Below are 55,664 nucleotides of genomic sequence, written 5' to 3'. Positions count from 1 at the left end.
ACCCGCCGCCTGCTGCTTCCCCACTTCTCGCCACAGGCAGTGGAGGCACACCGCCAGTACACCCAGGAGCTCGCCGATCGCCTGATTGATGAGTTCATTGATGCGGGCAAGGTCGACGGAGCCGGGCAGTACGCCCAGCAGATTCCGCCCCGTGTCATCGCTCACCTCCTGGGAATCGACGAGAGCCGGGTGGATGAGTTCACCCATTGGGTGCGATGCATATTGGAACTGGGGCTCGCCAAACCCGAACTTCGCATCGAGTACCGAAAGGTGATCCGGAAGTTCTTCCATGAAGTCGTTGAGGAGAAACGGGCCAATCCCGACGACGGTTTTGTCTCGTCGCTGCTGGCGGGCACTGACGACCATGGCAACCCGATCGATCCCATGATGGTGGTGGGCATGCTCAATCTGCAGCTCATTGCAGGCATTGACACCACATGGAGCTCGATCGGCTCGGCCCTGTGGCACTTTGGCACTCACCCTGCCGACCGTGAACGCATGGTGGCCGAGCCCGACCTGTGGCCTTCAGCCATCGAGGAGTTGCTGCGCTTCTACGCACCGGTCACGATGGGCCGCCGTGCCACCGAGGACGTGAAGGTACGCGGCGTCACGATCCCCAAGGGGAGCAAGGTGCTGATGAACTTCCCGGGTGCCAACCGCGACCCCGAGATGTTCGAGCACCCCGACGACGTCATCCTGGATCGCCCCCACAATCGCCACATCGCGTTCGGCGCGGGCATCCATCGCTGCGCGGGCTCAAACCTGGCCCGCCTCGAGATGGACATTGCGCTGCGCACCTGGTTCGAGCGCATCGGGGACTTTGAGGTGAGCGAGCCCGACGAGGTGACCTGGGCAGGCGGACAGGTCCGCGGCCCTCGCTACCTCCCGATCCGCTTCCCGTCGACCGGCTGACGCTGCGCAACTGCGGCGTGCCCTCCATGAACCGCGACGACAAGGCGGCCAGCCCTGATCCGGTGGGTCCAAAGGCGCCGACGCCGTTCACCGTCTCGGCCAACTCCGCGGCGGCCGCGATCTCCTTCGACGACCCTGGCGACTTCGATCGAGCAACCCGGGGACTCATCACCCAGCTTGACGGCGGTCGAGTCACCCTTGGCGACCACGTCGTGTTCGACGTCGCCCGCCATGACTTCGTCACTGAAACGGCCGAGGCTCCCCCCTCGGTGCACCCAGGGCTGTGGCGGCAGGCCCGCCTCAACGTCAACCACGGGCTGTTCGAGGTGGCCGACGGCGTATGGCAAGTCCGGGGCTACGACATTGCGAACATCACGTTCATGGCCGGCACCGACGGCTGGCTGGTCATTGATCCGCTGACCAATGCGGCGGCGGCTGCGGCCGCGCTGGACTTAGCCAACCGCACCCTCGGCGCTCGCCCGGTGACCTCGATCATCTACACCCACTCCCACGTCGACCACTTCGGCGGCGTGCTGGGCGTGACGACTCACGAAGCCGTAGCCAGCGGCGACGTCCAGATCGTCGCCCCCGATGGATTCCTCGAAGAAGTGGTCAGCGAGTTCGTCATCGCAGGGCCGATCATGGGCCGGCGGGCGGCATACCAGTTCGGTCCCCTGCTGGCGCCCGGACCGCTCGGGCATGTCGACTGCGGTTTGGGCTCGGCGATGGGCTTGGCACGGTCAGACCTGCTGGCCCCGACTGACACCATCACCGAGACCGGCGAGGAACGGACCCTCAGCGGCATCCGGATCGTCTTCCAGAACACGCCCGATGCCGAGGCACCCGCCGAGATGAACTTCTTCTTCCCGGACAAGCGGCTGCTGTGCATGGCCGAGAACTGCACGCACACGCTGCACAACCTGTACCCGATCCGCGGTGCGCAAACCCGTGACGCACTCGCATGGAGCAAGTACATCCAAGAAGCGACGGACCTGTGGGACGCCGACACCGACGTCATGTTCGCAAGCCACCACTGGCCCCGGTTCGGCAAGGACGACGTGCGGGCCTTCCTTTCCTTGCAGCGAGACGTGTACCGCTGGATGCACGACCAGACGATGCGGCTGGCCAACCAAGGGTTGCGGCCCACCGAGATCGCAGCCCAGCTTCGCCTGCCCGCCGAGTTCGACCAGTCCCACGTGCAGGGGTACTACGGCACGGTGTCGCACAACTGCCGCTCGGTGTACAACCGCTATCTCGGCTGGTACGACGGCAATCCGGCCAACCTGGATCCGCTTCCGCCAGTTGAGGCAGGCTCGAACTACGTCGAGTTCATGGGCGGTGCCGAAGCCGTGCTGGAGCAGGCGCGCCGATGCTTCGAGCGGGGCGAATACCGCTGGGTTGCCCAAGTCGTCAATCACGTGGTCTTCGCTGACCCGTCGAACCAGGAAGCTCGCAACCTGCAGGCCGACGCGCTCGAGCAACTCGGCTACCAGTCCGAGTCGGCGACGTGGCGCAACGCCTATCTCATGGGTGCAAAGGAGCTCCGCGAGGGCAGTCCCGACTGGGGCCGAGTTCCCACCCGGGACATGTCAGGGGCCATGACCGCCGAGCATCTGTTCGACGTGATCGGCGTCCGTTTTGATCCTGCTGCGTTCGACGCAGGTCCGTTCACGTTGAATGTCCACCTCACCGATCTCGGTGAGAACCACGTGTTCGGCGTCGGCCGCTCGGCCATCCACCACAGGCCCAATGCCGTCGATCCCGATGCCTCGGCTTCGATCCGCACCGACCGGGCAACATTGGCTGCGGCGCTCAACGATGTGGCAGCGCTCGAGCGAGCCGAAATCTCCGGCAATCAGGAGTTGGTGCGAGCGCTGCTCGAAAGCCTGACAGTGTTCACCACGGCACCCCTGATCGAACCCTGACCCCGGCACCCTGGGAGACACCCATGCCGCTCGACAAGCCCTACCTCGACGTGCCCGGCACCACCATTTTCGATACCGAACAAGCCCGGAAGGGCTATTGGCTCAACCAGTTCTGCATGTCGTTGATGAGTGAGGCGAACCGCGAGCGGTTCCGTGCCGACGAGCGTGCCTACGTCGAGGAATGGAACATGTCCCATGAGCAGAAGGCCAGTGTGCTCGACCGCGACTTCAACCGCCTGATCGGCCTCGGCGGCAATATCTATTTCTTGGCAAAGATTGGCGCCACCGACGGCTTGTCGTTCGTCCAGATCGTCAGCTCAATGACCGAGAACGACGAGGAGGGCCACAAGGCGATGATGCTCGCTGGCGGCCGATCTCCCGACGGCAACCGCTACCTGAGCGAGTGGGAGGCGCAGCAGTGAGCGCTCGCATCACCGCCAGTGTCTTCACGAGCCACGTGCCCGCCATCGGCGTCGCCATCGACCAGGGCAAGACCGGCGAAACCTACTGGCAGCCGCTGTTTGCAGGGTTCGAACCGGCCCGAGCGTGGATCCGGGAGAACCCGCCCGACGCCGTGATCCTCGTCTACAACGACCATGCCAACGCGTTCGGGCTTGAGATGATCCCGACGTTCGCCCTTGGCCTGGCAGCGAGCTACGAACCCGCCGACGAAGGCTGGGGACCCCGGCCCGTGCCAACCGTCCACGGCCACCCGGAGCTGGCGGCGCACATCGCGCACTCCGTGATCCAGCAGGACTTCGATCTGACCCTGGTGAACGAGATGACGGTCGACCACGGGCTCACGGTCCCGCTGTCGATCATGTTCGGCCAGCCCCCGGCATGGCCCTGCCCGGTCGTGCCGCTCGCTGTCAACGTCGTGCAGTACCCGGTCCCATCGGGCCGGCGCTGCCTGCAGCTCGGCCAGGCCATCCGGCGCGCCGTCGAGAGCTTCGACAACGATCTCAACGTTCAGATCTGGGGCACCGGCGGCATGAGCCACCAGCTCCAAGGGCCTCGCGCCGGTCTCATCAACCAGCCGTGGGACAAGGCATTCATGGATCGACTGATTGCCGATCCCGCCGGTCTAGCCGGCATGCCCCATATCGACTACGTCCGCGAGGCCGGCTCCGAAGGCATCGAGCTGGTCATGTGGCTCATTGCACGAGGGGCGATGGCCGACTGTGCCGATGTCGCCGACCCGGCCGGCCGTGCCGACAGTGCCGCGCCCACAGTTGTCCACCGCCTATATCACGTGCCGGCCAGCAACACCGCCGTCGGCCAACTCATCCTGGAAGATCACTCCTAGCGCTCTCGCGCCTGTGTCCGGCGACACTGAAAATCCGGCGCTACCAGCGTCGCTAGCGTTAGACGACGATGTCGATCACGGGTGACCCAATTCTCGGCGAGGACGCCGACCTCGACGTCACCGAAATGGGCAAACGCCAGCGCAACAAGCTGGACAAGCAGCGGCGCATCGTTGCCTCTGCCACCGCCCTCTTCCAAGAAAAGGGCTTCGAGGACACCACCACCGCGGAAATCGCCACGGCCGCAGGAATTGGCGCAGGCACGCTCTATCTCTACGTCGAGTCGAAAGAGGAGCTGCTCGTCAGCGCATTCGTCCACGTGGCAGGCGAGGCGTGGACCGAAGCCTTCGAGCTCGTCGACCGCTCAGCGAGTGTGGTCGATCAGATCATGACGCTGCTGCTCCACGTCACCGACCACCACGAAGCGGATCGCCGACTGGCTCGATCGTTCTTCAAGGAGCTCCCCTATGTGAGCAGGTCCGGCCGTACCGGTACCGAAGCATTCACTGACTGGTTCTCCAAGCAGCTCGCCTCGCTGCTCGACGACGCGAGCGCTAACGGCATGCTCAACCCTGATGTGCCCAAAGCCACGCTCGCCTTCAACCTCTATTCGCTCTGGCAGGTCCTCATGCGGCGCCTCGTCACAGACAGGATCGCCTACGACGAGATGGTGACCCAGCTCGAAGACGCCGTCCGAGTCGCGGTGTGGGGATTGACGCCAGAAGCCTGAGCCCTCACGCAACCTTTCGCTCAGACCGTCGGCCGCAATTCACTGTGCAGAAATGCCGCCTCAGGCGGCAAAATTGCGCAAAGAACCCGGAGGCTTCGTGATTCAGGCCGTAACGTCTCCGCGCCGCCTGTCAGGCGAGGTTGGCGCCGCCGTCACTGTGGATGAAGCGGCCGGTCATGCCCCGTGACGCTTCGGATGCGAGGAATACGTAGCTCTCGGCGTGGTCCGCGGGGCCGAGAGCGACATCGAGGGGGCTGCGCTGGCGGATGGACTCGGCTCGATCCGGTTCCTGCCCGAGCGATCGGTCGTGCAAACCCAGGGAGCGAAGGCCACGCAGGTCGGTGCTGTGCGTGCCGCCTGGGGCAACCCCGTTCACCCGTATCTCCGGTGCAAGCTCGTGGGCGAGCGACATCACGCAGCCCCGCACGGCGAACTTGCTGGCCACGTACAGGATTCCCCCGCGGCCGGGCATGAAGCTGCTGGTCGAGCCGGTGAGAATGATCGACCCCCGGCTCTCGCTCAGAGGCTCGATGGCAGCCCGGACCGCCAGCAGCATGGAACGCACATTGACGTCCATGGCCTCGGTGAACGCTTCGTCGAGGACGTCATGGGGAAGCTCGGCCAGCCCGAGGTAGTAGTCGAAGAGCCCGACGCAGCTCACCAGCGTGTCGATGCCCCCGAATGCGTCGAGCATCGCCGCCACAGCGGCGTCGTTGTCGTTCGCGCTCGTGGCGTCGCCGCAGATGACAGGCCCGGCCGACACCTCGGCCAACGCCTCGCACTTGAGCGGATCGATCTCCAGCGTGCCCGCGCTGGCTCCCTCGGCCAAGAAGGCGTCATGCACACCTCGGCCGATGCCTGAGCCTGCCCCGATGATCAGTGCTCGTTTGCCGGCCAGCCTGCTCATGGAGAGATCGTCACAGGAAGATGGCCAGGTTCTGGGTGCGCAGCACCGATTCGTCGATCTGGATGTCCCTCGATCGCAGGCGCATCCCGTCCGGCGTCGGTACCAGGACGTCGGTCCGACCGGCGGACAGCAAGCTCGGTGCTGTCCGGTCGCCACGAGAGCGATACAGCAGCACCGCCGATTCCACGATGAGCTCGTCGCCGTCGCCCTCGAAGGTCCGGACATTGGAGATGTGGTGGCGGATCCGGCTCTGGGGATCCTCGGTCCACGCGTAATCGGTCCCGAACCGCTGCACTCGCTTGGACAGCGAGAACCAGTCCTCGTCGAAGTGATCCATCGTCTGCACGTCGGCCTCGTCGGCTGCTTTCACGGCCGTGACTCGCACCGGCATCCGGTAGCGGATCTGCGGATCCATGAGCTCAAGCCATCCCTCGAAGTCGGCACTGTCAAGAAGGTGCGCTTCCTCCACCAGGAATTGCGCAGCGGACTGGTGCCGCGAGTCGCTGTATGGCAGCGGGGCCCGGGCCCGCTGCAAACTCATGCGAGCGTCTCCCCCATGCCGAAGGCGATCATCTCGCGTTCGGGTGCTGGCCGGGAGACCAGTTCGGCCCACATCGAGAACCAGTGGCGCTGGTTGTGCTCGCCGAAGCCCTGGTACGCCGTGCCTGGGCCACCGAAGCCCTCGAATTGCTCGACAATCGGATCGCCGTCGAGCGTCAGGCCCATGCGGTTGTTGAGGAGCAGATTTCGTGCCATTGATCCCCGTGCCATCGTCGTGATCGACACCCAGTTCTCGACATCGTCCTGCTCGAACATCCCCGACGACCCGAAACACATCAAGTACGCCTTGTACGAAGCGGCCTTGTAGTCGTCCGGGGCATCGGCCGCCACGCAGAACCACGAGTACACCTCGGTTTCGCCGGGTCCGACGGGCTGCCACAGGCGCACCGAGATGAACGGCGTGATCCGCCCTTCGCCGTCGGTCTGGGGCCAGTTGTGGACGAAGCTCAGGTTGGGGAACAGCGTCGCCGCCGACGGCATGAAGCCCGACTCCCCTGCCAGCGCACGTTGGGGAGCACTCAGCCTCTCCTCCATGCGGTCGATCATCTCGTCGGGGTAGCCGACGTACTGCAGTCCTGTTCTGAACCCGTTGCCCGCCGGCAGCTTGTAGGTGGTGCCGCCGCCGGGTCCCGCGTGCCACAGCACGCCCTCCTTGCGCTTGTAGGGCTTCGGCTCGCCGAAGAGCTCAATGTCGACCACGCTCGCGTGGGTGTGGGGCGTGTGGTAGCTGTCGCCCATGAAGTTCTCGGCACCGATCTTCCAGTTCGCCTCGATGCGCCAGCGCTGCGGGCCGCGGAACTCCATCCCCGCAGCGCTCTGGCCGGTGTAGAAGTCGAGGTAGAATGCAAAGTCCCCCAGCCAGGTCTCGAAGTCGGGGGCGTCCGGGTCGAGGCTGGCGAAGATCATTCCGTTGTGAACTGCGATCGACGGGGCCGGCAGGAGTGCCTGACCTTCCTTGATGAAGCCCGCATTGCCGCCGTAGGCGTCCGCGTGGAACGGCAGCCCGGCGAGTTGGCCGTCGTTGCGGTAGGTCCATGCGTGGTACGGGCACCGGAATGTCCGGGCGCTGCCGCGTTCGGCACGGCAGACCTGCATGCCTCGGTGGACGCACATGTTGAACATCACATGAATCTGTCCGTCGCTGTCGCGGGTAACCAGGAACGAATCGTCCAAGATGTTGCGGACGACGTAGTCGTTCGGCTTGGCGATCTCGAACTCGTGGGCCAGGAAGTTCCACGACCGGCCGAACAGCCGAGCCCGCTCCAGCTCGAACACTTCGGCGTCGTTGTACAGGTATGCAGGAATGAGGCCCTGACGCACCGCGGCGGTGACCTCGTCGATCTCCATAAGTCCTCCCCCGTGCCCTAGTTCAGCCCAATTCGGTCCTGTTCGAGAGCCGCCAGGTGGTGTCGCCACAGGGTCTCACGGTTGAAGGCCCCGCCGAGGTCCGGCATTTCGGCCAGGTCGGCGCTCGGAATCGCCTCGGGAATCATGCCTGCGGAGCGCACACGCAGGTGAATACGGGCAAGCGTGTCGAGCTGCAGGGCCCGCAGCACCGCCTCGGCGACGTCAGCCCCGATGGTCACCACGCCGTGCCCCTTCAGCACGAGGGCCTCGGCGCTGCCCAGCGACGCCACCATCTCTGCGGCCAGCTCGTCGGTGCGGATCAGAACCGAACGCGGGTGCACCGGGATGCCGACGGCTGCGAGATGGGTCGCCGGGATGTCGTAGGCGCCGAAGATCGGCTCGAGTGCGAACCCCGCAAGGCTGGCCACCACGACATCGGGCGGATGGGCGTGCACCGCACAGGCAACGTCAGGACGGGCCGCAAGCACCGACGTGTGGATCGGCAGCTCGTTCGGCACCCTGTAGTCGCCACCGGGATCGTCGATGATCTCGCCCGAGTCGACATCGACGACGCGCACGTCTTCTGGCGTCGTGAACCGAAGTCCCGCTTCCTCGGGCCCACGGCACCGCACCAGCGCCCGGTTGCCGTCGAGCCGCAAGCTGATGTGCCCCAAGATGTTCTCGACCAGCCCGCGATAGGCCATCACCCGACACCCAACGGCAACCTCACGCCGAAGCCGATCAAGGCCGCCGCTCACGATTTGAGGCTATAACCGCACTGTCATGACACCCGACGACTCTGCGCATCCCGAACGCGACCGACCTTCGACTGAGTCCAAACCGGACACGAATACTCACGGGCCGCTGGCGGGGGTCCGGGTTCTTGACCTTTCGTCGGTGTTGATGGGTCCGGCTGCCACGCGCATGCTCGGGGACCTCGGCGCCGATGTCATCTTCGTCGAGCCTGCGAAGGGCGACCGCAACCGCACCATGGGGTCCGGCCCGGCCGAGGGGTTCTCGGGCATCTCGCTCAATCTCCTGCGCAACAAGCGCAGCGTTGCGATCGACCTCAAGCAACCGCGTGGCCGCCAGGCATTCCTGGACATCGCCGCGACGTGCGACGTGATGATCACCAACCTCCGTCCCGGCCCGCTGCGACGCCTCGGCCTGCATTACGAGGCGGTACGGGAAGTCCGAGACAACATCGTGTTCTGCCGGGCACACGGCTACCCGTCGTCAAGCGATCAGGCGGACGCACCCGCCTATGACGACATCATCCAGTCCGCCAGCGGCGTCGGCGACCTCTTCCGTCGAATGGGTGGCGAGCCGATGCTGCTGCCGAGCCTCGTTGCCGACAAGGTCTGCGGACTGACCATCGCCAACGCTGTCCTCGCCGCCCTGTACCACCGGTCCCTCACCGGCGAGGGGCAATGCATCGAGATCCCGATGATCAACGTCATGCGGGCCTTCGTGCTCACCGAGCACGGCTCGGGCGCGATCTCCGAGCCTCCCGTCGCGGACGCCGGCTATGCCCGCATCCTGACGCCCGAGCGCAAGCCGCAGCCGACTGCTGACGGTTGGATCAACATCCTCCCCTACGACCAGGCGCACTACGTCGCTCTCTTCGAAGCCGGGGGTCGCCTCGATCTCGCCACTGATGAACGCTTCGCGACGCCCATCGAGCGCGTCGTCCACAGCGACAGCCTGTACCGCGACGTCGCGACCGTGCTCAGCCAGCGCACGACCGCCGATTGGCTGGAATTCTGCGCAGCGCACGGGATCCCGGCGACTGAGGCCGCCACGCTCGACGAGCTCATCGAGCAGCTCCCGGTCGACGAGCACCCCGTCGCAGGTCCGTACCGGGTCATCCCGCCTCCCGAGCAGTTCTCCGAGACACCTGCCGGCATCCGGCGACCTGCGCCCGGCATCGGCGAGCACGGCCGCGAAGTCCTGTCCGAGATCGGCTACCACGCAGCATCGATCGACGAACTCGAAGCCGAGGGCATCCTTGCGTCACCCTGAGCGGTGAGCACCGAGAGTGCTCGCCAGAGCCTGACCTACGATCCGCTCACGGGAGAACGTCTCCTAGCGGAGCGATTCACGACAGAACGGAGTGACGATGCGTTTTGGCGGCAAACGGGTGATCGTGACCGGCGGTGCGTCCGGCTTCGGGCGAGCGATCAGCCAGGGGTTCGCCGGCCGCGGCGCCCAGGTGATGGTGACCGACATCGACATCGACGGTGCCGAAGCAGTCGCCGCCGATCTGGATGGGGCGCTGACATTCCGGCTCGATGTCACCGACGAAGACGCCCATGCGGAGCTGGCCCAGCTGATGACCGACACCTGGGGCGGCATCGACATCGTGGCCACGAACGCCGGGTTCTCGCACCGGGCCGGCTACACGCTGAACGTTCCCACTGACGAGTTCGACCTCATGTGGGCGGTCAACACGCGCAGCATCTACTTCGCAGTGAAGCACTTCACGCCGCACATGGGGCCGGGGAGCTCCATCGTGAGCACGGCATCGATCGGCGGGAAACGGCCTCGCAAGGGCTTCACGCCCTACAACGCGTCCAAAGCGGCGGCGATCATCCTGACGAGAGGCCTGGCCGAGGAGTTTGCGCCCGACATCAGGATCAACTGCGTCGCACCCGTGGCGTCGGAGACTGCGTTCTTCGTTCGGGCGACCGGCAGCGACACGCTGCCCGATCCGCTGAAGCAGTCGATCATCGACGGCATCCCAATGGGCCGCATGACCGACCCCACCGACGTCGCCAACGCCGTGATGTTCCTTGCCTCCGACGAGGCCAGCTTTCTCACTGGCGTCTGTCTCGACGTCGACGGCGGCCGCAGTATCAGCTAGGGACGCAGTGATGTTCGCTCGCTCCGGCGTCGCACCGCTTCGGTAGGGTCCCGAGGGTGAAATTCGCCGCATTCCTGGCCCCCCACCATCTCCCCGGGGAGAGCCCTACGCTGCAGCTGCAACGGGATCTCGACCTCGTCACCCACCTCGACCGGCTGGGCTACGACGAGTTCTGGTGCGGCGAGCACCATTCGACCGGCTGGGAGACGATCGGCTCGCCCGAGATGTTCCTGGCCGGCGCCGCCATGCGGACCAGCCGCATCAAGCTGGGCACCGGCGTCACCTCCATCCCCTACCACCACCCCTTTAGCGTCGCCCAGCGCATCGTCCAGCTTGACCAGATGAGCTTCGGGCGGGCGATGCTCGGCACCGGCCCGGGCGCGCTGCCGTCCGATGCCCACACCCTGGGCATCGATCCCATGCTGTTGCGCGACCGCCAGGACGAAGCCATCCCGGTCATCAAGCGGCTGCTTGCAGGCGGCGAGCGCTTCACCTACGAGTGCGACTGGTTCTCGATGTACGACGCCAAGCTGCAGATCCTGCCGTACCAGCACGAGATACCGATGACGACGGCGTCGATGATCAGCCCGTCGGGCATGACGCTCGCGGGCAAGTACGGCATGGGCGTGCTGTCGATCGGGTCAATGTCCACCGACGGTCTGGCATCGCTCCCGCTGCAGTGGAGCTTCGCCGAAGAAGCCGCGCAGAAGCACGACCAAGTTGTGGACCGGGCCAACTGGCGGGTGATGTTCAACTTCCATGTGGCTCCCACCCGCGAGCAGGCCCATCGCGAGGTTGAGCACGGGCTGCTGCGGTGGCACAACGAATACAACGTCGACACGTTGCAGCGTCCGGGCCTCGAGCCGCTGGGGTCCACTGCGGAGGCCATCGACTTCTACGCCAACCCTGACACCGCCGCGGGCGTCATCGGCACGCCGGACGACCTGATCGAGAACATCCTGCGGATGCAGGCGGTCACCGGCGGGTTCGGCGTGATGATGGGCTTTGTCAATGACTGGGCCGAACCCGAGGCCATGTTCCGCAGCTGGGACCTGGTGGCGCGCCACGTCATCCCCGCGGTGCGCGGTCAGCTCGCGTCGATGCAGGAGTCGAACGAGTTCGTGATCGAGAACCGGGAGTACTTCGACCGGGCGGGCAAGGCCATACTTGCGAAAATCTTCGACAACGAACGAGCCGCCGCCGCGCTCAAGGGAGGCGGCACCGGCAAGACCGCATTCACGCCTCGCCTCGGCGCCGACACCGACTGACAGCCGCACCCGCCAACCCGCGCCGGCGCCCGACTGGGGCCAACGCTGGCCCGCCTAGGGTGCGGGAATTCTGACTCCCGGGGATCCCAAGCGGCTCGAAGCCGTCATCGGTGTCACCTCACCTGTGCTGCAGTCGGGCATGGGGGGCGTAGCCGGCCCCGAACTCGTCGCTGCGGTGAGCAACGCCGGAGGCCTCGGGATCCTGGCCGCGCTCAATCTTCGGCCCGACGCCGTGCGCTCGGCTATCGAGCGAGTGCGGCAGCTCACGGATCGGCCATTCGGCGTCAACCTCTGGCTGCACGACGACGTTCGCACGCCGCCTGACGTCGCCAACCACTCGGACCTCGTCCGCTCGGTGCAGAGCGTTCTCAACGAACTCCGACCCAGATTCGACCTTGCCTCGACACTCGAAGCACCCCGGCCGATGCCCGATCTCGTCGATGCCGCGCTCGCGGTGATGATCGACGAGCGCATTCCCGTTTTCTCTGCGGGTCTCGGTATCCCCGGGGCTGAGCTGGTCGAGCGGTTCCACGAAATCGGGACTCGCGTTGTGACCATGGTGGCGACGACAGCCGACGCCGCCAGCGCCGTCGCTCACGGAAGCGATGTGGTGATCGCGCAGGGTCTCGAAGCAGGCGGGCACCGCAGCCACGGCCGCAAGCTGCCTGCCGCCGAAGCCGTCGGTACCGGGACGTTCACCCTGGTCCCCCAGGTTGTCGAGGCGATCGATGACCAGGTTCCGGTGGTGGCGGCCGGCGGCATCGTCGACGGGCGCGGCCTTGCGGCGGCCACGATGCTCGGCGCTGCAGGCGTGCTCATGGGCACGCGATTCGTGGCCACAGCCGAATCACAGGCGAGCCAGCTCTGGAAGGACCGCCTCATCTCGGGACACGGCACAACCGTGCTCACCGACGGTTTCACCGGCCAGTGGGCGCGGGTCCTGAGGTCGGAGTTCACCGACCACTGGGCGCAACAGGGCGGAACACCCTTGCCCGGCCTGCTGCAGGCCGCAGTACGTGCGGACCTGCAACGGGCCGCGGTGGCCGCCGACGACGACCAGATGCAGCCCCTCTATGCCGGCGCCGGGTTCGATCTGCTCGACGACCTGCCGGGCGCCGGCGACGTCGTCACCAGCGTCGTTGAGGAAGCGAGACAGCTCCTGGGCCGGTGACAGCGACGGTTGTCGCTATGTCGACCCGTCGGCGGCGCTCGCCAAGCCGAGTCGCTGTCGAGGTCCAGAATGCGGACAATCGCGCTGGTGCGCTCAGCATGGCGCCCCGCCGTCCGGTCAATCAAATGCGGTGGCCAGCCAGGCAGCCAGTTCCGGTTGGCGCTGGCGCCAGTAGGACGAGGCTGTCGTGAAGCTCGCCTCCGGCGCTGCCTCTGCGAGCCATGGGTCGTCAGCCACGTCGTCGAAAGAGCCGAGTGCCATCACAACGTGCGCCACGCTTGCGTGATCCAGACCGATTCCGTACCGCTCGGCGTACAGACGTAGCCCCATGCTCGGGCTGATGCCGGCATCGACGGTGATGCACATGAGGTCGAAATAGTCACGAAGCTCGCCTCGATCGCCGATCACCTTGTACCTGGTTGCTGCGATGTCGCGAACCGATCCGACAGCCAATCCCTCGATGAGTCCCGGCGGATCGATCTGTCTCTGGTCGCGCGCATGCAGGAACTGCACCTTCACACCATCTGCCTGGCACTTGAGCGTGCCGTCCGCGACTGACATGACCGAGACCTCTGCGATCGCTCGCAGGTCGTCCAATATCGCTCCCGAGTCGAACACCTCATGCACGAAGACATCGAGGTCTCTGCTGCGGCGGTGCCGCAGGTGCACGGCCAGCGCGGTACCGCCCACCAGCACGCCCGACGGCGGGGTGACCGCTGCGACCAGCGGCCAGCAAGCGCGGGTCTCCGGGTCGAGCACATCGGACCAGTTCTCGAGAGAGTCGCTACCGGGCCCCTCAATGCCGGATTCGCCACTGCCGGGTTGCTCGCCGAGAGAATTCACTGCGGCGCGGTACAGCGATGCGCCAGCGCGTTCTCTATGAGTGCACGCGCCCTGGGCTGGGTCGATCTCAACGGCAAGCAGTCTCGGAGCGCACTGGTGGACATGCGCACTGACGCCCACAACGCCGCGCGCGCCGACGGGCCATTGAGCAGCCGGTTGGCGACGTAGGCCTCATCGTCGGGCAGTCGCAGCGACGACGGATCTGGGTGGTTCCAGAACAGCGACCAGAATTCGGATGGCAAGTGCCCCGCATGCACACGTTTCGGCGATGGCGGAGGCAGGCCTACACCTTTGGCCTGAGCAAGCAACTGTTCAAAATCAGGGGAGGCAACGGCAGGCTCCCAGACACTGACCTCACATACGCCACTGCGGCGGCCCCGCTCCGAGGCACGAATTCTCACCGTGCCGCGTGCGGACAGCGTGTCCAGCGCGTGGCGCGCCGCTGACCATGACACCGTTGCGGCCCTGGCAACGCCCGCAACGCTGCGGAGACTGGCGGACGACGTCACCGCAGCGAGCACCAAGCGTTCGACTCGCCTGAGCTGGTCCGGTGACTCGGCACACGAAGCTCCGACGTCGTCCGGCTGCCGCCCCTCCACAGTCCTGCACCGCTCCCGGGCCGCCTCACGGAGGAAGCGCGCAACTGTCTCGCCGGAAACAAGTGCGGCCTCGCGGATCCGGTCAAGATCCTGTTGACCGATCCTCAGCGACAACTGCGCCGAACGGAGTTGCGCGGCCATGGATTCATCGTATCAATAGTATCTCGCGTTTATATATACATTCGCGCACAGCTCCCCTTGACCCATGATGCGGCTCGGGGGGATACGCCGATCTCGACCGGATCACTGCAGTGAACGCCAGATCTTCTCGGGTGTCAGCGGCAGGTCGAGATGCTCAACGTCGTAAGGCGCCAATGCATCGAGCACTGCACTGTGAATGGCGGGGGTCGCGACGACGGTCCCGGACTCGCCGATGCCCTTGACCCCCAGTGGGTTGAGGGGCGAGGGAGTCTCGGTCTCGTCGCACTCGAAGAAGGGAAGCTCCGCAGCGGAGGGCAGAAGGTAGTCGGCGAGGCCGACGGTCATGGGAATGCCCTCGTCGTCATAGAACATCTCCTCATACAGCGCAGCGCCGACAGCCAGCGCCAGGCCGCCGTGTACTTGCCCGTGGGCCAGGACCGGCTGCAGGATCACGCCGGCGTCGTCGACGCTCAACAACCGGCGCACCTGCACATCGCCAGTTGAGGGGTCAACCTCCACTGCGGCCACGCAAGCACCGAACGAGAACGAACCGGCCCTGTCTTCGGGCTGGAAGTGATGGTCGACGCTGAGCTCGCCCAGGTCGGCCCAGCCGAGCGAACGGGCCGGTGTCCCCACCACATGGAACAGCCCGCGCCCGGTGTCGAGCGTCACATCGTCGGGGTCGGCTTCAAGCAGCTCGGCTGCACGCTCTCGGGCCGCTGCCACCAGGTCGATGGCTGCTCCGTGGGCAGCAGAACCGCCCAGCTGGGCCGAGCGGGACCCGATCGTCCCCCCGCCGATCGGGGAACGGTCGGAGTCGTCGTGCGAAATCGTGATGTGGTCCACGTCGAGGCCGAGCTGGGCCGCAACCACGGGAGCGAACGTCGTCTCGTGGCCCTGGCCGTGGGGCGACGTGCCCACCACCACGTCGACGGTGCCGTCGGCTGCGAGCTGGGCCGTGGCCCGTTCCCCCTCGCCGCCGCCGGTGATCTCAGTGGTGCAGCTCACGCCGATGCCGAGCAATGTCTCGCTGGTCCCGTTTGCTCGCCGATCAGCCTGCTCGGCGCGCAGACCCTCGTAGTCGGCCAGCTCCACAGCCATCTGCAGCGCTTCGGGGTAGTTCCCGCTGTCGTAGGTGGCTCCGACGGCCGTGCGGTACGGGAACCGGTCGGCTGGCACCAAGTTGGCCATGCGGACCTCAAGCGGGTCTCGACCGATGGCCTGGGCGAAGCGATCGACCGCCCGTTCGATGGAACAGGCCGCTTCGGGTCGACCGGCGCCCCGGAACGCCACCGTGGGAGTCGTGTTGGTGACCACCGAGGTGCCGCGCAGCGTTGCGTGAGCGATGTCGTACACCCCGGTGCCGCTGTTGCGGAGGTTCGTAGTGACGTTGGTGCCCATGGCGGGATAGGCACCGCTGTCCTGTAGCGCATCCACCGAGTAGGCCACGATCGTGCCGTCGCGATTGCCGCCGATACGGATCCGGTGACGGGAGGCCCTTCCGTGGCCCATGGCCAGGGATGCTTCGGAGCGGGTCTGCGCCCAGCGGATCGGCCGTCCGAGTTCGCGCGCCGCCCACGCGACCGCCACATCTTCGGGGTAGCAGCCCCAGCCGCCCTTGGCGCCGAACCCGCCGCCCACGTCGGGCGAGATGGCCCTCACCGTTCCGGGTTCGAGCCCGAGCAAAGTCTCGATGACGTGCTTGGCGCCCGCAGGCCGCTGCGAGCACACCCACGCCGTGCAGCGCCCGTCGTCACCCCAACTCGATGCGCCGGCGAGCGGTTCGATCGGGTGCGGGCCCAGACGCGGGTGCGCCAAGTCGAACTCCACCATCACGTCGCAGCTGGCCCACACCTCTTCGGGGACGGGGTCGAGCTCCCAGGCCAGGGCCACATTCGTCCCGGCGTGCTCATGCAGCAGGGTCGCGCCATCGAGACTCGCATCGAGGTCGACGACTGGGGGCAGCGGTTCGTAGTCGACCACGACGAGCTCGGCTGCGTCCACCGCCGCGGCACGCGTCTCGGCGATCACCAGTGCGATGGGTTCGCCGACGAAGCGGACGGTGTCGTAAGCCATGAGGGGCCGCCACAGGTCGCGGTTCATCGACGGGAGGCGAGGCGGGAACGGCCATCCGTCGACCTCGGGGCCGAGATGCACGGCGAGCACCCCGTCGGCCTCCCGAGCCTCGGTCACGTCGACCGACGCGAGCCGCGCATGGGCTTCAGCCGAGCGCACGAAGACGGCTTGCGCCGCTCCGGCCAGCTCGGGGACATCGAGTCCGTCGATGTAGGTGCTCTGACCGCGTAGCAGCGGCTCGTCTTCGCGCCGCCCGCTAAATCCTGAAGTAGCCACGGCTGCAACGTAGCTTGCCGCTCCTACGGCGAGCGCGGCGCTCCCGGACAGCGGGCTTGCTGCCCGGCTGGCCGCTTGATTGAAGCAATCTGTTGCCGAACGCGTGGCCGAGCACTCCCGGCTGGGACCGCCGCTGCCCTGGCGGGGCTCTCGTACCGGGAAACGCGGACGACCAGCGTGCAATGATCGACGCCGCACGGCAGAGGATCAGAGCGGCCGATGGAGATCACACTTGACACCAGGGGCGGCCCCTCGAATGGTCCGTACTTCGAGGATGCTGAGGGCTTCAACATGCCCGAGCCGCCCGGCAATGGGAGTCGCCGAATCCCGCTGGGTGACTTCCCGACCGGCCCCGAGGTGGGATCCCGCTTGCCGGACATCGTGGCGACGGACCAGTCAGGCCGCCGAGTTGATGTGCACGCTGACCGGGCGGGTCAGCCGGCTGTGGTGGTGTTCTACCGCTCGGCGGTGTGGTGACCGCCGTGCCGCACCCAGCTGGTCGAGCTGGAAGGGGGCATGGACGCCTACCGGGCAGCGGGTGTGTGCCTGTATGCGCTGAGCTATGACGAGCCCGACGCCTTGGCCGACTACGCGGCGGCCCATGACACGACCTTCACCATGCTGTCCGACCCCGACAGCGAGGTGATCAGGTCGTTCGGGATCCTCAACACGCTGATCCCGCCAGATGACCACCCGTGGTACGGCCTTCCGTTCCCCGGGTCGTATGTCGTTGATGCGGACGGGACCATCGTGGCGAAATTCTTCGAGCTGCTGGCGCCGCCGACCTCGCCCCTGACACTCGCAGGGTCGGGCGAAACGCTGCAGACCTACGAGGGGGACGTGGTGCTGCGGTTGCCGGTAGCGCAAAACGCGCGGCAGATGCGCAAGGACGACGACGGTCGCTACGTCACGATCAGCGGTCGGGTTCGCTGGCAGGCCTGCGATGACGTCGAGTGCTTCGGGCCCGAATCGATGCCGTTCAGCTTCCGTGTGGAGGCCGGCTTCCCGGTACTGGGCGACATGGGGCCCGGTGTGGGCCGCGTGCCGGCCATGAACGGCGCACAGCATTTCCAGAGGCTGATCGACCGCCGTGCCAGTGACGGGCCCAGCGCCGACGACGAGTGACCCAACGAACGGAGTCCCCGATGGCTGACGACAACCCCTTCAGCGGGGGATGCGCCTGGATCCAAGGTGAGTTCGTCCCGATCGGCGACGCCAAGATCCCGCTGCTCGACGTCGGATTCGGCCGGTCAGATGTCACCTACGACGTCGTTGCGGTGTGGAACGGCAAGTTCTTCCGCCTGGACGAGCATCTGGACCGGTTCGAACGCAGCATGAAGCATCTCCACTTGAACCTCGACGTCAACCGCCAGCAGATCACGCAGATCCTGCATGAGTGCGTTCGACGGTCGGGGCTGCGCGAGTCCTACGTCGACATGATCGCGACGAGAGGGTGGCCCGGCCGTGAGAGCCGCAATCCCTGGACCTTTCGGAACCAGTTTTATGCCTATGCGATTCCCTACGTGTGGATCGTCGAACCCGACAAGCAGGAGGCTGGATCACACCTGATCATCGCCCGGGACACGGTGCGCATTCCCGAGGCCTCTGTTGACCCGACGGTCAAGAACTTCCATTGGGGCGACCTGACCCGCGGCGCGTTCGAGGCCCGCGAGCGGGGCGGCGGCGTGGTCGTGCTTCCTGACCTCGACGGGAATCTCACCGAGGGGCCTGGGTTCAACATCTTCCTCGTTGCCGACGGCCAGCTGTACACGCCCGACGCTGGGGTGCTCGAAGGCATCACCCGCCGGACGGTCCTCGATCTGGCCGCCGAGCTGGGGCTGCCCACCCATGTCGCACCGATCCCGGTCGGCGACGCCGGCCGGGCCGACGAGGCGTTCATGACCAGCACAGCCGGCGGCGTCATGCCGGTCACGATGATCGACGGCCAGCCGGTCGGCGACGGAAACCCGGGGCCGATCACGACCCAGCTTCGGCAGGCCTACTGGGACGCCCACGACGATCCCCGCTGGACCACCCCAGTCTCCTACTAGGCCGCCCCGCTGCTCCCCTGCGTCAGTTCGAGGTCGGTGCGAACAATCCAAGACGAATGAGAGCGACCACCTTTGAGACATCTCAAATGAGGATGTCTAAACTAGTGATATGACGGCGTCGGCTCGACGGGATATCACTGCGGATGACTTTGCACGCGACCCGCACGCGGCCAAGTACCGAGACGAGCTCGACCGGCACCCTGGGGCCTACCGACAGCTCTTCGCCCTGCTCAATGACCGCGCAAATGAGCAGCGCCTCGTCGATGCCGAAATGCATGGCTTGCCGGCCCTCTGCGGCGTGGTGCGGTTCATCGAGACAGACCCGAAAATCGTGGCGGTGCTCGCGGGAGGCCCATCTAGTTTTCGGACTCGTCAGACCGTCGGAGTTGCCGTGAAGCTCAAGATGGCGAAGCTCGGGTGGCATGCCACCGGCAGGAAGGGCGCCGTCAAGGGCTCCGCGCACTTCACGAAGGCAGAGCGTTACGTTGCCGACGCCGCTATGCCTGCCACCGCTGCCCTCCCTGCCTCCCCAGCATCCCGGGCGCTCGCGGCCCTCGACGCCGTGTCTGCAATTGGCGACATCGACGAGCGTGAACAGACCGGCCGCGAGCTCTTCGAGGCGCTCGCCGCAACACGCCGCTCAGAGGGACGTCCGTTCTGACGTGCTGATCGTCCTCGACAGCGGGCCTCTCGGACTGCTCAGCAACCCGACACCTCACGGTGCCGGGCACGACGCCCAGCAATGGGCGCGCAGCCACATCGCTGCTGGGGTCCGGTTCGTTGTTCCCGAGATCGCTGACTACGAAGTGCGCCGAGAACTCATCCGTGCCCGGAAAGACCTAGGAATCGCCCGGTTGAACGAACTGTGCAACGGTCTCGGCTACCAGCCGCTGTCCACGCCGGTCTTGCGTGCGGCTGCCGAACTCTGGGCGATGGCACGCAACGAGGGCTATCCAACCGCGCACGATGCTGCACTCGACGGCGATGTCGTACTCGCGGCCCAAGCCCGAAGCCTTCAGTCCGCCGCGTCCAGCGAACTGGTGACTGTGGCAACGACCAACGTCGCTCATCTTGAACGCTTCGTGGATGCCAAGCACTGGGCCGAGATCTGACCCTGTCAGCAGGCGGGCGCCGGGCACACCCACTAGCAGCGTTGGCTGATCATTCCCGTTGAGCCGAGGGAGCCAATTCGAGGTCGGCAGTGACGAGCGGCGTGTCGATCACAAGGCCATGATCGGTCTGCTCGACGGTGGCGCTCTCGGGGCCGATGATCTGCCATGACCCTGGCTCGGTTCCCGTGACCCGGAACGTTGTGCGCTGCATCGGGTCGTCGTGCAGCGGCACGAGCCCGAGCCGGAGGGTGCCGTCGGCCCACTCGGCCCGGCGGAGGGCGACGCGGGGGAAATCCACGTCGACCACTTGGGGGCAACGCTCCAGCGGCGCGGCCGAGAGCGCAGTCCACCGCCCTGGACCACCCGCCTCGGCCGCTGCCAGGAAGGCGTTGAACTGGCCTCGCGGGTGCTCTTCGTCCAGGCCCATGCCCCAGGTGAACTCTCCCCGGTCGTGGTCCCACGTCGGTTCGTACGATGCCTCGACGGCCGATGCCAACCGCTCCTCCAAGTCGGTCATGCCCCACTCGCGGGCCAGCACCAGCGATGAAGGGATCCCGCGGCCAGCGATCAGCGGCAGGTCGAGGTCCTTGTCGAGGCGGGCCGAACGGCACGCGGCATCGAACAGGCGCCGGGCCTCTCCGGCCTGCTGGGGAGCCACGTAGAACGACGTGGTCAGCGCGGCCCGGACCGGCAGGTGGTGGTGCACGTCGATCAGCGGGTCGTAATACATGGTGGTCGTCGTGGGCTCGGCCTCTCCGACCAGATCCAAGTAGTGCTCGCGGGCGTACTCCCACCAGGGGCCGAAGGCGGCGGGGTGATGGTCAGTGCCGTAGCGGTTGTCGTGAAGCCTCAGACCGAGGCCGGCTCCGGCCAGTCAGAACGGCCAGATCTTGGTGTTCTCTCAGTGGCAGCCGATCGGGGCGGCCAGCCACTGCTGCCGCAGGTGGGCGGCGATCTCCGAGTGAGTCCACGTGAAGGTGTGCTCGCCGTCACGGATCATCTCGAACGGCTCATTCCAGCGGCTCTCGGCGGCAATCATCTCGCGGATGCCGAGCAGCACTAGGAAGAAGCCTTTGTAAAAGAGCATCCCGTCGGCGGCGACGGGGTCCATCTGAACGCCCCACGGCTCGATGCCGTTGGCGGTCCAGCCGGGCACGTCGTAGTCGCCCCAGAGCTGGCGCGGGATGAACGGCCGGTAGGCGTCGGGGTAGTCGGCCCGGTCGGGGTCGGGGCCGAACTGGGTGAGCCAGTCGGCGGCGGACCACCATCCGGTGTGGCGCTCGATCAGCTGGTCCAAGACGGCTACGTACCGCTCGGTCCACGCCGGTGTGCGGTGCGCCATCAGGCCGAGGGCGTAGGACGAGTCGACCAGGTCGAATCGATGCCAGCTGGCCATCGGCGGGTCGGAGCGGTCGTCCCAGTGGGGATGCGGCTGGCCGGTGCGTGACCAGTCGTCGGGAGTGTGGGCCTTGCGGTCGAGGTACCGGAGCCACCCCAAACTGCGATCGGACAGCATCAGCACTCCTTCCCGTTGTGTTGGTCAGCTACTCAGCGGTGTGGACGTCGATCCCGTTGGCCTGGACCATTCGCTCGGCCATGTCTCCCCCGGGTGCCCGATTGCCGCGGCCCCGACGCTAGCCCTCGCCCACGAGCGGCATCCCTGCTGGCCACTCCCTCAGGCGGTTGCGAGCGGCCACCGCTACAGCCAAGGGGCGCAGAAGCTGACGGGCGGTATCAGGCGCTGGCCAGCGAGACCACCTCGAACAGCGACTCGTAGCCGGCGAGCCCGGGCGGATCGGTGCGCTGGGGCAGCCAGTACAAGATGATCTCGTCGGCCAGCCCGTCGTAGTCGGCGATGCGTGCGGCGCACTGGGCCGGCGTGCCGGTGATGCTCATGGTGTCGACGACTTCGTCGGGCACCAGGTCCATCGCCTCGCGCATCTGACCCTGGGGCACGAGGTGTGCCGCTGCGTCGGCGAACTCGTCGAAGCCGAGCTGGCGCAGCTGCGAGACGTAGTACGGGTGCGGCACCGGGTGGAACAGGCCGCAGATGGTGGCTTGGGTGACCTTGCGTGCCAGCTCGGGGTCCTCGTTGATGCTGATGAACGACCCCATGGGGAATGCCAGGCTGTCGGGGTCGCGACCGGCATCGCCGGCAGCCTCCCGTGCCGCCGGACGGACGATGTCACGCATGAATTCGACTGAGGACATCACCCCGACGCCGACCCCGTCGGCCACCTCGCCTGCCAGGCGGACCATCTTGGGCCCCGAGGCGGACAGGTACACCGGGATCGACGGCCGTGTCGGCTCCCAGCTGGCCCGCCAGCGGATCCGGTGGTGATCGCCCTCGTACCGCACCGGCTCGCCCGCCCGGCCGGCGACCGCACTGCGGACAATCCCGATGTAGTCGCGCAGCTTGCCGAGCGGGCGGAAGTCGTCGATGCCCATGTACCACTCGTTGAAGTGGCGGTTGCCGGTGCCGAGTCCCAGCGTGAACCGTCCCTCGCTCATCTCGTCGAGATCGCGGGCCGCGATCGCCGTGAGCCACGGCTTACGGGCATACGCATTGGCGATGTAGGTGCCGACGGCAACCCGCTCGGTCGCGGCGATGACGGCGGCTGCCGACACAAACGCACTGCGACCGGCTTCGACGGTGTACATCGAGTCCATCCCGGCGGCTTCCCCTTGCCGGGCCAGCTCGACGAAGTCAGCCATCGAGTCTTCAAATCCGAGCAGCAGGCCAAGCGCGGGTTTCGACATATCTGGTGCTTCTCCGGGTCGGGACCTAGAAGATCTTGCCGACGAGGTCGGCTTTCTCGACAGCACCCATGAGATCGTTCCAGCCGTCATCGGTGGCGCGCACCCATTTGGAGACGTGCTCCATGCGCATCATCTCGGCGATCTCGGGGTCGTCGGGATCCATGGCCACGAGCAGCTCCACGAACTGCTCGCAGGTGTCGTCGCTCAGGCCGGGGCCGGAGGTGAAGGCGCAGTGGCAGTAGGGACGGGTGCGCCACACCTCGACGATGTCCTCGTCGGCCAGCTCGTGGCGGCGCTTCAAGTACCCGAGCCACGGCTCGAAGATCACCCCGGCATCGGCTCGACCGTCCATGACGGCGCCGAAGATCGTCCGGTCGTCCACCCATGACTGCAGGTTGGAGTACTCCGTGGCTTCCAGCTCGACGAGTTCGTAGTCCGATGTGACATCAAACCCGTCCTCCGCGAGCTGAGCGACCGGCAGCAAGTACAGCTCGCTGGAAATGTCAACGCCCAAGGCGAGCCGCCGCCCACGCAGGTCATCGAGATCGGCGATGGCGGCGTCGGCCCGGGCGACGATGAGCGAGTGGACGTCCTCGTCGGTGTCGCGCATCGCCAGCGTTCGGCAGGCGCCCGGTGACTGCAGCAGCAGCTGCGCATGCGCCATCGGCGCGTTCCACGCGATGTCGACATGGCCATCCAGCACCGCCGTGCACAACGCGTCGTAGGTGGAATACAGCGCGTACTCCGTCTCCAGTCCGGCCTCGTTGAAGTACTTGCGGATGGCGTTCCAGATGTAGACGGCTCGCTTCGGATCAGCCGCCGTGGCACCGATCATGAGCGGCCTAGGGCGTTCGGTCATGAGCTCATCCCCCGCCGCCCAACGTAGCGCCGCTCTCGGCGGCGATTCCTCAGCTCAGGTCGAACCGGTCCAGGTTCATGACCTTTGTCCAGGCCGCCACGAAGTCGCCTACAAACTTCGACTCGGCGTCGTCGCACCCGTAGACCTCGGCGATGGCCCGCAGCTGGGAGTTCGAGCCGAACACCAGGTCGACGGCACTCGCTGTCCACTGGAGCTCGCCAGAGTCGCCGTCGCGGCCTTCGAAGATGTGCTCGGTGTCGGACATCTGCCACTGGGTGTCCATGTCGAGCAGGTTCACGAAGTAGTCGTTGGTGAGCGACCCGGCCCGGTCGGTGAGCACGCCGAGCGACGAGCCGCCGTTGTTGGCACCCAGCACTCGCAGGCCGCCGACAAGCACGGTCATCTCAGGCGCTGTCAACGACAGCAGGCTCGCTCGGTCCACCAGCATCACCTCGGGGCGGCGTTTGTCATCGTCCCGCCAGTAGTTGCGGAATCCGTCGGCAGTCGGCTCGAGCACGGCGAAGGACTCGGCGTCGGTCTGGCCCGCCGACGCGTCTGTGCGTCCTGGCGAGAACGGAACCACGACGTCATGGCCGGCGTCGCGGGCCGCCTGCTCGACCCCGGCGCACCCGCCCAGGACGATCAGATCGGCCAGGGACACCCGCTTGTCGCCGCTCTGAGAGCTGTTGAACTCAGACTGGATTTCCTCCAGCGTCGCCAGTACCTCAGCCAGCTCAGCGGGGCCGTTGGCCTCCCAGCCGTTCTGAGGTGCAAGCCGGATGCGGGCACCGTTGGCCCCACCTCGCAGGTCGCTGTCGCGGAACGTCGACGCCGACGCCCAGGCCGTCTTGACCATCTGTGAGACCGACAGCGGGGAGCTGAGGACTTGAGCTTTGAGCGCCGCTATGTCGGCACTACCGACCAGATCGTGGTCGACGGCCGGTACCGGGTCCTGCCAGATCAGCTGCTCGTTGGGGACCTCGGGTCCGAGGTACCGGGCGACCGGGCCCATGTCGCGATGGGTGAGCTTGAACCATGCCCTCGCGAACGCGTCGGCGAACTCGTCGGGATGGGTACAGAAGCGCCGCGAGATCGGCTCGTAGATGGGGTCCATCCGCAGCGCCAGATCGGTGGTCAGCATGACCGGCACGTGGCGTTTCGACGGGTCGTGCGCATCGGGCACGGTGCCTTCCGCAGCGGGATCGGTCGGGACCCACTGCCACGCCCCCGCCGGGCTCTGGGAGAGTTCCCACTCGTAGCCGAACAGGACCTCGAAGAACGTGTCGTCCCACGTCACCGGCGTGGGCGTCCAGATGCCCTCGAGCCCGCTGGTGATCGTGTCGCCCGCCTTGCCGCTGCCGTAGGTGCTCGACCACCCGAGGCCCTGCTCTTGCAGGCTGGCGCCTTCAGGCTCGGGGCCGACGTGCTGGTCGCCGTCGGCGGCGCCATGCGTCTTGCCGAAGGTGTGGCCCCCGGCGATGAGGGCAACGGTCTCTTCGTCGTCCATGGCCATGCGGGCGAAGGTCTCCCGGATGTCCCTCGCCGCCGCGAGCGGGTCAGGCGTGCCGTTCGGCCCCTCAGGGTTCACATAGATCAGACCCATCTGCACGGCGCCGAGCGGGTCGGCCAGCTCACGGTCGCCGCTGTAGCGCTCGTCGTCGAGCCAGACGGTCTCGGGACCCCAGTAGATGTCCTCCTCGGGCTCCCACACGTCCACCCGGCCGCCGCCGAAACCGAAGGTCTCGAAGCCCATCGACTCCAGCGCGACGTTGCCAGCCAAGATCATCAGATCGGCCCAGGAGATCTTGCGGCCGTACTTCTGCTTGACCGGCCACAGCAGCCGGCGGGCCTTGTCCAGGTTGGCGTTGTCGGGCCAGCTGTTCAGCGGTGCGAACCGGTGCGTGCCCGAGCCGCCGCCGCCCCGTCCGTCATGGATGCGGTAGGTGCCGGCGCTGTGCCACGCCATGCGGATGATGAGCGGCCCGTAGTGGCCGAAGTCGGCCGGCCACCAGTCCTGCGAGGTGGTCATCACCTCGGCAAGGTTCGCCTTCACCGCCGCGAGGTCGAGGCTCCCGAACTCGGCGGCGTAGTTGTACTGCTCGTCGGTGGGGTCGATCAGCGGCGAGTTCTTGCCGAGCGGCCGCAGGTTCAGCTGCTCGGGCCACCAGTGCTGGTTCGCGAGCGAGCCCATAGCTGCGCTCTCATGCAGCACCGGGCATCTGCCGTTCGACGCTGTTGTTGTACTGGCGGTGCCGGTATCGGTCATTGCTGCTCCTTGGCTGAGAGTTGGAGTGATGTGTGGTCTTGCAGAAGTGCTTGTCGGGCCGGTTGTGGACCGGGTCGGCAGGCTGAATTGCTTGCCCTCATGCGCCACTCGTCCCGACCGCTGGCTGGCAGTCCCCGCAGTAGCCCCAGTAGATGACCTCGGCCTCGTCGATCGAGAAGCCGTTGTCGTCTGCGGCCTCGAGGCACGGCCGGTACCCCACAGCGCAGTCGACATCGACCATGCCTCCGCAGGCCCGGCACACCAGGTGATGATGGTTGTCGTCGACCCGGTCCTCGTATCGGGCCGCCGACCGTGCCGGCTGGATGCGCCGGATGAGACCTTCTTCGGTCAACATGGTCAAGGCGTCGAACACTGCCTGTCGGGATACTGACCCGATACTGGCACGCACATCGTCGACCAGATCGTCAGCAGTGGCATGCGGTCGGGCCGACACGGCACCGAACACAGCCAACCGCTGTGCGGTCACTTGTATCCCTCGCTCCCGCAACATCTGCTGGGCTTCGATCACGCCGAAAGGATACATGATTCTGGACTTAATCCAATATCAGCATACATCTTGAACTACATGACCATCCAGCAGGCGAATCGAGCGGTCGGCAAAGGCTGCGGCGCGGGCGTCGTGAGTCGCCATGACGATGGTGCGGCCGTCGTTGGCGAGAGTCCTCAAGAGACCGACAATCTCGTCAGAGCGCACGCTGTCCAGGAATGATGTCGGCTCGTCGGCCAGGAGCAGCTCCGGTTCGTTGTAGAGCGCCCGAGCGACAGCGACCCGCTGGGCCTCCCCAGTCGACAGCCGTGAGGCAACGGTGTGGGTGCGGTCAGAGAGCCTGACCGCATCAAGCAATTCGGTGGCCCGAGCCCGCCCCTCGGCCATGGCACGGCCGTCGAGGAGCAACGAGATTGCCACGTTCTCCCAGGTCGTCAGGGTCGGGACGAGCTCGACGATGGGCAGCACGATGCCGATGCTGCGCCGACGCAGCCGGGTGCGCTCGTTGTCGGTCAACGCAGCGAGGTCGACGCCGCCGAAGCGGATCGTGCCTGCGGTCGGCGTGTCGAGCCCGCCCAACAGGTGGAGCAGGGTGGACTTACCGCACCCGCTCGGTCCCTGGATTGCGACGAATTCGCCGCCAGAGACGCTGATCGACACGTCGTCGAGTGCGGTAACGGTTCCGTCAGTGCCGAAGACCCGGGTGACGCCGACGGTCTCGACAATCGGCATCACAGGGCGAGCGCACGCCGTAGCTCGCCGAGCCGCTGGGCGGTGTGGTCCATCCAGCGCAGATCTGCCTCAAGGTGGAACAGGGCGTAGTCGAGCAGCGCACGCTCGTGTTCGCCGGCATCGTCTTTGGCCTTGGTGAGCTTCCGCATCCGACCTGTATGGCTCTCCCGTTGCGCTTCGATGATCTGCCTGGCGTCCCTGCCCGACAGCACGGCGAGAGTGACCTTCAGGAACAGGGCACTGTCGATGGGTGACTGGGCTGGCTCAGGCTCGCCATACCATCGCTCAAGGTCAGTGACACCCTCGGCGGTGATGGCGTAGGTCTTGCGCTCGGGACCCTGTCCAGGGGTGGTCTCGGCGAGTTCGACGAGACCGTCGCGTTCGAGGCGTGAGAGCGTTGCGTAGACCTGACCGAAGCGCAGCGGTCTCATCTCGGCGAACAAGCTGTCGTACGAGCGCTTCAGGTCGTAGCCATGTCGTGGAGTGGACTCCATGAACCCGAGCAAGGCGTGTTGCACGCTCACGACACGAGTGTGGCACAAGTTCACCGTCAATACACACTCGGTATACACAACTAGAATAGTTGCCAATGAACCTTGACGCCATGAACCTGAAACGTGTCCACCGACGCGGCGCCCAAGAGATCGTCGCCCTCGACGACGTTTCGCTCGACATCGGTCCTGGCGAATTCGTGACCGTCACCGGTCCCAGCGGCTCAGGCAAGTCGACGCTGCTGCACCTGCTCGGGCTCATCGACAAGCCCACCGCCGGCACGCTGTGCATCAACGGCGTCGACACCGCCGGCCTGTCCGACGATCAGCGTTCAGCATTCCGGCGCCGCACATTCGGATTCGTGTTCCAGTCGTTCCTGCTGCTGCCGGGCCTGGCCGCGTGGGAGAACGTCGCCCTCGCCGAGTTGCTCGACGGCAAGCCGCTGCGCACGCAACGACACAGGGCACTGGCACTGCTCGACGATGTGGGGCTTACAGATCGATCGGACCATCCGCCCCATGAGCTCTCAGGAGGCGAGCAGCAGCGCGTCGCCATCGCCCGCTCGCTCATGACGGATCCCGAAGTTGTGTTCGCCGACGAACCGACCGGGGCCCTCGACCAAGCCAACTCAGCGAGCATCCTGGCGTTGTTGAAGGAGCTCACCATCGACCGGGGGCGGAGCCTCGTCGTCGTCACCCACGAACCCGCCATTGCCACCAGTGCCGGTGCCAGGATCATCAGCCTGCGCGACGGCAGGGTCGCCGACGACCCGGTGCCGACATGATGCTCGATCGGTTCCGGTTGCTTCACCTTCGTCGTCTGCGGGACCACCGCTTGCGCACGGCCGTGTCCGTCTTGGGCATCGCCTCAGGCGTCGGCCTCATCGTCGCCATGTCGTCGCTGCTGACGTCCGCGACTGCCACAGCCGATGCGACCGTGGCCCTTGTCGGCGGGGCCCGCTATGAAGTCACGGTCGCCACAGCGGACCTCGAACGGGCACGCGACGCAATCGCAGACGTAGAACGAGTGGAGGGTGTCCGCCACTTCGTCGAAGTGCCCATGATGATTGACGACGTCCAGGGATGGCTGGTCGCGCTCGAAGACCATGACGGGCTGACGACCCGCCCGGCACAAGCCCTGGCGGCAACCACGGGCATCCGGACCGGGTCGGCGCTGCCGGTGTCCGGTCGTCATGTCTTCACTGGTCCCACCGGCGAACCCATGGCCGGCCAGATCGCAGGCCGAGCCGACTCCGAACTGCGGGGTCGCTACGGCGGGCGCGTCGCAGTCGCTGACCTCGAGACTGCGCTTCGCCTGCGTGGACGCACCGGGACCGAGACGCTGCTCGTCTATGGCCAGCCCGACCCGACCGCCCTGGCGACCGCTGCGGGCGATGCGGACATCCGCGAGGCAGCCAACAGGGTCATCCAAGCCCGCAACACCATCGGCATCTTGTTCACCATGCTGTCGATCTTGGGAGCCATGGGGCTCGTTGTGGGCGGGTTCCTGCTGTTCAACACCATGAACATGACCGTTCTCGATCGGCGGCACGAGATTGCATCGCTGCGAGCGCTCGGCGGCGACCGCCGAACGATCCTCACCGGCGTGCTCGCCGAAGCCGCAACGCTGGGGGCGGTCGGCTCGGCGCTCGGCCTGGTGCTGGGGACAGCTATGGCTCGCTCGGTGATCGCCTCGGTGCCTGATGCGTTCGCGCGCGCCATCGGAACACCGCTGCAGACCTCGGTCCCGGCGACACTGCTCGTTGTCGCATGGCTCCTGGGTGTTGCCACCGCCATGGCATCCGCAATCGTCCCCGCACGCCGGGCGCTTCGCATCGAACCCCTCGAAGCGCTCCGTCCAGAGGTGCAGCCTTCCGAGCATCACCTCACCCGCCGCTGGTGGCTCATCGGTGCGGGCGTCCTGCTCTTCGTGATCCCTAGCGGCCGGCTGGCCTTCGGAGCGGCCATGGCGGGGCTCCTGTGCATCGCCGCCGGTGCCGCCCCGTTCATCATCGCGATGACGGTTGGCATTGCTCGACGGCTGGGTGCCAGCGGCGAGCTCGCAGCCACAGCGCTGAAGCGTTCGGGGCGGCGCGTGTGGGGCACCACAACGGTGGTGATGATCGCTGTCGCCATCGCCGTCACCACCTCTGGCCTAGCTGTCAACCTGCGGGACACCACCAATGAGAACCTGTCCACGATCCTGGGAAGCGACTTCTGGATCGGTACTACGTCCGGTGACAACATCGCTCTCGTCGGCCTTCCAACGGCGTGGACGACCGAGTTCGAATCCATCGAGGGCGTGCGTTCGATCGCCGCCAACACCTGGGTCCCCGCCGAGTCAGGACCCCACATCGTCGGTGTCCAAGGTGTCTACGGCGACAGCGCCTACTCCTTCACCCGGCTCGCCACCGATGACGCACGTGCCCGGATGGCCGCCGGAGAAGGCGCCGTTGTGATCAAGCAGACAGCGCTCACGTTCGGCTACGAAGTCGGCGACATCATCGACATACCGGGCGCGACACCTTCCCTGCGACTGCCGATCGTCGCCATCACCGGCGCTATCGCTCCTGGCAGCGGCGGCATGGTCAACATCTCCCACGATCTCTTCGCCGCCCACTACGGAATCGACAGCTTCGCCCGTTACGAAGTCCAACTTGAACCCGGGGCCGACCCGAGCGCTGTCCGCGAGCAGCTCGACCGGATCACCGCCGGACATCGGGTCCAGATCTTCACCGGCGAGGAGTTCGGGGCGGACGCTCGCCAATCCTCCGACCAAATCCTCGCCCTCATCGCAATGATGCTGCTCGTGATTGTCACCTGCGCCGCAGTAGCGCTCCTCAACACGCTGCTGGCATCAACGCTGGAGCGCACCAATGAGTTCGCGGTGCTCCGAGCCATCGGCGCTACCAAACGACGCATCGTCACGAGCGTTGCAACCGAGGCCCTCGCTATCGGCCTGACCGGGGCAGTACTCGGGGCAGTCGCTGGTTCCGCCTACCACGCCAGTCTCGTGAGCACCATTCGGGCCATAACCGCGTTCGACATCGACTACGCCTTCAGCCCCGCCGCCTTCGCTGCCGCCATCCTCACCGGCATCGCCATCGCCGGAGCCGGCGCAATCCTGCCGTGCCGCCGGGCCAACCGACTCGACATCCTCAACGCACTCGCCCGCTGAGCTCTGCTCCTTCAGAGCAGGTCGGTGGGTGCGGGGTCGAGGCCGAGTTCCAGCTTGCCGGCGAGCTCTGCCGTGCGATCCCAGTCGAAGACCATGTGCCCTCGCAGCGTCAGCAGATCGCGGGAAATGCGCTGCAGCGGCGAATCGGAGAGGTGCACCGACGCGCCCGACCCCTCCAGCACGGTGCCGACTGCCTCGATCGATAGGCGAACCGTCTGGGCAGCTGCGAGCCGTACTCGCCCCCGGTCGACCGTTTCGAATACTCCTCCCCCGTCGTAGACGTCGCACACCTGGCTCACCGCGTCGTCCCACACGAGTCGAGCGGCTCGCACCGTGGACAGTGCCTGCGAGAGGCGCACCTGAGCTGCCGGCTGTTCCGCCTGGCGATCGCCCTTCGAGTACGCCAGCACCCGCGAGGTCAGGCGCTCACGGAAGAGCCCGACAGCGGCTTCGGCCCCGCCTAAAGCTGCTGCAGCAGCGACGAGCGTCAGCACAGGCACCATCGGATAGCGCACGAAGGGATCGGCGCTCAGTTCCGCACCCGGCGGGAAGTTCCCGGCAAGCTCGAGGGCGGCGAGCGTCTGGTGGGCAGGGACGAACACCTGATCAGCGACCACATCGTTACTGCCGGTCCCTCGCATGCCCGAGGTGTGCCACACGTCGACGACCTCGACGTCCGCTATCGGCAGCACGAAGAACCGCGCCTCGGGGCCCTTGTCCCCCCGTATGAGCCCGTTAAGCATCACCCAGTCGGCGTGCTGCACTCCCGTCGCCCACTGCCACCGACCGGTGAGTTCGTAGCCGCCGTCGACCGGCGCGGCGGTCCCCGTCGGAGTGAGCGTGCCGGGCATCAGCACGTATGGCCTACTGCCCCAGACCGCTGCCTGGAATTCCTGCGGCCCTCGTGCCACGAACCAGTTGTGCAGCACCAAGAACAGCAGCGTCCACGCAGAGGAGACGCAGCCATGGGCGAGGATGCGTGTCATCTCGCCGAGTGACCGCAGCCCGAGGCCGTGGCCGCCGCGCTCGCTGGGCACCAGCATCTCGAAGACTCCGCTCGCAACGGCGTCGCCCATCGTCGCCCGGGGCAGTTCGCGCAGCTCTTCTGCCTCAGCGGCTCGTTCCGACAGCCGCTCGACCATCGACGTCGCCCACGCCACGACATCGTCGTGCGACAGTCGCCCGGCCGAACCCCCCTTGCGCGTCACGCTCACCGTTTGGAACCTAGTTGTCGACCTGGCATCGACTTGCAGGCTGCAGCCGTTTGGGAAGATGCCGTTGTGGCTGGCGTCATCGACGAGCTGCTTCGGCGCATTGCAGGGTTCCACCGCAGCCGCTCAGCGGTTCCCGAGTACCCGATGGTTGATGAAGTGCTCGGCGCGCTCGACGAGGCGCGCAGCCCTGCCCTCCTAGAGCGCCGCAATCTCTCGGTGCTGCGGCACCTCGACACCGTGGAACGCAGCGGCGATCCCGCCATTGACGCGGTGCTCGAGGAATTTCTCTCCCTCGCCCCCGCACTGCCCTGGATTCAGACCGCCGGCTACCGCGGCGTGCTGAGCGATGAGTTCCACGAGAACTACGGCTACGTGCAGCTAGTGGGTCCGAATTCGATCGTCGAGCATCGCTGCGTGCGAGTCGGCATCGCCGTGTGGGGCCCGAACCTGCACTACCCCAGCCACCACCACGAGGCCGAAGAGCTGTACCACGTGCTGGCCGGCGAGCCGTCGTTCACCGGCAGCGACGGAGCGAGCAGGATGACGCGGCCCGGCGATTCCGTGCATCACGCACCATGGCAGCCTCACCAACAGGACTTCGGCGCAACGCCAACGGTGCTCCTCTACTGCTGGACCGGGGCCGTAGTGGCCGACGCCGCCCTGACAGACGCAACGCTTGCCGGGAGCGAGTCGCTTCTCAGGCCTCGGCGACGGCCTTGAGGTTCTCCAGCGTCTGGGCGATGTTCTTCACCAGGAGGCAGTGACGGTTGTGCTTCTGGAAGAACTCCATGTCGAGAATCGGCGAGTCGAAGCTCTCGGTGACCCGGCAGCCTGAGCCAGTCGCCTCGATCTCGTAGCGCCAGAGCGTGCGGCGGCCGTCCTGGGCAGGCACCTCGAAGGCCCATTCCCGACCCGGCTCGGCGGCCACGACGACACAGCCGGCGTCCCACTTCATGTCGCCGTTCTGGTTGTAACCCCGGAACTTCGCACCGACTGAGGGACCGGTCGAGCCGTCCTCCCACTCGGACTTGTAGCACTCGGGGCTGATCTCGCTGATGCGGGACAGGTCCGTCAGGATCCCGTACACCGCCGCTGGGCTCGCGGCAATGTCGATGCTGGTGCTTGCGGTGGTCTCAACCATGTGCGCTGTCCTTCTTCGGGAGTGGGAGCAGCGAGAGGCTATCGACATGCAACCCGCAGAATTGCATTCGATTCCAGGTGAGGCCATCTGGCAACATGCGAAGCGCGGCCAAGACCGGTCGTCGAGCACCTGCTCGTGCACGCGCACTATGAGACCCCGCCCATCGAGAGGATTCGCCTGCCATGAGCACTGCCGGACCGCTCTCGGGTCGCGTCGCACTGGTGACAGGAGTTTCCCGGGACGCAGGCATCGCAGCTGCTCTTGCGCAGCGGCTGCATGATCTCGGCGCCACGGTCGATGCAACCGGGTGGCCCGCTCACGACGCCGAGATGCCATGGGGCGAACAGCCCCTGTCGCCGGTGCCGTTCGAGGTCCATCGCCACGATCTTGAACAGGCCGAGACGCCCAACTCCCTGGTCGATGAGGTCATCGAGAGGCACGGCCGGCTGGACATCGTCGTCGCGGCGCACGCCCGCAGCTCGCACCAGTCGATGCCCGAGGTTGACGCGAGCGAACTGGACCGTTGCTGGGCCGTCAACGTGCGCAGCATCGTCCTGCTTGCCCAGCGATTCGCCCAGGTCCACGTGCCAGATCCGCCGCCAGCACCGCCGGTCGGACGCATGATCTGGTTTACCAGCGGCCAGCACCTCGCACCGATGGACGACGAGATCGCCTACGCCGTTTCCAAAGGCGCGCTGCACCAAATGACGGCCTCCATCAACCACGCACTTGCGAGCTCCCGGATCGTGGCCAACTGCATCAACCCGGGCCCGGTTGACACCGGGTACGCGACTGGCGACATGCATAGAGCGGTGAGCGCGCAATTCCCCGATCAGCGGTGGGGCACCCCCGATGACATCGCCAACCTCGTCGAGTTCCTGGTCACCGACAGCGGCGGCTGGATCCGAGGCCAAGTCATCGACGCCGAAGGCGGCCTCGACCGCGCCCCTCGCCCTCGCCAGGACGATGTCGTGGCGCAATCTGCCGGAAAGCTCACCGGCATCTATCGGAGGAATGAGATGGAACAGCTCCGCTCCGAGTGGGATTGACGTGACGCACTGCGGTATCGGCTGACGGTCGTGCGGATTTCCCGCACGAAATGGTGACGGACGTTGGCGGCGCCCCGGTTCCGCCCAGGACACAACGTCAAGGTGGCAGAGAAGGCCGCTAGATGAAGGAGGGGGTCTTGGCAAGTTTCTGAAAGGTGTCATGCCATGTCCACCGGCCAAGCTGGCGACCAGACCGCTGGCGCGTGGAGTCAAGTCCTAGACGAGGCCCGGGAGATCCGGAGCAAGCAGGACAATCGCCTCGCGAATGCGCAGCGACAATCCCAACTGATTGTCGCAGGGTTCCTCGCCATGACGGCGATCTTGGTGACCGCCGTCTCCGTTTCCGTCGCAGCTCGACCAGAAGCCGCCGACACCTCGGTTTCCGAAGGCGAACTGGCGCCCTACGTTGCTGGTGCCTTCGCGGGGTTCGCACTCGTCAATGGCGTCACATGGATGCGTACCCACACCTTGGCGCGACACTGAAGAGAGGTCGCCGAGTTCGACGCGCTGACGAGTTTCCCCGGAAGCGTTGACGCAGTGCCACGGCTACAGCGCCACCTCGTGAACACCTACTTGGACCACTTCAACCACAACGAAGAAATTCTGACGAAAGTCCAGCGACGGGTCGGCGCCCAAGCAGTTCTGACTCTCCTATTCGTCTACACGGTTCCACTTGGGTGGGTATTACTGTGACGATCGTGGACTCAAAGACGGCGCTCAGGGATCGCGGGACGCGCTACCCAGGCGCCGATGTCAGCCGTGGATTGATATTCGACTTCGGGCTGCCATCTTTGTGGCGGCGAATGTGGGGCCGTCTCAAGCGTGATCGGCGTCCTGAGCGCGTTCGGAATGGCGACGCTGAGCGTCACCGCAGCCAGTCTTGCGACGTCAGTCGAACTTGATCACCGACCGGACGACCCTGCCTGCGCGCATGTCAGCGAAGCCGTCGTTGATCTGATCGAGGGTGACCATCGCCGACACCCATTCGTCGAGATGCAACCGGCCTTGGAGATACAGCTCGACGAGCCGCGGCATGTCAATGCGGAATCGGTTCGATCCCATCGCCGATCCTTTCAGCGTGCGCCCCCGCAACAGGTGCATCCCGTCAACGGAGATCTTCTGATCCGCCGGGATCATGCCGACGATCGTGGCAGTTCCGCCCAGGACCAGCATGTTGAATGCCTGCTCGGCAGTGGTGTTCATGCCCAGGCATTCGATTGCGTGGTGCACTGCCCCGCCGGTCAGGTCCAGCACCGCCTCGACAGGGTCTGATTCGAGCGGGTTCACCGCATCGGTTGCGCCCAGCATGCGCGCCAGCTGCAGCTTGTCGGGATTCGTGTCGATGGCAATTACTCGGCCCGGTCCCATTCCAGGTGATCGCTGGCACCAGGAGGCAGCTTGACCGTGATGTCCGAGCAGGTGGACGGCTGTCCCGACAAGCAGCGTTCGCACTCGCCGCAGAAGACGGAGAGACAGGTGATCACATGGTCGCCTGGCTTGACATACGTGACGTCGCTGCCGACCGCTTCGACGACTCCGGCCGCTTCGTGACCAAGCACTGCCGGCAGTGGATGCGGGAAGAGCCCCTCAATGAAGTGCAGGTCGGAATGGCAGAGGCCGGCATAGGCGGTGGCGATCAGGACCTCACGAGGACCAGGGCTGCGTGTCGCGACTTCAGTGATCTCCATCGGCTGGTGCGTTTTGTGCAGGACTGCCGCCTTCATATGGGCGCCTTTCGATCAGGTTGTCTCTCCGGCCCGGGGCCGCTCTGTCAGGGAGGTTGGTACAAGACATAGGACGCGAGTGCGGCCCACTGCTCAACGCGCGATCCACCAAGAGAGTGGGTTCGCTGAACTGGCTCACACCTCGAATTGGACCTCGGTGAGCTCTTGTGACGCGTCCCACAGCCGCCGTTGCAGCTCCGCATCGCGTGACCGGGCGCTTGAGGGCACCAAGACCGGATGGCCGCGCATCTCCATGAAGCCGTCCGGCCCGTAGAACTGGCCGCCGGAAGCGGCGGGATCGGTCGCGGCCCGCAGCGTCGCGAGGGCGCCCATGGCTGCGCTGTGCCGCAACGGCCCGATCAGCGGATGGACAATCCGTATGCCCGGGAAATGTCGCAGGATCCCCGTTTCGGACCAGCCCGGATGGGCCGCCAACGCTACAGTCGGAGCCCCTGCCGCCACCAGCCGGCGCTGCAGCTCGCGGGTGAACAGCAGGTTCGCCAGCTTCGACCGGCCGTACGCAGCGGATTGGCTGCGGCCTTGCGCGACTCCGAAGCGTTCGAAGTCAATCCGTGAGCGGTAGCGGTGAGCGTTGCTGCTCACCGTGACAACCCGCGAACCGGCAACGGGTATCAGCCGGTCCAGCAACAGGCCAGTCCAGGCGAAGTGGCCGAGGTGGTTGGTGCCCATCCGGATCTCGAACCCGTCGGCGGTCTGACGGCGCGGAGTGTGAAAGACCCCTGCGTTGTTGACGAGCAGGTCGATTCGCTCGAACCGATCCCCGATGGCTGACGCCGCTCCACGCACCGAATTCAGCGACGCCAGGTCGAGCTCCTGCAACACGAGGTCAGCACCCCGATGTTCGGCCCGGATGGCATCGACCGCCGTTCCCCCCTTGTCGAGATCCCGCACCGCAAGCACCACCATCGCACCACGGCCTGCCAAGGCCCGCGCCGTCTCGAGACCGTTCCCCGAGTTGGCGCCCGTCACAACCGCCACCCGCCCCGATTGATCAGGAATGTCCGTCGCAGTCCACTTGTCGCTGGTCACAAGATCAGTCAGTCTGGCGGTAGCCCGCGAAGCGTCGGAGACGGAGGCTGTTGGTCACGACGAACAGCGACGATATGCCCATGGCACCTGCAGCGATCATCGGGTTCAGGATGCCAAGCGCCGCAAGCGGGATCGCAGCGGCGTTGTAGGCGAAGGCCCAGAACAAGTTGCCCTTGATCGTCGACAGTGTGCGGCGCGACAGCGCGATGGCATCCGCGACGGCACGCAGATCGCCGCTCACGACGGTGAGATCGGAGGCCTCGATGGCCACGTCGGTACCAGTCCCGACGGCAATGCCGAGATCGGCCTGCGCGAGCGCCGGGGCGTCGTTGATGCCATCGCCCACCATCGCCACGCGCTTCCCGTCGGCTTGGAGTTCTTGCACGACGGCGGCTTTGTCACCCGGATAGACCTCGGCGATCACAGACTCGATGCCGACCTTGGCTGCGACCGTCCGGGCAGTGCGCTCGTTGTCACCGGTGAGCAGCGTGACCGCCAGACCTTGGTCGTGCAGTGCCGCAATCGCCTCCTGCGAGGTCGACTTGATGCGGTCGGCGACCACCAGGACAAGCTCGGCTGAGCCGTTGCGACCGGCAAGGACGGCTGTCGCCCCTGCGGCCTCGGCGCTCCCGGCCAGTTCAGCGACAGGTCCGGGCACGTTGTCGAACAGGCTGCGTCGGCCCACTCGAACCTCCACGCCGCCGATCGTCGCCGTCACCCCGGAGCCCGGCGTGGTCTCAAAGTCATCCACCTTGGCCAACCCGTCGACGGAGCCAGCAATCGCTTGAGCAATCGGGTGCTCCGACAGCGCCTCGGCCGATGCCGCCAGCCGGTGCACCTCGTCACGCTCGGCGGCCGGAAGCTCGCCCGCATGGACGCCGGCGAGCGTCATGGCTCCCTCGGTGAGCGTGCCGGTCTTGTCCACCAGCACGACGTCCACCGAGCGTGTGTCCTCGAGGACTTCGCCTCCCTTGATGATGACCCCGAGCTGTGCGCCGCGACCAGTCCCCACCATGATCCCGAGCGGCGTCGCCAACCCGAGGGCACAGGGGCAGGCGATGATCAGCACCGCTACGGCCGCGCTGAACGCTTCACTCGCCGCGTTGCCCAGCGCCGACCACGCCACCAGCGTCACGATTCCCGTCACAAGGGCGAAGGGCACGAACACCGCCGCGACCCGATCGGCGAGACGCTGCACCTCTGCCCGGCTGCCTTGGGCCTGGGTGACGAGCCGGATGATCTGGGCCAGCGCCGTGTCGGCGCCCACCTTCGTCGCCTCGACGACGAGCGAGCCGTTCGCATTGATGGTGGCGCCGATCACCTCATCGCCGGGCCCTACCTCGACCGGCACCGGCTCACCGGTCACCATCGACGCATCGACCGCCGAACGCCCCTCGGCGACCACGCCGTCAGTGGCGATTCGCTCCCCCGGCCGGACCACGAACCGCATCCCGACCGCCAGATCAGCGAGCGCGACCTCGCGCCCGTCGACCAGCCGAGCTGTCCGGACACCCAGATCGGCCAACACCCGGATCGCATCGCCGGAGCGGCGCTTGGCTCGAAGCTCCAGCCATTTTCCCAGCAGGATGAGCGTCACGATCACGGCGCCGGTCTCGAAATACACATGGCCGTCGCCGACACCGGCAGCCGACACGGTCAGCGACCAAGCCAGCGCCGACAGCGACCCCATCGACACGAGCGTGTCCATGGTGGTGGCGCCGTGCCGCAGGTTCACCGCTGCCGCCCGATGGAACGGCCACCCCGACCCCACGATCACCACCGTTGCCAGCACTGCAACCGGCCATTCCCAGCCGCCGAACTGCAACGCCGGGATCATCGAGACCAGCGCCGACGGCACCGTCAGTGCCACACCGATGACCAGGCGAGTCAGCAGGTCTGCTTGGCGTCGCAGCTCGGATGCGGCACCTTCGCCGGCAGCGATGACTGAGTAACCCAGCGCATTGATCTCGGCGGCGACGATCGCCTCGTCGAGCGATCCGTCATGGGTGATCGTGGCGCGCCCGGTGGCGAAGTTCACATTCGCTGCAGCCACGGCATCCAGGTGGTCGAGCCGACTCTGGATCCGGCTCGCGCAGGCGGCACAGGTCATCCCGTCGATTGCCAGGTCGGATCGAACGGTTGCCTCGGCGGCCACGCGTCCAACCTAGAGGTTCCACTCGGCTGGAAGGTCAAGTCGACTAGCGGGATCGGCTGATCACCTGGCAGCGATTGGGGTCAGTGCATGATGCCGGGTCGAGCCCTTGTGCCCGCCTCAGCAGCGCAGCCAGCTCTTTGCGGGCCGACCGCAGCTGGGCGACTTGGGCGTCGATGGCATCCACGTGGGCCTCGATGAGCGTCGTGGTGTGCGCGCACGAACGCTCGCCGACGCTCTTGAGCTCAAGCACCGAAGAAATCTCGGCCAATGACAGACCAGTGGCCTGCGCATCCCGGATGAACTGCAAGCGCGCCACCGCGTCGCCCTCGTACTCGCGGTACCCGCTCGCTGTGCGGTCTGGTTCATCCAGCAGACCGATCGACTCGTAATATCGAATCGTCTTCGTGCTCACCCCGCAGCGATCGCCCAGCTCCCCGATCCTCATACGCACGACCGTACCTGACCTCCTCGCCTCAACCTTCCAGCCAGAAGGAATCCCGACGGAGGAAGAGAGATGAGAATCACCGCTGTCGTGCTCGATTCGATCGGCGGTCCGGTGAGCGTCGACACGCTGGACCTGACCTGAGGCCGCGACGCCTCTGTCGTGTTCGAAGCCATCGGCAATTCCGGGGGCCGGCATTGACATGGCAAATTTTGCCAAACCAGTGCGCTCAGGTTCCATGGCCACGATGAACGTGTCACTGCCGACCGATCTCAAGAGCCTCGTCGACTTTCAGGTCATTCAAGGCGGGTACGGATCGACGAGCGAGTACGTACGTGAACTGATACGGCGCGACCTCGACCGCCGTCAGTTGAGCGCTGCACTCCTCGACGGCGCTCGCTCTCCCATCGCCGGCAGCGCCGACGCGGCCTACTTCGCGTCACTCCGAGATCAAGCCCGATCCGGCGCCTGAACACACATCGGTGCGTGCCAACCTCCGCGGCGGTCCCGTCGGCGTTCAGCCTCGGACGAACTGGGCGACGGTCTCGATGTTGAGTTGACCGGCCAGCCCAGCCGTGCGGTGCACGGAGGCTGCCCGCCACTCGTCTGATGACGCCATTGCCAGTAGTGCGCCCCGGTTGGGGTACTTGGCGATCGCGACTTCGTCCCACAGCTCCTCGACCTGGCCGAGTGCCAGGAACGTCACGTCCGCCGCGAACTGGATCTCGCCGCCGTAGTCCTGGATGATCTTCATGACCGCTCGGCCGTAGAGCTGGTACGCCTCGTAGCCGGTGAGATCGGTTTCCCGCCCGTCCTCGTACTCGGCCTTGTCCTTGAACTTCAGCAGGTTGACCATGTAGATCGGCCCGTCGGGACCGGGCTGCATCATCTCGTCGATGCGCCCCGGGCTCGTGGGCATCACTTCGTTGACGACCTCCATCAGGTCACCCTCCTGTCGTGGACGTGGGCCCCATCAGTCAACAACATCCATGGGCCAGAGACCTAGGGTCGGTTCCTCACGACATCGGGGGGATCCATGGCCGATCTGGTGACACGAACCCAAGCAGCGCCCGTCGTGTTGGGTGCAATTGCCTTCGGCAAACCCAAGGAAACGACTCGCGACCATCCCCTGGCAACCGACGACTCCTGCAATGACCTGCTTCGAACCTTCGCAGAGCTCGGCGGCGAGGAACTCGACACGGCGAGGCTCTACCAGAACGGCCAGAGCGAGGCGGTCATCGGCCGGCTGCCGGCGAGCGCCCCCATCAGGGTGGGCACCAAGTATCACCCCACCCTCGACGGAGGCCCGGTCACGCAGATGGAGCAGTCGCTCACAGCCCTGCAGCGCGACTCGGTGTCGATCTACTACATCCACATGCCTTCGACCGAGATGCCGCTCGAAGACACGCTCGCCGAGATCAACGAGTGCCATGCTGCCGGCCAGCTCGAGCGGTTCGGCCTGTCGAACTTCCCCGCTTGGCAGGTTGTCGAGATCGCTCAGTACTGCCAGCGCCAGGGGTACGTGATGCCGACCGTGTACCAGGGGGTGTACAACGCCCTGAACCGCACAGCGGAGTACGAACTTGTCCCGGTGCTTCGCAACTACGGCATCAGCTACTACACCCACGGGTCGCTCGCGAGCGGGTTCCTCACCGGCAAGTACCGCAAGGGTGTCGAGCCGGTGAAGGGGGTCGACCGCTTCGCTCAGTCGCGCCGCGTCAGGCAGTACCAGGAGCGCTACCTGCACCGGGATGAGATGTTCGCAGCGCTCGATGCCATCACAGCCGCCGCGTCAGCAGCCGGCCTCAGCACGCTCGAAGCGGCCGTGCGCTGGACCCAGCATCACTCCGCCGTCGATGCATCGCTGGGCGATGCGGTGCTCATCGGCGTGTCACGCATCGAACAGCTCGAGCCGATCATGGCGGCGTCAGGGGGCGGACCGCTGCCAGATGCCGTCGTCGAGGCATTCGACATGGCGCACGACTGCGTGAGGATGAAGTCCGAGTACTACATGCAGTACCCCTACCCCACCGAGGGCAGCCCCTGGCGCTCGCGCTATTGACGCGGCGCTGGCGCCGCCGCCTATCGCAGACTGCTCGAGAGGTCGGTCAGGTCCGGCCGACGAGCAGGGTGAGCTGCCCGCTTTGCTGTTTCTTGCCGGTTTGCAGCACCCGCCCCGTGGGCACGGAGGTGATCTCGACTGCACCATCGTCGAACCCGGCACTCACGGACTCGGCAACGAGGTCCATGTCGCGCATCGGGCCCCAGAAGGGCTCGTGGTTGTTGTAGGTGTCCCAGTCGATCATCGCCTGAGTGACGGGATCGACGCCCGCGTACCCGGCGAAGTCACCGTGCACCATGAGCCCGCCCGGAGCGAGCAGACGGCGGCACTCGGCCAGGGTTCTCCGCAGCGCCGCAGGGGCAATCTCGTGAATCACGATGTGGGACACGATGAGATCGAAGCTGGCGTTGGGGAAGTCGGTGCACTCGGCGTTCTGCTGGGAGAAGTGCACTGCTCGCCCAAGTAACTCGGCCCTCGCGTGGGCGTATCGCAGCACGGGCGCGCCCAGGTCGATGGCGTAGACTTCGGCCTCCGGAAAAGCGTCGACATACGGCAGCGTGGAATTGCCGGAAGTGCAGCCCATGTCCAGAATCCGCCGCGGTGAGAACTCGGGGTACGAGACCGCCAGGTAGTTCTGGCAAATCGACTGCCCGTAGTCGTCATTGAGGGCGCCCAACTGGCCCATCGCGTACACGTAGACGCCACGGTCGAACACCGCTCCGGCCGACACGTCGTCGTCGGTGTACTCGCCCCGGTAGCCGCCTGGCATGGCATGGATGTCGACTTCGGCGTTGTACCAGGGGATCTCGAGATCGGGGTCGAGTCGCAAGGATCCAAACCCCGCGTCGGCTGCACGCGCACGCTCTGCGAGATCGTCGGCCTGGCGAGCCACGGCATCGCCGACCGAGCTCCACAGCAGGTGCTGGCTGGATCGCCGGACCGAACTCCACAGCCGGTAGTACGTGTCCGAGCTCAGTGCTTCGCGGACTTCGTGGCGATCGGCCGGTTCGGCGCCGTGCTCGGAGACCCACCGGTCCCGCACCCGACAGTCGTAGATCTCCCGTACGCCGGGACTGGCCCGGGTCGCGATGTGCGACTTCAGCGCCTGGACGAAGCTCTCCCGAGCGACCTCGTCGTGCGTCTCGGTGGGAAGAAGTGCGTGTCGTTGCTGGCTCATCTGGCTGTCCTCTGTCTATAGCTCGGCGAAGGCACGGTCGACGACTTGGAGATACCGGTCCCGCGTTTCGCCAGCCAGCGCCTCTTCACGCATTTCCTCGAACACGCGGTACACGCGACCGGCGAACGCCGCCGCCTCGGCCGCTCGGGCTGCGATCTGGTCGCCGTCGGGTCGGTACGCCTCGATCGCCGCGGTGACGTCGATGCCGGCTTCGGTGAGCACCGCTTCGAGCGTGTTCTGCCGCTCCCGCAACGTCCACACCTCGGCCGCCAGCGCCGTCACGATCGCCAGGACCGCATCGGTCGCGCCCTCGTCATCGAAGAACGTCGGCCGTGCGCCGCGCGCCGTCGTCGGATAGCTCCGCCCTTCGGTCGGCTGAGCTTGCGGCGCTGTGGGCTCGCCCATCACCCCAGCTTCCCAGAAACTCGTTCGCCCGGCCGACTGTCCTGCACTTACTCTGCCTCGTCGTTGCCGGTCATTGGGCGGGTTGTCGCAATACACATGTTTACACCACCAGGTGTAAATTGTGCCCATGAGCCGGACCAACATCGATATCGACGACGAGCTGATCGGACGAGCGATGAGCAGATACGGGCTCAGAACCAAGCGCGATGCAGTGCATTTTGCGCTGGAACACCTCGTCGGAGGCGAGCCGATGAGCATCGAGGAGCAATTGGCCACCAGGGGCATCGGTTGGGACGGTGACCTCGATGCCATGCGTGCCGACCGCTTCGGGGACTGGGGGCAAGAACCCGATGCTTCTGGCTGACTCATCCGCGTGGGTCGAGCACCTGCGCGGTGCCGATTCCGATGTCGCGTTCGCACTGCTCGATTCGATTGAGCAGCACGAAGTGTCGGTTATCGATCCGGTCGGGCTCGAAGTCATGGCTGGCGCCCACGCCGGGGCTGTCGGCCGAACTCAGCGAGTCTTGGAAGCTCAGCACTTCGAAACTCTGGAACCCTGGCGAGACTGGCTCTCCGCGGCATCGATCTATCGGGAACTGCGGCGGCGAGGCATCACCATTCGCTCCCAGATGGACGCTGTGATCGCTGCAGTGGCCATCCGGCTCGACATTCCTGTCCTCCACTGCGACCGCGACTTTGACGTCATCGCGCAGCACACGTCCCTGCAAATCGTGACTGTCTGAATCAGCTCGACCTCAACATGGGTCACCATCCAGAGGATTATGTAGTAACATTGCTACATATCTGGAGGCAGGATGTCCACGATCAAGCTCACCAGCCGCGAGTTCAACCAAGACACGGGACGCGCAAAGAAGGCAGCGCACGACGGACCGGTCTACATCACCGACCGCGGACGGCCCTCTCACGTCCTGCTCACGTTCGCCGACTACACACGCCTCGCCGGAAACCGAGCCAGCATCATCGACCAGCTCGCCGACCCTCCGGGAATCGAGGACATCGATTTCCAAGTGCCTGCGTCGCACCAGACGGCTCAGCCCGCAGCGTTCGATTGATGTTCGTCCTCGACACAAACATCGTCTCCGAGCTTCGCAAAGCCCGCTCGGGCAAGGCCAACCTCGGCGTCAACGAGTGGGCGAGCGCTGTACCCACCGCGCTCATGTTCATGTCGGTCGTCTCGCTGCACGAACTCGAACACGGCGTCCTCCTTGCCGAACGGCGTGACCCGGCGCAGGGCGAACTTCTTCGGGCATGGCTCGACGGCAGCGTGAGCTCGGCCTTCGAAGACCGACTTCTCCCCGTCACTGCCGAGATCGCCCGCATGGCAGCGGCACTTCATGTTCCCGACCCAGCGCCCTTCCGAGATGCACTCATCGCTGCGACTGCCCTCCACCACGACATGACCGTTGTCACCAGAAACCTCAGCGATTTCGAGCGATTCGATCAGCTCCGAGTCAGCAATCCTTGGGACTGATCCGTCGGCCGGCGGCGAACACGTCGAGGATCCAGGTGGTTGCCGGCGAGTAGACATCGATGAACACCGCCGGCTCGTTGCCGAGTACTTCGCCGCCGTGCGGCACGCCGCCTGGCGCATACCAGCCGTCGCCCGGCCCGATCTCGGCGGTTTCCTCGCCCACTGTCAGGAGCATGTGACCCGACAGCAGCAGGCTGAACTGCTCGTGGGGATGACTGTGCATTTCATAGGTCGCACCCGGCTCGTAGACCGCCCGGATCAGGTGCATGTGCTCGCCGGTCACGATCTGCGCCTCGACCTGGTCGGCGTCCCAGCGCGTCGTGTCGAGCTCGTCCCAGCGAAAGATGCATCTCCCCGTGACCTGGGCACCGTGCTCGTTGAACTGCGGCTGATTCGACAGCGGTTCGTTCATGCCGCTCCGTTGCTCCGACTGAACCGAAATGCGTCTTTCGGCAGTCTCGACGCCGAACATACACTGGTGTCAGTGGCAGGCTCACAGACCCGCCAACAGCCGCTCGAGACCGCTCGGGGGTGATGCCATGCCCCTGTCGCCCGATGGCGGTCGCACAATGTGGAACTTCGCGCCGGAGCTACCGCTGCGCTCGGCGCCCTTCCTTCATTGGCCGCCCCGACCGGTTGCCATCGCAAAGCACCTCGGCCGCACCTGGCTCCCGTTGCGGTCCCGCTTCTTCATGCTGGCTGTGTCGTTCGGGATCTGGGCATGGTTCATGCCCTCGGCCGAGCGCACCAAGCACTTCGAACTCGGCTGGATTCTTGAGGTATGGCTTCGCAACTTGATCCTCGTGACCGTCGTTGCAGGCGGGCTTCACGTCTGGCTCTACGTCATGGGTCGCCAGGGTGACGGTCTGCGCTATGACGCCCGGCCGTTCGGCCGGAACAAGCGGGTGTTCCTGTTCGGAAATCAGGTGAGGGAGAACATCTTCCTCACGCTCGTACCCGCCGTCGGAGTCTGGACCGGGTTCGAAGCACTGCTGTTGTGGGCCTACGCCAACGGGTACGCACCATCGATCACGTTCGGCGACAACCCCGCCTGGTTCGTGGTGTTTCTGGCGATCATCCCGTGGTGGTCTGTCCTGTACTTCTCGGCTCACCACCGGTTGCTGCACACCGGCCCGGCGTACCGCTACGTCCACTCCTGGCACCACCGCAACGTGAATGTGGGGCCCTGGTCGGGACTCGCGATGCATCCCGCCGAGCACCTTGTCCTCTTCTCCGACGTGGTGCTGCTGTTCCTGTTGCCGTCGCACCCGGTGCACCTCTACTTCATGGCCATGCACCACGGCATCGGGGCGCCTCTGTCGCACACCGGCTACGACGCTCTGCTGTTGGGGCCACAGAAACGCCGCCAGGCCAGGTTCGAGCTGGGCGATTTCCACCACCAGCTCCACCACCGGTTCATCGAGTGCAACTACGGCGGACTCGAGTCGCCGCTGGACGAGATGATCGGCTCGTTCCACGACGGCACACCGCAGGGCGACGCCGCGCTGTCCCGCAGCCGTCACGAGCGGTCGAGCACCCGCACGACCAGAAGCGACACCAGAAGGGATCACGGTGCCGGAGCCGGCTGAGCGGGGGTCTCACAGATGTTCTTGATCCTGTGGGCCACGCCCCGTTCGATCTCCACGGCGTTCGAGTGGATGATGCGCCAGCGAGGCGACTTCGAGTGCTTCCACGAGCCGTGGAACGAGCTCTACTACTACGGCGAGGACCGCCGGTCGCAGCGCGACGCCCATGTCCCCGCTCGACCGGGCCACAACTATGCGTCGTTCTGGGATGAGATCTCAGCGCTTGCCGAGGCTCAGAGCGTGTTCGTGAAGGACTTTGCCTATTCGATCGAGCACGACTTCGACGACGCCAAGCTTTCGGCGACGACCCACACGTTCCTGATCCGGGACCCGAAGCGGGTGGTCCAGGGGCTGGGCCATCACTGGCCGGACTGCACGTGGGACGAGGTCGGATTCGGGTCGCTGCACCGCCTGTTCCGCCGTATCGCCGACCGCGACGGCACGGCCCCGCCCGTCATCGACGCCTCCGACCTGACCGGCGACCCTGGAGGAACGATCCGGGCCTATTGCGACGCCGTCGGCATCCCGTTCATCGCCGAAGCGCTCGAGTGGTCCCAGGGTGAACGCACCGAAGTGAGCTGGTACGGCGAGGGCGCCGGCCTATGGCACGATGCGCTCCGTCAGAGCACCGGTTTTTACCAACCCCCCACGGAATACCCGCCCTTGGAGGACACGCCTCGCCTCTACGAGCTCTACCAGCGAAGCCTGCCCCTCTACGAAGAGATGCTCGCCCACAAACTCGATCCCGCCGCGTAGCAGGGGCCCCCGTTGCTGCCGAGCCGTTTGAGTCAGTAGACGTAGGCCATGCGACGGTTCGCCATCGGTCTCCTAGCTGCGTTTCGAAGGGTCTCCTTGCTCGTTTTGAGAGTGCGTGGCAAGACGCACGACGATGTGGCCGCCCAGCGCGTCACGAGCGGCCAGTCGTGGAACGAGTTCTGCGACTCGTTGAAGGCGGCGGGAGCCGCGTTGAATTTCCCCGGCGCTCCTCGGGACCCTTTCAGCCAAGCTGAGGGATACCGGTACCTCAGCCGTCTCGCCCGCGCCGGTCTGACGGCGTTCGTCGAACACGCCGACCCCAACGCGCCCGTGCTGCATCGTGTTGTCGACGAGACCACGAAGCTAGGCGCGGACAATCCCGACAACTTCTATCTGACGGCCGCGCTGGACGGGAACTACGAGTACACGATCACCGGTCGGCGCAACAACATCGCCTACCTGAGCTTCGGAACCCAGTCCGGCAACTACGGCCAGGGCGGCGGTTTGCCCCCTACGGGATACATCGAATCCGACGAGATCGAGATGGACCCCGACGGGTGCTTCGAACTGGTGCTCAGCAGCACGCCACAGGGCACCAACTGGCTCCCGATGACGTCCGAGACCGGCACGCTGGTGGTCCGCCAGACGTTTGGGGACCGCACTACGGAAACCCCGGCAGATCTGACCATTGAGCGCATCAATTGTCCCCCCGACCAGCGCCGCCCCTCCCACCTGACGGCAGGGGCTCTGGATGAGGGGTTGAAGAAAGCGGGGGCGCTGGTGATGGGCGCACCATTGCTGTTCGCCAAGTGGGCGCGTGACTTCTCCAAGCACAGCAATGAACTGCCGATGTTCGATCCGGATGTATCACTGGCCGCCGGCGGGGATCCGAACATCACCTACTACCACAGCCATTGGGCACTGGCGCCCGACGAAGTGCTGCTCATCGAAGCCACGCCTCCCGAGTGCGAGCACTGGAACTTTCAGCTGAACAACTACTGGATGGAGTCGCTGGACTATCGCCATTTCACGATCCACACCAACAAGCATCTCGCCCACTGCGAAGCCGACGGTTCGGTGCGCCTGATTGTGGCGCACAAAGACCCCGGCCTGCCGAACTGGATCGACACCGCAGGCCACACGTCCGGCACTATGTGCTTCCGGTGGGTGCGCGCCGCCGAGCACCCCCAACCGAGGTGCCGAGTGGTCAAGCTGAGCAGCCTGCAGGACTAGCCCAGTGGCAGCTCACTCCTGCAGCCGGAAGGTGTCGTGACTTCCACGGACTATGAGAACCCCTATCGTCCTGCCCCCATCAGGATGTTCAATCGGCTAGGCACGGCAGGTCTGCACTTCGGGCTCTCGGACCGCCTGGACGTCGGCGCACTGCGTGATGCTGCGCAACACAAGACCGGCTTGACGGACTTCGGCGACGACGGGCACCTGCGTGCCCTCGAGGTGCTCGTCTCGTCAATCAACAGCGAAGCCCGCCTGACCCCGACCGGTCGGCAGATACAGAAGTCGCGGCTCGTCGGGGTGCTGGTTCACCGGCTGCGGATCGAGAACCTGCTCAAGCGGCACCCCGAGATCGACGACATCGACCTCGGCACGATCATCCTGGTCACCGGATTGCAGCGCACCGGTACCACGTTGCTGCAGCGCCTGCTGAATTCCCATCCGGAGATTCGGGGCATCTCGGGCGCGGAAGCGCTGGTGCCGGTGTCGGCTGACAATGAGACCGAACGCGCACAGCGGGCTCGCAGATGGCGTGCGGTGCTTGCCGAGAAGACGATCTCCTACCTGGCACCTGAATTCATGGCGATCCATCCGGTCGGGCACGACCAGGCGGAAGAGGACGTCCTGCTGCTCGACCTGAACTTCATGAGTCAGTCAGCCGAAGCCATCATGTGTGTGCCGAGCTATTCCCGCTGGCTGGAAGAACAGGACCACACGCAGACCTATGAGTACTTCCGCCGGGTTCTGAAGGTGCTGTCGTGGCAGCGGCCCGGCAGCGCCTGGGTGCTCAAGACCCCGCACCACATGGAGTACCTCGACGTGTTTGAGAAGGTGTTCGACGGCGCCACAATCGTGCAGACCCACCGCGATCCCCGAGTGACGCTCGCTTCCTTTTGCAGCATGGTTGCCCATGGCCGCGGCATCTTCAGCGATTGGGTCAATCCGACCGAAATCGGGCAACACTGGTGCCACAAGACGCACAGGATGGTCCAACTGGCCATGCAGACCCGGGCCGAGTCGCCAGCCGGACAGTTCGTTGACGTCTCCTACTACGACCTGACGAACGACCCGATCGCCGAGGTCCGGCGGATCTGCGGGCTGGCGGGGATCGGTTTCGATGACGAAGCCGAGCGGGAAACCGTGCAATACACGGAGGCGAATCCGCAGAACCGCTTCGGCAAGCATGCCTACAAGCTCAGCGACTTCGGGCTGAGCGAGCAGGTCGTCGATGAAGCCTTCTCCTCCTACCGGGAGACATATGCAATCCCGTTCGAAGAGGCCCCGAGCCAGCCATCGAGCGCCAATCATCAATCGACCGGCGAGGCACCTTCTGGCATGACACAAGAGAAGAGAAAGTTCCCTGGCAGCGCCATCGTCAACGCCATGAGCGCGGCCCTTCGGGACCTCCGGGATTCGAAGAACCCTGACCTCAGTCCGGTCCCAGACGACGTGCGGATTGACGGCAAGACGTGCCTCGTGACCGGCGCCAACAGCGGGGTGGGTCGAGCTGCTGCTATTGATCTCGCACGGCGCGGCGGGAATATGATTCTGGCCTGCCGCCCTGGCCATGCCGGAATCTGCGACGAGATCAAGCGACAGTCTGGGTCCGAGACCGTGGAATTGGTCGAAGTGGACCTCGCCGATCTCCGCTCTGTGCATCGCTTCTGCGACCAGCTGCACGAGCGCGGCACCCGCCTCGACATTGCGGTCATGAATGCCGGCCTCTTGTCGCGCAGGTCGAGGCAGACCCCGCAGGGATACGAGGTCATGTTCGCGGTCAACTTCTTAGCGAAACGGGTGATGATCGACCGATGGCTCCAGGACGGCGTCATGCGCCCGTCGAGTCAGTCCGGTGAGGCCCCGCGGATCGTGTTCGTCTCATCGGAATCCCACCGGTCCTGCGACCCCATCGATTTCGATCGCTTCGGTGCCTACACCGAACACGGGATGACCGAAAGCCTGCAGCAATACGGCCAAAGCAAACTGGCCCTCTGCACGTTCGCAACCGAGCTGTCCCGCCGCCTGAACCAGGGCGAAGGAATCGACGTCGCAGTACACGCGTTGTGCCCAGGAGGCGTGGCCACAGGTATCGCCAGAGAATCGCCGACACTGCTGAAGCCGATCATCAACCCGGTGCTGCGATTGTTCTTTCAGTCTCCCGAAGAGGCCATCGGACCGGTCGTGTACCTCTGCTGCGCTGAAGAAGCGGGCAGCTCCACAGGGATGTATCTGCACATGATGCACCGGAAGCAGGTGTCGCCCCCGGCATCGGATCCGGAAAACGGAACCAAGCTGTGGGATGCCAGCGAAGCCCTGGTGGCGAAGTCGAGCGAGCTCAGATGAGTGCCTCCGTGCCGGTCGAGCTGCGGCTAACCCATCTCCAGCAGCTGGAATCCGAGGCGATCCACATCATGCGCGAGGTGGTGGCCCAGCTCGAGCGACCCGTGATGCTGTATTCGATCGGCAAGGACTCGTCGGTTCTGCTGCACCTCGCCCGCAAGGCGTTCTTCCCCGGCAGGATCCCGTTCTCGCTCCTGCACGTCGACACGACGTGGAAGTTCTCCGAGATGATCTCGTTCCGGGACCGGATGGCGGATGAGATCGGGTTCGAGCTGATTGTGCACACGAACACCGATGGCGTGGCGCAGGGCATCAACCCGTTCGATCACGGGTCGAAGAACTACACCGACATCATGAAAACCCAGGCGCTCCGCCAGGCGCTGGACGCGGGCGGGTTCGACGCAGCGTTCGGGGGCGCTCGGCGTGACGAGGAGAAATCACGGGCCAAGGAGCGGGTGTTCAGCTTCCGCGATGCGCATCATCGCTGGGATCCGAAGAATCAACGACCCGAGCTGTGGCACCTGTACAACGGGCGGGTCAACAAGGGGGAATCGATCCGGGTGTTCCCGTTGAGCAACTGGACCGAACTCGACGTGTGGCAGTACATCCATCTCGAGGACATCCCCATCGTTCCCCTCTATTTCTCGGCGGAGCGGCCGGTGGTGGAGCGCGACGGCGTGCTGATCATGGTGGACGACGATCGGTTCGTCTTCGAAGCGGGCGAGGCGCCGGAACTGCGCACGGTGCGGTTCCGCACGCTCGGGTGCTATCCGCTGTCGGGCGCCATCGAGTCGACCGCCACCACGCTGCCCGAGATCATCGGCGAGATGGCGGCGGCAACCCGCTCCGAACGGGAAGGCCGGGTGATCGACTTCGACCAGTCGGGCTCGATGGAGGAGAAGAAGCGCGAGGGGTACTTCTGATGGCCCCCGAACACGACCTCCTGCGGTTCCTCACCTGCGGCAGCACCGACGACGGAAAGTCGACGCTGATCGGCCGCCTGCTGCACGATTCGCACTTGATCTACGAGGACGTGCTCACGAGCCTCGAAGCCGACTCGGTGACACAGGGCTCAGCGGGCGACCGGGTCGACCTGGCGCTGCTCACCGACGGTTTACGGGCCGAGCGGGAACAGGGCATCACCATCGACGTGGCCTACCGCAACTTCTCGACTGCCCGGCGAACGTTCATCATCGCCGACACTCCGGGCCACGAGCAGTACACGCGCAACATGGCGACTGGTGCGTCGACTTGCCAGCTGGCGGTCATCCTGATCGACGCCCGTCACGGGGTGCTCCCCCAGACCAAGCGCCACAGCTACATCATCAGCGTGCTGGGCATTCGCCAAGTCGTCGTCGCGGTCAACAAGATGGACCTGGTGGGCTGGTCCGCCGAGCGGTTCGCCGAGATCCGCGAGGACTACCGGTCATTCGCCAAGACGCTCGACTTCGGCGAGCCGTATTTCCTACCGCTGTCGGCCCTGCTGGGCGACAACGTGGTCGATGCGGGCGACAACCTCGGCTGGTTCGACGGGCCACCGCTGCTGGAGCATCTCGAAACCGTCGATGCCGATGCCGATGTCGATCTGGACCACTTCCGCATGCCGGTGCAGATGGTCACCCGGCCGAACCCAGAGTTCCGTGGTTACGCCGGCACGGTCGCGTCGGGGGTTCTTCGGCCCGGCGACCCGGTGGTGGCGCTGCCGTCGGGGCTCGGCTCGACGGTGGAGCGCATCGTGACCTTCGACGGCGACCTCGACGTTGCCGGTCCGGGCCGGGCCGTCACGGTGACGCTCGCCGATGAGATCGACATCAGCCGCGGCGACTTGTTCGTGAAGCCTGGCGACGCGCCGCAACGTGCGCACCAGCTCGACGCGATGGTGGTGTGGATGGACGAGGCCGAGATGGAACCCGGCAGCTCGTACCTGCTGCAGTCGGCCAACACTGTTTCGAACTGCACGATCCGCAGCCTGCGGCACCGCGTCGACATCAACACCGGGACCCATGAGCCGGCGCTGGGGCTGGGGCTGGGGCTCAACGACATCGGACGCTGTGTTGTGGCGTCGGACCGGGAGCTGACGTTCGACCCGTACCGGTCCAACCATGCAACCGGGTCATTCGTGCTCGTGGATCGGCTGTCCAACGCCACCGTGGGTGCGGGCATGATCATCGGCGCAGCCTCGGCGTGGGATCACGCGCCCGACGCTGCGCTGGTGCGGCAGCGCTCGGAGATCAGCGACGCCGAACGGGCCATCCGGTTCGGCCAGCAGCCCTGCACCATCCTGCTGACGGGACTCACCGCTGCGGGCAAGTCCACCCTCGCAACCGCTCTCGAGCGTGAGCTGTTCGACCGGGGCAAGGTGTCGATCCGCCTCGACGGCGAGAACGTTCGCATGGGCATCTCCCGGGATCTGGGCTTCAGCGCCCAGGAACGCTCGGAGAACTTACGCCGGGTGTCGGAAGTCGCGCGGCTGGTGAACGGACAGGGGTTGATCGCGATTGCCGCGCTGGTGGCGCCCAACGGGGAGGTGCGGCGGCGTGCCCGTGACTTGGTGGGCGCCGACCGCTACGTGGAAGTGTTCGTCGACACGCCGATCGAGGTGTGCCGCGAGCGTGACCCTCACGGCTTATACGCGATGGCCGACAGCGGCGAGATCCCCCGGTTCCCCGGTGTCTCAGCCACCTATGACCGGCCGGCAGACGCCGACCTGCGTGTCGACACCTCCACCGAGAGCGTTGACGAGTGTGTGGCGGCGATCGTGCGGGTGCTGACCGAGCGGGGCTTCCTCCGAGGACCGAGCACGCCGTGAACAGCGACGCCGCGCCCGAGCCCGTCTCGCGCAACATTGTCCGCGCCGAAGGGCGGGTCAGTGGAGCCGACCGGGAGGCGCACTTCGGCCACCGCGCTGTGACTGTCTGGTTCACCGGGCTCTCGGGCAGCGGCAAGTCGACCTTGGCGTTCGCCCTCGAAGCAGCGCTGCTGGAGCGTGGCGTCGCTGCCTATGTCCTCGACGGCGACAACGTGCGCTTCGGGCTCAACCGCGACCTCGGCTTCTCGCCCGAGGACCGCACCGAGAACATCCGCCGCATCGGCGAGGTCTGCCGCCTGTTCCAAGACGCGGGAAACGTCGTGCTGACGGCGTTCATCTCCCCCTACGTCGCCGATCGCGACCAGGTGCGTGCCATCCACCCAGAGGGCACCTTCATCGAAGTCTACATCGACACCCCACTCGACGTCTGCGAAGCCCGCGACCCCAAGGGCCTCTACGTGAAAGCCAGAGCCGGCGAGATCCCCGACTTCAGCGGCATCTCCGCCCCCTACGAGCCGCCCCCCGCACCCGAGATCACCATCAACACGTCCCAGCCCCTCGACGACTGCATCGCCCAGCTGCTCGCCGATCTCCCGCTCACGCCCAGCCGCTGAAAAGCTCAGGGGCACTCTTGACGGGTCTGGCTACTGTCTTGGCGTGGTCGTCAAGCGCTCGGTTCTCGTAACGGCGAGGCGTCGTCGCCGCAGCCGGGCATTGCTCGACATGATCGCTTCATGGGAAGCGGTTGAGGGGCCCATCGCCCAAGAACATCTTGAGAGCGCCGACGCAGTTCTGGACCGCCAAGGGATCGGCTGTTAGACGTCAAGGGTCGTCTTGCCGTCGTCGCTGAGCATCTCGGCACGTTCATCCTCACCACCGACAGCGACGACATGACGTCGCTTAGAGGCCGCGCGGATAGGTGACGTTTCGGAAACTTGCTGTCACGCCAACTCTGTGCAAGTTTGCCGTCTGTAGCGGTATTTCTGCACAGAGTCCGACGCCAAGCAATTCTCTGTGCAAATTTGCCGTCTGTAGCGGCATTTCTGCACAAAATCCAGGCCGTTGGAGCTGCCGGGCATCGCCGCCTATCCGCCAAGGCTCTTAACGCTCGCTTCGAGACCTTTTGACACCAAGGCTCAGCTTTTCGCGCGAATGTGACATCGTGGGAAGACGCTCGCGTGAACGCAGGCCAGATGGAGGATCCCGCCGCCAGCCGTCGCCAGCGGCTCTCGGAGATCGATTCCGAACTCAGGGCATTGCCAGCCGATGCCTTCGCCCGCAAGTACGAGCTGCAATCGGAAGCCGATGAGGTCAGGAAAGAACTAGCCGACCTGGTTGCCGACGATCTGGACGAGGCCAGGCGCAAATGGGTCGAACGATCGGCCCGCAAGGGTTCTCACGCCGAGCCTGATCCGGCCGAACAGGCAGCCCGCATCGTCTCGCCGATCGAAGGCGGGGCTGTCGTCTGACCCGATCCGCGCAGAGCACGTTGGCCAACTTTCCACAATGTCGCTCTATCCGTTCTGATCAGTGCACCATCTCGACGACGAACGTTGCACTGGCTTCGTCATCCCGGCGCTAGTCCCAGGTCCCGAATTGGAAGGCTTCGCTGGGCAGTGCTCGCCACTGCTCCCATACCGCTGGGTCACCGTCGGTGACGTCGATCCCGGAGTGGGGTCGGCCCCACAATCCGAGCAACACCTGGACCGGCGGTCCTTCAATGACCACAGCGGCTGGCGACGCTGACTCAGGCAGCGGCTCAATGTTGACACTGCCGACCGCGTCGCCGCGACCCGCTCAGCATGATCCAGCATCGTCGACCCCTCTCCGCTTCAGATGTTGTTGGATCGCATCGCTATTCCCAGTCGAGATCGATGTCGATCGAAACCAGCTCGATCGCACCGTCAGCCCCAAGCTGGCCTACGACGTTGAGCGCCCGCACGAGAACGCCGCTGGTTATCAGGATCCGGTAGTCCTCGCGGCGATCAGTCAAGTCTGTTGTGTCGACTCTGCTTCTTCGATCCGACGCATGATCCGCTCTCGGGACCGGGCCAACAGGTCTTGTGGGGCGTCGTCAATGTCCCAGATGATGCTGTCTTCAAAGATGGCGTCGACCTGAGACGAGTCCATCGCCTCCAGCTCAGCTGCC

Annotated in this window: 61 protein-coding genes and 1 pseudogene (2 of these 62 only partly in view); 34 read left to right on the top strand and 28 right to left on the bottom strand. The window is 65.8% G+C overall.

Annotated elements, in window-relative coordinates:
• From ACOQPH_RS04845 to ACOQPH_RS04825, 5 genes are all read left to right on the top strand, one after another.
• Positions 1-912, top strand: partial view of a cytochrome P450 gene (locus ACOQPH_RS04845; RefSeq protein WP_420623596.1) — the 3' portion only. 327 nt of this gene lie to the left of the window's left edge; the window shows 912 of its 1,239 coding nt (coding positions 328-1,239); its start codon lies beyond the left edge, outside the window; the stop codon is at positions 910-912.
• Between the two features lie 26 nt (positions 913-938).
• Positions 939-2,837: an alkyl/aryl-sulfatase gene (locus tag ACOQPH_RS04840; RefSeq protein ID WP_420623595.1), complete on the top strand. Its 1,899-nt coding sequence runs from the start codon at positions 939-941 to the stop codon at positions 2,835-2,837.
• Between the two features lie 23 nt (positions 2,838-2,860).
• Positions 2,861-3,259, top strand: a complete 399-nt coding sequence (gene ligA, locus ACOQPH_RS04835) for a protocatechuate 4,5-dioxygenase subunit alpha (protein WP_420623594.1) — start codon at positions 2,861-2,863, stop codon at positions 3,257-3,259.
• Entirely contained in the window at positions 3,256-4,143 is an 888-nt protein-coding gene (locus ACOQPH_RS04830; protein WP_420623593.1) for a class III extradiol dioxygenase subunit beta, read from the top strand. The genes ligA and ACOQPH_RS04830 overlap by 4 nt, the downstream gene beginning before the upstream one ends.
• 68 nt (positions 4,144-4,211) lie before the next feature.
• The gene (locus ACOQPH_RS04825) at positions 4,212-4,871 is read left to right on the top strand and encodes a TetR/AcrR family transcriptional regulator (RefSeq protein WP_420623592.1); all 660 of its coding nucleotides are present in this window, start codon (positions 4,212-4,214) and stop codon (positions 4,869-4,871) included.
• Between the two features lie 130 nt (positions 4,872-5,001).
• Here the strand turns inward: ACOQPH_RS04825 and ACOQPH_RS04820 are convergent, their stop codons facing one another.
• From ACOQPH_RS04820 to ACOQPH_RS04805, 4 genes are read right to left on the bottom strand one after another with little or no spacing between them, the layout of a single operon-like run.
• Positions 5,002-5,778: an SDR family oxidoreductase gene (locus tag ACOQPH_RS04820; RefSeq protein WP_420623591.1), complete on the bottom strand. Its 777-nt coding sequence runs from the start codon at positions 5,776-5,778 to the stop codon at positions 5,002-5,004.
• A gap of 10 nt (positions 5,779-5,788) precedes the next feature.
• On the bottom strand, positions 5,789-6,319 hold the full coding sequence (locus ACOQPH_RS04815) for a 3-phenylpropionate/cinnamic acid dioxygenase subunit beta (RefSeq protein WP_420623590.1): 531 nt from the start codon (positions 6,317-6,319) through the stop codon (positions 5,789-5,791).
• Positions 6,316-7,686: an aromatic ring-hydroxylating oxygenase subunit alpha gene (locus tag ACOQPH_RS04810; RefSeq protein WP_420623589.1), complete on the bottom strand. Its 1,371-nt coding sequence runs from the start codon at positions 7,684-7,686 to the stop codon at positions 6,316-6,318. The genes ACOQPH_RS04815 and ACOQPH_RS04810 overlap by 4 nt, the downstream gene beginning before the upstream one ends.
• 17 nt (positions 7,687-7,703) lie before the next feature.
• A complete protein-coding gene (locus ACOQPH_RS04805) occupies positions 7,704-8,444 on the bottom strand; it encodes a class II aldolase/adducin family protein (RefSeq protein ID WP_420623588.1) in 741 nt (246 codons plus the stop codon).
• Positions 8,445-8,469: 25 nt separating this feature from the next.
• Between ACOQPH_RS04805 and ACOQPH_RS04800 the strand changes: the two genes are divergently transcribed.
• The 4 genes from ACOQPH_RS04800 to ACOQPH_RS04785 all read left to right on the top strand — a co-directional run bounded on the left by ACOQPH_RS04800 (position 8,470) and on the right by ACOQPH_RS04785 (position 12,988).
• Positions 8,470-9,708, top strand: coding sequence for a CaiB/BaiF CoA transferase family protein (locus ACOQPH_RS04800; protein WP_420623587.1), 1,239 nt, complete (start codon positions 8,470-8,472; stop codon positions 9,706-9,708).
• A 97-nt stretch (positions 9,709-9,805) separates the two neighbouring features.
• On the top strand, positions 9,806-10,549 hold the full coding sequence (locus ACOQPH_RS04795) for an SDR family oxidoreductase (protein WP_419552930.1): 744 nt from the start codon (positions 9,806-9,808) through the stop codon (positions 10,547-10,549).
• A gap of 56 nt (positions 10,550-10,605) precedes the next feature.
• Positions 10,606-11,817, top strand: a complete 1,212-nt coding sequence (locus ACOQPH_RS04790) for an LLM class flavin-dependent oxidoreductase (protein ID WP_420623586.1) — start codon at positions 10,606-10,608, stop codon at positions 11,815-11,817.
• A 139-nt stretch (positions 11,818-11,956) separates the two neighbouring features.
• Positions 11,957-12,988, top strand: a complete 1,032-nt coding sequence (locus ACOQPH_RS04785) for an NAD(P)H-dependent flavin oxidoreductase (RefSeq protein ID WP_420623585.1) — start codon at positions 11,957-11,959, stop codon at positions 12,986-12,988.
• A 117-nt stretch (positions 12,989-13,105) separates the two neighbouring features.
• On the opposite strand, the gene ACOQPH_RS04780 is transcribed toward ACOQPH_RS04785, so the two are convergent.
• From ACOQPH_RS04780 to ACOQPH_RS04770, 3 genes are all read right to left on the bottom strand, one after another.
• Complete coding sequence (locus ACOQPH_RS04780; RefSeq protein ID WP_420623584.1) at positions 13,106-13,831, bottom strand: nucleotidyl transferase AbiEii/AbiGii toxin family protein; 726 nt, start codon at positions 13,829-13,831, stop codon at positions 13,106-13,108.
• Positions 13,828-14,571 carry a hypothetical protein gene (locus tag ACOQPH_RS04775; protein WP_420623583.1) on the bottom strand — a complete coding sequence of 248 codons (744 nt, stop codon included), beginning with the start codon at positions 14,569-14,571 and terminating at the stop codon, positions 13,828-13,830. Before ACOQPH_RS04775 ends, ACOQPH_RS04780 begins: the two co-directional genes overlap by 4 nt.
• A 102-nt stretch (positions 14,572-14,673) precedes the next feature.
• Positions 14,674-16,923 carry a xanthine dehydrogenase family protein molybdopterin-binding subunit gene (locus tag ACOQPH_RS04770; protein WP_420623582.1) on the bottom strand — a complete coding sequence of 750 codons (2,250 nt, stop codon included), beginning with the start codon at positions 16,921-16,923 and terminating at the stop codon, positions 14,674-14,676.
• 219 nt (positions 16,924-17,142) lie between these two features.
• Here ACOQPH_RS04770 and ACOQPH_RS04765 point away from each other — a divergent pair, with 219 nt between their 5' ends.
• From ACOQPH_RS04765 to ACOQPH_RS04745, 5 genes are all read left to right on the top strand, one after another.
• Positions 17,143-17,400 carry a hypothetical protein gene (locus ACOQPH_RS04765; protein WP_420623581.1) on the top strand — a complete coding sequence of 86 codons (258 nt, stop codon included), beginning with the start codon at positions 17,143-17,145 and terminating at the stop codon, positions 17,398-17,400.
• A 39-nt stretch (positions 17,401-17,439) separates the two neighbouring features.
• Positions 17,440-18,048 carry a redoxin domain-containing protein gene (locus ACOQPH_RS04760; protein ID WP_420623580.1) on the top strand — a complete coding sequence of 203 codons (609 nt, stop codon included), beginning with the start codon at positions 17,440-17,442 and terminating at the stop codon, positions 18,046-18,048.
• Between the two features lie 20 nt (positions 18,049-18,068).
• Entirely contained in the window at positions 18,069-18,974 is a 906-nt protein-coding gene (locus ACOQPH_RS04755) for an aminotransferase class IV (RefSeq protein WP_420623579.1), read from the top strand.
• Positions 18,975-19,083: 109 nt separating this feature from the next.
• Complete coding sequence (locus tag ACOQPH_RS04750) at positions 19,084-19,635, top strand: hypothetical protein (protein ID WP_420623578.1); 552 nt, start codon at positions 19,084-19,086, stop codon at positions 19,633-19,635.
• Between the two features lies 1 nt (position 19,636).
• Positions 19,637-20,086 (top strand): nucleic acid-binding protein, encoded by a 450-nt coding sequence (locus tag ACOQPH_RS04745; RefSeq protein WP_420623577.1) that lies wholly within the window; start codon positions 19,637-19,639, stop codon positions 20,084-20,086.
• 49 nt (positions 20,087-20,135) lie between these two features.
• On the opposite strand, the gene ACOQPH_RS04740 is transcribed toward ACOQPH_RS04745, so the two are convergent.
• The 8 genes from ACOQPH_RS04740 to ACOQPH_RS04705 form a co-directional block, all read right to left on the bottom strand.
• On the bottom strand, positions 20,136-20,855 hold the full coding sequence (locus tag ACOQPH_RS04740) for a hypothetical protein (RefSeq protein WP_420623576.1): 720 nt from the start codon (positions 20,853-20,855) through the stop codon (positions 20,136-20,138).
• A 132-nt stretch (positions 20,856-20,987) separates the two neighbouring features.
• The gene (locus tag ACOQPH_RS04735) at positions 20,988-21,602 is read right to left on the bottom strand and encodes a hypothetical protein (protein ID WP_420623575.1); all 615 of its coding nucleotides are present in this window, start codon (positions 21,600-21,602) and stop codon (positions 20,988-20,990) included.
• A 218-nt stretch (positions 21,603-21,820) separates the two neighbouring features.
• A complete protein-coding gene (locus tag ACOQPH_RS04730; RefSeq protein WP_420623574.1) occupies positions 21,821-22,846 on the bottom strand; it encodes an LLM class flavin-dependent oxidoreductase in 1,026 nt (341 codons plus the stop codon).
• Positions 22,847-22,871: 25 nt separating this feature from the next.
• Entirely contained in the window at positions 22,872-23,705 is an 834-nt protein-coding gene (locus ACOQPH_RS04725) for a phosphate/phosphite/phosphonate ABC transporter substrate-binding protein (RefSeq protein ID WP_420623573.1), read from the bottom strand.
• A 49-nt stretch (positions 23,706-23,754) separates the two neighbouring features.
• Positions 23,755-25,971 carry a catalase/peroxidase HPI gene (katG, locus tag ACOQPH_RS04720; RefSeq protein WP_420623572.1) on the bottom strand — a complete coding sequence of 739 codons (2,217 nt, stop codon included), beginning with the start codon at positions 25,969-25,971 and terminating at the stop codon, positions 23,755-23,757.
• A 97-nt stretch (positions 25,972-26,068) separates the two neighbouring features.
• Positions 26,069-26,482: a Fur family transcriptional regulator gene (locus tag ACOQPH_RS04715; protein ID WP_419554855.1), complete on the bottom strand. Its 414-nt coding sequence runs from the start codon at positions 26,480-26,482 to the stop codon at positions 26,069-26,071.
• 54 nt (positions 26,483-26,536) lie between these two features.
• Entirely contained in the window at positions 26,537-27,211 is a 675-nt protein-coding gene (locus ACOQPH_RS04710) for an ABC transporter ATP-binding protein (protein ID WP_420623571.1), read from the bottom strand.
• Positions 27,211-27,735 carry a PadR family transcriptional regulator gene (locus tag ACOQPH_RS04705; RefSeq protein WP_420623570.1) on the bottom strand — a complete coding sequence of 175 codons (525 nt, stop codon included), beginning with the start codon at positions 27,733-27,735 and terminating at the stop codon, positions 27,211-27,213. The genes ACOQPH_RS04710 and ACOQPH_RS04705 overlap by 1 nt, the downstream gene beginning before the upstream one ends.
• A 65-nt stretch (positions 27,736-27,800) precedes the next feature.
• On the opposite strand from ACOQPH_RS04705, the gene ACOQPH_RS04700 reads away from it, so the two are divergent.
• Together ACOQPH_RS04700 and ACOQPH_RS04695 are read left to right on the top strand one after the other, a co-directional pair.
• The gene (locus ACOQPH_RS04700) at positions 27,801-28,487 is read left to right on the top strand and encodes an ABC transporter ATP-binding protein (protein ID WP_420623569.1); all 687 of its coding nucleotides are present in this window, start codon (positions 27,801-27,803) and stop codon (positions 28,485-28,487) included.
• Complete coding sequence (locus tag ACOQPH_RS04695) at positions 28,484-30,880, top strand: FtsX-like permease family protein (RefSeq protein WP_420623568.1); 2,397 nt, start codon at positions 28,484-28,486, stop codon at positions 30,878-30,880. The genes ACOQPH_RS04700 and ACOQPH_RS04695 overlap by 4 nt, the downstream gene beginning before the upstream one ends.
• A gap of 11 nt (positions 30,881-30,891) precedes the next feature.
• Here ACOQPH_RS04695 and ACOQPH_RS04690 read toward each other — a convergent pair whose 3' ends face one another.
• The gene (locus ACOQPH_RS04690; RefSeq protein WP_420623567.1) at positions 30,892-32,094 is read right to left on the bottom strand and encodes an acyl-CoA dehydrogenase family protein; all 1,203 of its coding nucleotides are present in this window, start codon (positions 32,092-32,094) and stop codon (positions 30,892-30,894) included.
• 66 nt (positions 32,095-32,160) lie between these two features.
• On the opposite strand from ACOQPH_RS04690, the gene ACOQPH_RS04685 reads away from it, so the two are divergent.
• Complete coding sequence (locus ACOQPH_RS04685) at positions 32,161-32,814, top strand: dimethylsulfonioproprionate lyase family protein (RefSeq protein WP_420623566.1); 654 nt, start codon at positions 32,161-32,163, stop codon at positions 32,812-32,814.
• On the opposite strand, the gene ACOQPH_RS04680 is transcribed toward ACOQPH_RS04685, so the two are convergent.
• Positions 32,792-33,235, bottom strand: coding sequence for an SRPBCC family protein (locus ACOQPH_RS04680; protein WP_420623565.1), 444 nt, complete (start codon positions 33,233-33,235; stop codon positions 32,792-32,794). The two genes, ACOQPH_RS04685 and ACOQPH_RS04680, sit on opposite strands and share 23 nt — an antisense overlap.
• Positions 33,236-33,417: 182 nt before the next feature.
• Here ACOQPH_RS04680 and ACOQPH_RS04675 point away from each other — a divergent pair, with 182 nt between their 5' ends.
• Entirely contained in the window at positions 33,418-34,284 is an 867-nt protein-coding gene (locus tag ACOQPH_RS04675; protein WP_420623564.1) for an SDR family oxidoreductase, read from the top strand.
• Positions 34,285-34,449: 165 nt separating this feature from the next.
• Entirely contained in the window at positions 34,450-34,767 is a 318-nt protein-coding gene (locus ACOQPH_RS04670; RefSeq protein WP_420623563.1) for a hypothetical protein, read from the top strand.
• A 405-nt stretch (positions 34,768-35,172) separates the two neighbouring features.
• On the opposite strand, the pseudogene ACOQPH_RS04665 reads toward ACOQPH_RS04670, so the two are convergent.
• From ACOQPH_RS04665 to ACOQPH_RS04650, 4 genes and pseudogenes are all read right to left on the bottom strand, one after another.
• A pseudogene (locus tag ACOQPH_RS04665) lies at positions 35,173-36,008 on the bottom strand (alcohol dehydrogenase catalytic domain-containing protein).
• Between the two features lie 135 nt (positions 36,009-36,143).
• Positions 36,144-37,058, bottom strand: coding sequence for an SDR family NAD(P)-dependent oxidoreductase (locus ACOQPH_RS04660; RefSeq protein WP_420623562.1), 915 nt, complete (start codon positions 37,056-37,058; stop codon positions 36,144-36,146).
• Positions 37,059-37,062: 4 nt separating this feature from the next.
• Positions 37,063-39,213 (bottom strand): heavy metal translocating P-type ATPase, encoded by a 2,151-nt coding sequence (locus ACOQPH_RS04655; protein ID WP_419552909.1) that lies wholly within the window; start codon positions 39,211-39,213, stop codon positions 37,063-37,065.
• A 43-nt stretch (positions 39,214-39,256) separates the two neighbouring features.
• Entirely contained in the window at positions 39,257-39,658 is a 402-nt protein-coding gene (locus tag ACOQPH_RS04650; RefSeq protein WP_420623561.1) for a heavy metal-responsive transcriptional regulator, read from the bottom strand.
• Positions 39,659-39,893: 235 nt separating this feature from the next.
• Here ACOQPH_RS04650 and ACOQPH_RS04645 point away from each other — a divergent pair, with 235 nt between their 5' ends.
• A complete protein-coding gene (locus ACOQPH_RS04645; protein ID WP_420623560.1) occupies positions 39,894-40,127 on the top strand; it encodes a ribbon-helix-helix domain-containing protein in 234 nt (77 codons plus the stop codon).
• 45 nt (positions 40,128-40,172) lie between these two features.
• Here ACOQPH_RS04645 and ACOQPH_RS04640 read toward each other — a convergent pair whose 3' ends face one another.
• Entirely contained in the window at positions 40,173-40,595 is a 423-nt protein-coding gene (locus ACOQPH_RS04640; protein WP_420623559.1) for a DUF1330 domain-containing protein, read from the bottom strand.
• Between the two features lie 96 nt (positions 40,596-40,691).
• On the opposite strand from ACOQPH_RS04640, the gene ACOQPH_RS04635 reads away from it, so the two are divergent.
• Positions 40,692-41,717 carry an aldo/keto reductase gene (locus ACOQPH_RS04635; protein ID WP_420623558.1) on the top strand — a complete coding sequence of 342 codons (1,026 nt, stop codon included), beginning with the start codon at positions 40,692-40,694 and terminating at the stop codon, positions 41,715-41,717.
• Between the two features lie 46 nt (positions 41,718-41,763).
• On the opposite strand, the gene ACOQPH_RS04630 is transcribed toward ACOQPH_RS04635, so the two are convergent.
• Together ACOQPH_RS04630 and ACOQPH_RS04625 are read right to left on the bottom strand one after the other, a co-directional pair.
• Complete coding sequence (locus ACOQPH_RS04630; RefSeq protein WP_420623557.1) at positions 41,764-42,894, bottom strand: methyltransferase domain-containing protein; 1,131 nt, start codon at positions 42,892-42,894, stop codon at positions 41,764-41,766.
• Between the two features lie 15 nt (positions 42,895-42,909).
• Positions 42,910-43,299, bottom strand: coding sequence for a hypothetical protein (locus ACOQPH_RS04625; RefSeq protein ID WP_420623556.1), 390 nt, complete (start codon positions 43,297-43,299; stop codon positions 42,910-42,912).
• 127 nt (positions 43,300-43,426) lie between these two features.
• On the opposite strand from ACOQPH_RS04625, the gene ACOQPH_RS04620 reads away from it, so the two are divergent.
• The 4 genes from ACOQPH_RS04620 (at position 43,427) to ACOQPH_RS04605 (ending at position 44,791) form a co-directional block, all read left to right on the top strand.
• Positions 43,427-43,663, top strand: coding sequence for a type II toxin-antitoxin system VapB family antitoxin (locus ACOQPH_RS04620; protein WP_419552903.1), 237 nt, complete (start codon positions 43,427-43,429; stop codon positions 43,661-43,663).
• Positions 43,650-44,042, top strand: coding sequence for a type II toxin-antitoxin system VapC family toxin (gene vapC / locus ACOQPH_RS04615; protein ID WP_420623555.1), 393 nt, complete (start codon positions 43,650-43,652; stop codon positions 44,040-44,042). The genes ACOQPH_RS04620 and vapC overlap by 14 nt, the downstream gene beginning before the upstream one ends.
• Positions 44,043-44,114: 72 nt before the next feature.
• Complete coding sequence (locus ACOQPH_RS04610) at positions 44,115-44,372, top strand: type II toxin-antitoxin system Phd/YefM family antitoxin (RefSeq protein WP_420623554.1); 258 nt, start codon at positions 44,115-44,117, stop codon at positions 44,370-44,372.
• Entirely contained in the window at positions 44,372-44,791 is a 420-nt protein-coding gene (locus tag ACOQPH_RS04605; protein ID WP_420623553.1) for a type II toxin-antitoxin system VapC family toxin, read from the top strand. Before ACOQPH_RS04610 ends, ACOQPH_RS04605 begins: the two co-directional genes overlap by 1 nt.
• Here the strand turns inward: ACOQPH_RS04605 and ACOQPH_RS04600 are convergent.
• Positions 44,772-45,203, bottom strand: coding sequence for a cupin domain-containing protein (locus tag ACOQPH_RS04600; protein WP_420623552.1), 432 nt, complete (start codon positions 45,201-45,203; stop codon positions 44,772-44,774). The two genes, ACOQPH_RS04605 and ACOQPH_RS04600, sit on opposite strands and share 20 nt — an antisense overlap.
• Positions 45,204-45,330: 127 nt before the next feature.
• On the opposite strand from ACOQPH_RS04600, the gene ACOQPH_RS04595 reads away from it, so the two are divergent.
• The 9 genes from ACOQPH_RS04595 (at position 45,331) to ACOQPH_RS04555 (ending at position 54,984) form a co-directional block, all read left to right on the top strand.
• Positions 45,331-46,380 (top strand): sterol desaturase family protein, encoded by a 1,050-nt coding sequence (locus ACOQPH_RS04595; RefSeq protein WP_420623551.1) that lies wholly within the window; start codon positions 45,331-45,333, stop codon positions 46,378-46,380.
• Positions 46,381-46,395: 15 nt separating this feature from the next.
• Entirely contained in the window at positions 46,396-47,133 is a 738-nt protein-coding gene (locus ACOQPH_RS04590; protein WP_420623550.1) for a sulfotransferase family protein, read from the top strand.
• Between the two features lie 48 nt (positions 47,134-47,181).
• Positions 47,182-48,366 (top strand): hypothetical protein, encoded by a 1,185-nt coding sequence (locus ACOQPH_RS04585; protein ID WP_420623549.1) that lies wholly within the window; start codon positions 47,182-47,184, stop codon positions 48,364-48,366.
• A gap of 36 nt (positions 48,367-48,402) precedes the next feature.
• Entirely contained in the window at positions 48,403-50,709 is a 2,307-nt protein-coding gene (locus ACOQPH_RS04580; RefSeq protein ID WP_420623548.1) for an SDR family NAD(P)-dependent oxidoreductase, read from the top strand.
• Positions 50,706-51,629, top strand: a complete 924-nt coding sequence (gene cysD, locus ACOQPH_RS04575) for a sulfate adenylyltransferase subunit CysD (RefSeq protein ID WP_420623547.1) — start codon at positions 50,706-50,708, stop codon at positions 51,627-51,629. The genes ACOQPH_RS04580 and cysD overlap by 4 nt, the downstream gene beginning before the upstream one ends.
• A complete protein-coding gene (gene cysN / locus ACOQPH_RS04570) occupies positions 51,629-53,515 on the top strand; it encodes a sulfate adenylyltransferase subunit CysN (RefSeq protein ID WP_420623546.1) in 1,887 nt (628 codons plus the stop codon). The genes cysD and cysN overlap by 1 nt, the downstream gene beginning before the upstream one ends.
• Positions 53,512-54,129 carry an adenylyl-sulfate kinase gene (cysC, locus tag ACOQPH_RS04565; protein WP_420623545.1) on the top strand — a complete coding sequence of 206 codons (618 nt, stop codon included), beginning with the start codon at positions 53,512-53,514 and terminating at the stop codon, positions 54,127-54,129. Before cysN ends, cysC begins: the two co-directional genes overlap by 4 nt.
• Before the next feature lie 43 nt (positions 54,130-54,172).
• On the top strand, positions 54,173-54,334 hold the full coding sequence (locus tag ACOQPH_RS04560; protein WP_420623544.1) for a hypothetical protein: 162 nt from the start codon (positions 54,173-54,175) through the stop codon (positions 54,332-54,334).
• 359 nt (positions 54,335-54,693) lie between these two features.
• Positions 54,694-54,984, top strand: coding sequence for a hypothetical protein (locus tag ACOQPH_RS04555; protein ID WP_420623543.1), 291 nt, complete (start codon positions 54,694-54,696; stop codon positions 54,982-54,984).
• Between the two features lie 109 nt (positions 54,985-55,093).
• Here ACOQPH_RS04555 and ACOQPH_RS04550 read toward each other — a convergent pair whose 3' ends face one another.
• The 3 genes from ACOQPH_RS04550 to ACOQPH_RS04540 all read right to left on the bottom strand — a co-directional run.
• Positions 55,094-55,243, bottom strand: a complete 150-nt coding sequence (locus ACOQPH_RS04550) for a hypothetical protein (RefSeq protein WP_420623542.1) — start codon at positions 55,241-55,243, stop codon at positions 55,094-55,096.
• Between the two features lie 127 nt (positions 55,244-55,370).
• Positions 55,371-55,508: a hypothetical protein gene (locus ACOQPH_RS04545; protein WP_420623541.1), complete on the bottom strand. Its 138-nt coding sequence runs from the start codon at positions 55,506-55,508 to the stop codon at positions 55,371-55,373.
• On the bottom strand, positions 55,505-55,664 hold the 3' portion of the coding sequence (locus tag ACOQPH_RS04540) for a hypothetical protein (protein WP_420623540.1). The gene runs 20 nt beyond the window's last position; 160 of the gene's 180 nt are visible here — the last part of the coding sequence; its start codon lies off the right edge, out of view; the stop codon is at positions 55,505-55,507. Before ACOQPH_RS04540 ends, ACOQPH_RS04545 begins: the two co-directional genes overlap by 4 nt.

Source organism: Candidatus Poriferisodalis sp. (assembly GCF_965221945.1).
Lineage (GTDB): Bacteria > Actinomycetota > Acidimicrobiia > Acidimicrobiales > Poriferisodalaceae > Poriferisodalis.
This window is presented reverse-complemented; position numbering and strand designations above follow the sequence as displayed.

Coding starts and splice junctions, on each gene's coding strand:
- vapC (WP_420623555.1), top strand. CDS start 43,650: ATGCTTCTGGCTGACTCATCCGCGTGGGTCGAGCACCTGCGCGGTGCC.
- ACOQPH_RS04750 (WP_420623578.1), top strand. CDS start 19,084: ATGACGGCGTCGGCTCGACGGGATATCACTGCGGATGACTTTGCACGC.
- ACOQPH_RS04640 (WP_420623559.1), bottom strand. CDS start 40,595: ATGGAGGTCGTCAACGAAGTGATGCCCACGAGCCCGGGGCGCATCGAC.
- ACOQPH_RS04695 (WP_420623568.1), top strand. CDS start 28,484: ATGATGCTCGATCGGTTCCGGTTGCTTCACCTTCGTCGTCTGCGGGAC.
- ACOQPH_RS04725 (WP_420623573.1), bottom strand. CDS start 23,705: ATGACCGAACGCCCTAGGCCGCTCATGATCGGTGCCACGGCGGCTGAT.
- ACOQPH_RS04650 (WP_420623561.1), bottom strand. CDS start 39,658: ATGAGGATCGGGGAGCTGGGCGATCGCTGCGGGGTGAGCACGAAGACG.
- ACOQPH_RS04610 (WP_420623554.1), top strand. CDS start 44,115: ATGTCCACGATCAAGCTCACCAGCCGCGAGTTCAACCAAGACACGGGA.
- ligA (WP_420623594.1), top strand. CDS start 2,861: ATGCCGCTCGACAAGCCCTACCTCGACGTGCCCGGCACCACCATTTTC.
- cysN (WP_420623546.1), top strand. CDS start 51,629: ATGGCCCCCGAACACGACCTCCTGCGGTTCCTCACCTGCGGCAGCACC.
- ACOQPH_RS04625 (WP_420623556.1), bottom strand. CDS start 43,299: ATGGGCGAGCCCACAGCGCCGCAAGCTCAGCCGACCGAAGGGCGGAGC.
- ACOQPH_RS04700 (WP_420623569.1), top strand. CDS start 27,801: ATGAACCTTGACGCCATGAACCTGAAACGTGTCCACCGACGCGGCGCC.
- cysD (WP_420623547.1), top strand. CDS start 50,706: ATGAGTGCCTCCGTGCCGGTCGAGCTGCGGCTAACCCATCTCCAGCAG.
- ACOQPH_RS04760 (WP_420623580.1), top strand. CDS start 17,440: ATGGACGCCTACCGGGCAGCGGGTGTGTGCCTGTATGCGCTGAGCTAT.
- ACOQPH_RS04785 (WP_420623585.1), top strand. CDS start 11,957: ATGGGGGGCGTAGCCGGCCCCGAACTCGTCGCTGCGGTGAGCAACGCC.
- ACOQPH_RS04675 (WP_420623564.1), top strand. CDS start 33,418: ATGAGCACTGCCGGACCGCTCTCGGGTCGCGTCGCACTGGTGACAGGA.
- ACOQPH_RS04605 (WP_420623553.1), top strand. CDS start 44,372: ATGTTCGTCCTCGACACAAACATCGTCTCCGAGCTTCGCAAAGCCCGC.
- ACOQPH_RS04710 (WP_420623571.1), bottom strand. CDS start 27,211: ATGCCGATTGTCGAGACCGTCGGCGTCACCCGGGTCTTCGGCACTGAC.
- ACOQPH_RS04715 (WP_419554855.1), bottom strand. CDS start 26,482: ATGTTGCGGGAGCGAGGGATACAAGTGACCGCACAGCGGTTGGCTGTG.
- ACOQPH_RS04645 (WP_420623560.1), top strand. CDS start 39,894: ATGGCCACGATGAACGTGTCACTGCCGACCGATCTCAAGAGCCTCGTC.
- ACOQPH_RS04680 (WP_420623565.1), bottom strand. CDS start 33,235: ATGGTTGAGACCACCGCAAGCACCAGCATCGACATTGCCGCGAGCCCA.
- ACOQPH_RS04775 (WP_420623583.1), bottom strand. CDS start 14,571: ATGGCCGCGCAACTCCGTTCGGCGCAGTTGTCGCTGAGGATCGGTCAA.
- ACOQPH_RS04630 (WP_420623557.1), bottom strand. CDS start 42,894: ATGAGCCAGCAACGACACGCACTTCTTCCCACCGAGACGCACGACGAG.
- katG (WP_420623572.1), bottom strand. CDS start 25,971: ATGACCGATACCGGCACCGCCAGTACAACAACAGCGTCGAACGGCAGA.
- ACOQPH_RS04600 (WP_420623552.1), bottom strand. CDS start 45,203: ATGAACGAACCGCTGTCGAATCAGCCGCAGTTCAACGAGCACGGTGCC.
- ACOQPH_RS04635 (WP_420623558.1), top strand. CDS start 40,692: ATGGCCGATCTGGTGACACGAACCCAAGCAGCGCCCGTCGTGTTGGGT.
- ACOQPH_RS04730 (WP_420623574.1), bottom strand. CDS start 22,846: ATGTCGAAACCCGCGCTTGGCCTGCTGCTCGGATTTGAAGACTCGATG.
- ACOQPH_RS04620 (WP_419552903.1), top strand. CDS start 43,427: ATGAGCCGGACCAACATCGATATCGACGACGAGCTGATCGGACGAGCG.
- ACOQPH_RS04590 (WP_420623550.1), top strand. CDS start 46,396: ATGTTCTTGATCCTGTGGGCCACGCCCCGTTCGATCTCCACGGCGTTC.
- ACOQPH_RS04795 (WP_419552930.1), top strand. CDS start 9,806: ATGCGTTTTGGCGGCAAACGGGTGATCGTGACCGGCGGTGCGTCCGGC.
- ACOQPH_RS04800 (WP_420623587.1), top strand. CDS start 8,470: ATGACACCCGACGACTCTGCGCATCCCGAACGCGACCGACCTTCGACT.
- ACOQPH_RS04595 (WP_420623551.1), top strand. CDS start 45,331: ATGCCCCTGTCGCCCGATGGCGGTCGCACAATGTGGAACTTCGCGCCG.
- ACOQPH_RS04840 (WP_420623595.1), top strand. CDS start 939: ATGAACCGCGACGACAAGGCGGCCAGCCCTGATCCGGTGGGTCCAAAG.
- ACOQPH_RS04755 (WP_420623579.1), top strand. CDS start 18,069: ATGGCTGACGACAACCCCTTCAGCGGGGGATGCGCCTGGATCCAAGGT.
- ACOQPH_RS04670 (WP_420623563.1), top strand. CDS start 34,450: ATGTCCACCGGCCAAGCTGGCGACCAGACCGCTGGCGCGTGGAGTCAA.
- ACOQPH_RS04735 (WP_420623575.1), bottom strand. CDS start 21,602: ATGCTGTCCGATCGCAGTTTGGGGTGGCTCCGGTACCTCGACCGCAAG.
- ACOQPH_RS04825 (WP_420623592.1), top strand. CDS start 4,212: ATGTCGATCACGGGTGACCCAATTCTCGGCGAGGACGCCGACCTCGAC.
- ACOQPH_RS04585 (WP_420623549.1), top strand. CDS start 47,182: ATGCGACGGTTCGCCATCGGTCTCCTAGCTGCGTTTCGAAGGGTCTCC.
- ACOQPH_RS04820 (WP_420623591.1), bottom strand. CDS start 5,778: ATGAGCAGGCTGGCCGGCAAACGAGCACTGATCATCGGGGCAGGCTCA.
- ACOQPH_RS04810 (WP_420623589.1), bottom strand. CDS start 7,686: ATGGAGATCGACGAGGTCACCGCCGCGGTGCGTCAGGGCCTCATTCCT.
- ACOQPH_RS04765 (WP_420623581.1), top strand. CDS start 17,143: ATGGAGATCACACTTGACACCAGGGGCGGCCCCTCGAATGGTCCGTAC.
- ACOQPH_RS04815 (WP_420623590.1), bottom strand. CDS start 6,319: ATGAGTTTGCAGCGGGCCCGGGCCCCGCTGCCATACAGCGACTCGCGG.